The 57,671-nt window shown below is 57.0% G+C and carries 39 protein-coding genes and 2 pseudogenes (1 of these 41 running past the window's edge); 16 read left to right on the top strand and 25 right to left on the bottom strand.

Annotation, left to right across the window (positions count from 1 at the left end; all coding sequences use genetic code 11):
* Positions 1-119 precede the first annotated feature (119 nt).
* The 4 genes from RGV06_RS00005 to RGV06_RS00020 all read right to left on the bottom strand — a co-directional run bounded on the left by RGV06_RS00005 (position 120) and on the right by RGV06_RS00020 (position 6,262).
* Positions 120-1,193 carry a UDP-N-acetylmuramate dehydrogenase gene (locus tag RGV06_RS00005; protein WP_322149011.1) on the bottom strand — a complete coding sequence of 358 codons (1,074 nt, stop codon included), beginning with the start codon at positions 1,191-1,193 and terminating at the stop codon, positions 120-122.
* Positions 1,194-1,205: 12 nt separating this feature from the next.
* A complete protein-coding gene (locus tag RGV06_RS00010; protein WP_322149012.1) occupies positions 1,206-2,504 on the bottom strand; it encodes a polysaccharide biosynthesis C-terminal domain-containing protein in 1,299 nt (432 codons plus the stop codon).
* Between the two features lie 1,048 nt (positions 2,505-3,552).
* Positions 3,553-5,781, bottom strand: coding sequence for a polysaccharide biosynthesis tyrosine autokinase (locus RGV06_RS00015; RefSeq protein WP_322149013.1), 2,229 nt, complete (start codon positions 5,779-5,781; stop codon positions 3,553-3,555).
* A gap of 40 nt (positions 5,782-5,821) precedes the next feature.
* Complete coding sequence (locus RGV06_RS00020) at positions 5,822-6,262, bottom strand: low molecular weight protein-tyrosine-phosphatase (RefSeq protein WP_231984091.1); 441 nt, start codon at positions 6,260-6,262, stop codon at positions 5,822-5,824.
* 1,039 nt (positions 6,263-7,301) lie between these two features.
* Here RGV06_RS00020 and RGV06_RS00025 point away from each other — a divergent pair.
* Positions 7,302-9,497, top strand: a complete 2,196-nt coding sequence (locus RGV06_RS00025) for an OsmC domain/YcaO domain-containing protein (protein ID WP_322149015.1) — start codon at positions 7,302-7,304, stop codon at positions 9,495-9,497.
* Between the two features lie 330 nt (positions 9,498-9,827).
* On the top strand, positions 9,828-11,618 hold the full coding sequence (locus tag RGV06_RS00030; RefSeq protein WP_019821921.1) for a putative bifunctional diguanylate cyclase/phosphodiesterase: 1,791 nt from the start codon (positions 9,828-9,830) through the stop codon (positions 11,616-11,618).
* 150 nt (positions 11,619-11,768) lie between these two features.
* Here the strand turns inward: RGV06_RS00030 and RGV06_RS00035 are convergent, their stop codons facing one another.
* On the bottom strand, positions 11,769-13,187 hold the full coding sequence (locus tag RGV06_RS00035) for a PLP-dependent aminotransferase family protein (protein ID WP_322149016.1): 1,419 nt from the start codon (positions 13,185-13,187) through the stop codon (positions 11,769-11,771).
* A gap of 132 nt (positions 13,188-13,319) precedes the next feature.
* Between RGV06_RS00035 and RGV06_RS00040 the strand changes: the two genes are divergently transcribed.
* The 6 genes and pseudogenes from RGV06_RS00040 to RGV06_RS00065 all read left to right on the top strand — a co-directional run bounded on the left by RGV06_RS00040 (position 13,320) and on the right by RGV06_RS00065 (position 21,270).
* Complete coding sequence (locus RGV06_RS00040) at positions 13,320-13,769, top strand: carboxymuconolactone decarboxylase family protein (protein WP_019821919.1); 450 nt, start codon at positions 13,320-13,322, stop codon at positions 13,767-13,769.
* Between the two features lie 386 nt (positions 13,770-14,155).
* Entirely contained in the window at positions 14,156-15,868 is a 1,713-nt protein-coding gene (locus RGV06_RS00045; protein WP_322149017.1) for a ShlB/FhaC/HecB family hemolysin secretion/activation protein, read from the top strand.
* Between the two features lie 82 nt (positions 15,869-15,950).
* Positions 15,951-19,301: pseudogene (locus RGV06_RS00050) on the top strand (hemagglutinin repeat-containing protein); the annotation flags it as partial.
* Positions 19,302-19,493: 192 nt separating this feature from the next.
* Entirely contained in the window at positions 19,494-19,793 is a 300-nt protein-coding gene (locus RGV06_RS00055; protein WP_019821916.1) for a DUF5629 family protein, read from the top strand.
* Positions 19,783-20,955, top strand: coding sequence for a lactonase family protein (locus RGV06_RS00060; protein ID WP_048352043.1), 1,173 nt, complete (start codon positions 19,783-19,785; stop codon positions 20,953-20,955). Before RGV06_RS00055 ends, RGV06_RS00060 begins: the two co-directional genes overlap by 11 nt.
* Positions 20,956-21,096: 141 nt before the next feature.
* Positions 21,097-21,270: a hypothetical protein gene (locus RGV06_RS00065; RefSeq protein ID WP_019821912.1), complete on the top strand. Its 174-nt coding sequence runs from the start codon at positions 21,097-21,099 to the stop codon at positions 21,268-21,270.
* Positions 21,271-21,450: 180 nt separating this feature from the next.
* Here RGV06_RS00065 and RGV06_RS00070 read toward each other — a convergent pair whose 3' ends face one another.
* From RGV06_RS00070 to RGV06_RS00115, 10 genes are all read right to left on the bottom strand, one after another.
* On the bottom strand, positions 21,451-22,038 hold the full coding sequence (locus RGV06_RS00070) for a glutathione S-transferase (protein ID WP_048352044.1): 588 nt from the start codon (positions 22,036-22,038) through the stop codon (positions 21,451-21,453).
* The gene (locus RGV06_RS00075; RefSeq protein WP_322149020.1) at positions 22,035-25,676 is read right to left on the bottom strand and encodes an AAA family ATPase; all 3,642 of its coding nucleotides are present in this window, start codon (positions 25,674-25,676) and stop codon (positions 22,035-22,037) included. Before RGV06_RS00075 ends, RGV06_RS00070 begins: the two co-directional genes overlap by 4 nt.
* Positions 25,673-26,914 (bottom strand): exonuclease SbcCD subunit D C-terminal domain-containing protein, encoded by a 1,242-nt coding sequence (locus RGV06_RS00080; protein ID WP_046810497.1) that lies wholly within the window; start codon positions 26,912-26,914, stop codon positions 25,673-25,675. Before RGV06_RS00080 ends, RGV06_RS00075 begins: the two co-directional genes overlap by 4 nt.
* 66 nt (positions 26,915-26,980) lie before the next feature.
* Positions 26,981-28,615, bottom strand: a complete 1,635-nt coding sequence (locus RGV06_RS00085) for a BatD family protein (protein ID WP_322149021.1) — start codon at positions 28,613-28,615, stop codon at positions 26,981-26,983.
* Complete coding sequence (locus RGV06_RS00090) at positions 28,612-30,351, bottom strand: VWA domain-containing protein (protein ID WP_322149023.1); 1,740 nt, start codon at positions 30,349-30,351, stop codon at positions 28,612-28,614. The genes RGV06_RS00085 and RGV06_RS00090 overlap by 4 nt, the downstream gene beginning before the upstream one ends.
* Positions 30,348-31,424, bottom strand: coding sequence for a vWA domain-containing protein (locus RGV06_RS00095; RefSeq protein WP_019821898.1), 1,077 nt, complete (start codon positions 31,422-31,424; stop codon positions 30,348-30,350). Before RGV06_RS00095 ends, RGV06_RS00090 begins: the two co-directional genes overlap by 4 nt.
* The gene (locus RGV06_RS00100) at positions 31,417-31,911 is read right to left on the bottom strand and encodes a DUF4381 domain-containing protein (protein WP_019821896.1); all 495 of its coding nucleotides are present in this window, start codon (positions 31,909-31,911) and stop codon (positions 31,417-31,419) included. Before RGV06_RS00100 ends, RGV06_RS00095 begins: the two co-directional genes overlap by 8 nt.
* Entirely contained in the window at positions 31,908-32,852 is a 945-nt protein-coding gene (locus RGV06_RS00105) for a DUF58 domain-containing protein (protein WP_019821895.1), read from the bottom strand. The genes RGV06_RS00100 and RGV06_RS00105 overlap by 4 nt, the downstream gene beginning before the upstream one ends.
* Before the next feature lie 3 nt (positions 32,853-32,855).
* Positions 32,856-33,815, bottom strand: a complete 960-nt coding sequence (locus tag RGV06_RS00110) for an AAA family ATPase (RefSeq protein WP_016780594.1) — start codon at positions 33,813-33,815, stop codon at positions 32,856-32,858.
* A 258-nt stretch (positions 33,816-34,073) separates the two neighbouring features.
* Positions 34,074-34,958, bottom strand: a complete 885-nt coding sequence (locus RGV06_RS00115) for a LysR family transcriptional regulator (RefSeq protein ID WP_019821893.1) — start codon at positions 34,956-34,958, stop codon at positions 34,074-34,076.
* Between the two features lie 133 nt (positions 34,959-35,091).
* On the opposite strand from RGV06_RS00115, the gene RGV06_RS00120 reads away from it, so the two are divergent.
* Positions 35,092-36,030, top strand: coding sequence for a DMT family transporter (locus tag RGV06_RS00120; protein ID WP_233099530.1), 939 nt, complete (start codon positions 35,092-35,094; stop codon positions 36,028-36,030).
* Here the strand turns inward: RGV06_RS00120 and RGV06_RS00125 are convergent.
* Both RGV06_RS00125 and RGV06_RS00130 read right to left on the bottom strand, forming a co-directional pair.
* Positions 36,018-36,764, bottom strand: a complete 747-nt coding sequence (locus RGV06_RS00125) for an amidohydrolase family protein (protein ID WP_322149025.1) — start codon at positions 36,762-36,764, stop codon at positions 36,018-36,020. The genes RGV06_RS00120 and RGV06_RS00125 overlap by 13 nt on opposite strands.
* A gap of 153 nt (positions 36,765-36,917) precedes the next feature.
* Complete coding sequence (locus tag RGV06_RS00130) at positions 36,918-37,274, bottom strand: hypothetical protein (protein WP_322149026.1); 357 nt, start codon at positions 37,272-37,274, stop codon at positions 36,918-36,920.
* 495 nt (positions 37,275-37,769) lie between these two features.
* Here RGV06_RS00130 and RGV06_RS00135 point away from each other — a divergent pair, with 495 nt between their 5' ends.
* Positions 37,770-42,626: an NAD-glutamate dehydrogenase gene (locus RGV06_RS00135; protein ID WP_019821888.1), complete on the top strand. Its 4,857-nt coding sequence runs from the start codon at positions 37,770-37,772 to the stop codon at positions 42,624-42,626.
* 74 nt (positions 42,627-42,700) lie between these two features.
* Here RGV06_RS00135 and RGV06_RS00140 read toward each other — a convergent pair whose 3' ends face one another.
* Entirely contained in the window at positions 42,701-42,964 is a 264-nt protein-coding gene (locus tag RGV06_RS00140; protein WP_019821886.1) for a DUF4404 family protein, read from the bottom strand.
* Between the two features lie 308 nt (positions 42,965-43,272).
* Here RGV06_RS00140 and RGV06_RS00145 point away from each other — a divergent pair, with 308 nt between their 5' ends.
* The 3 genes from RGV06_RS00145 (at position 43,273) to rssC (ending at position 45,967) form a co-directional block, all read left to right on the top strand.
* On the top strand, positions 43,273-43,962 hold the full coding sequence (locus RGV06_RS00145) for a VacJ family lipoprotein (RefSeq protein WP_019821884.1): 690 nt from the start codon (positions 43,273-43,275) through the stop codon (positions 43,960-43,962).
* 341 nt (positions 43,963-44,303) lie between these two features.
* Positions 44,304-45,488, top strand: coding sequence for a two-component system response regulator RssB (gene rssB / locus RGV06_RS00150; RefSeq protein ID WP_019821883.1), 1,185 nt, complete (start codon positions 44,304-44,306; stop codon positions 45,486-45,488).
* A complete protein-coding gene (rssC, locus tag RGV06_RS00155) occupies positions 45,485-45,967 on the top strand; it encodes an anti-sigma factor antagonist RssC (protein ID WP_019821881.1) in 483 nt (160 codons plus the stop codon). The genes rssB and rssC overlap by 4 nt, the downstream gene beginning before the upstream one ends.
* Before the next feature lie 68 nt (positions 45,968-46,035).
* Here the strand turns inward: rssC and dusA are convergent, their stop codons facing one another.
* From dusA to RGV06_RS00175, 3 genes are all read right to left on the bottom strand, one after another.
* Positions 46,036-47,046 (bottom strand): tRNA dihydrouridine(20/20a) synthase DusA, encoded by a 1,011-nt coding sequence (gene dusA / locus RGV06_RS00160; protein ID WP_322149028.1) that lies wholly within the window; start codon positions 47,044-47,046, stop codon positions 46,036-46,038.
* A 647-nt stretch (positions 47,047-47,693) separates the two neighbouring features.
* Positions 47,694-48,362 carry a DUF3313 domain-containing protein gene (locus RGV06_RS00170; RefSeq protein ID WP_322149030.1) on the bottom strand — a complete coding sequence of 223 codons (669 nt, stop codon included), beginning with the start codon at positions 48,360-48,362 and terminating at the stop codon, positions 47,694-47,696.
* Between the two features lie 46 nt (positions 48,363-48,408).
* Positions 48,409-48,693: a hypothetical protein gene (locus tag RGV06_RS00175; RefSeq protein ID WP_019821873.1), complete on the bottom strand. Its 285-nt coding sequence runs from the start codon at positions 48,691-48,693 to the stop codon at positions 48,409-48,411.
* A gap of 163 nt (positions 48,694-48,856) precedes the next feature.
* Here RGV06_RS00175 and RGV06_RS00180 point away from each other — a divergent pair, with 163 nt between their 5' ends.
* The 3 genes from RGV06_RS00180 (at position 48,857) to RGV06_RS00190 (ending at position 53,531) form a co-directional block, all read left to right on the top strand.
* The gene (locus RGV06_RS00180) at positions 48,857-49,567 is read left to right on the top strand and encodes a response regulator (protein ID WP_322149031.1); all 711 of its coding nucleotides are present in this window, start codon (positions 48,857-48,859) and stop codon (positions 49,565-49,567) included.
* Positions 49,564-50,913 carry an ATP-binding protein gene (locus RGV06_RS00185; RefSeq protein ID WP_322149032.1) on the top strand — a complete coding sequence of 450 codons (1,350 nt, stop codon included), beginning with the start codon at positions 49,564-49,566 and terminating at the stop codon, positions 50,911-50,913. The genes RGV06_RS00180 and RGV06_RS00185 overlap by 4 nt, the downstream gene beginning before the upstream one ends.
* 206 nt (positions 50,914-51,119) lie before the next feature.
* Complete coding sequence (locus tag RGV06_RS00190) at positions 51,120-53,531, top strand: TonB-dependent siderophore receptor (protein ID WP_322149034.1); 2,412 nt, start codon at positions 51,120-51,122, stop codon at positions 53,529-53,531.
* A gap of 458 nt (positions 53,532-53,989) precedes the next feature.
* On the opposite strand, the gene RGV06_RS00195 is transcribed toward RGV06_RS00190, so the two are convergent.
* From RGV06_RS00195 to RGV06_RS00210, 4 genes and pseudogenes are all read right to left on the bottom strand, one after another.
* Entirely contained in the window at positions 53,990-56,395 is a 2,406-nt protein-coding gene (locus RGV06_RS00195) for a TonB-dependent siderophore receptor (protein WP_322149036.1), read from the bottom strand.
* A gap of 75 nt (positions 56,396-56,470) precedes the next feature.
* Positions 56,471-57,163 carry a FecR family protein gene (locus RGV06_RS00200; RefSeq protein ID WP_046809294.1) on the bottom strand — a complete coding sequence of 231 codons (693 nt, stop codon included), beginning with the start codon at positions 57,161-57,163 and terminating at the stop codon, positions 56,471-56,473.
* Positions 57,164-57,244: 81 nt separating this feature from the next.
* Positions 57,245-57,406, bottom strand: a pseudogene (locus RGV06_RS00205) (FecR/PupR family sigma factor regulator); the annotation flags it as partial.
* A gap of 4 nt (positions 57,407-57,410) precedes the next feature.
* Positions 57,411-57,671 carry the 3' portion of an RNA polymerase sigma factor gene (locus RGV06_RS00210; protein WP_072022833.1) on the bottom strand. Its footprint extends 237 nt past the window's final position, so only the last 261 of its 498 coding nucleotides appear in the window; the start codon falls outside the window, past its right edge; its stop codon occupies positions 57,411-57,413.

Genomic DNA, 57,671 nt, shown 5'->3' on the forward strand with positions numbered 1-57,671 from the left:
AGGCAGCAGGTGTATATATATATAGAAAAATTTCAGAAAAGGTTTGGTGAATGCGCCATAGTTGTTTGATGAAAAAGGAATAAAATTCCGATTTTCATAAAGTCTCCGATATTTTATATTTAATTGATTAAATTGGCTTTTATTTTTTTATAGGTTTCGATAAATTCAGGTTTTATTGCCATGGAGGGTTCCAGTATCAATTCATTTTCAATGTGGAATCTAGATCCTAACCTATTTTTAATTTCAATCATGTAATCTAATGAATCTCCAATAGGTGAGGTTCCTCTATTAATGAAAATATTCATGCTTTTCTTAGATGGGGTATAGTTGTTTACGCTAATTTTTTTTGCTAGCAGCCAGTTTAGAGGGGTATTGTTAGGTTTCTTTCTGTTGAAAAATTTAGCTATTGGGTTTTTATATAATAATTTTGTTAAAATAAATGCGGCATTATATAGTTTTGTTTCATTTCGAATGATTTCTTGGTAGAAGTTGCCGTTTACTGAAAACATACTTCCTAAATTCGGGTAGCAAAACTCTTGGTATGAGTGTCGTGCTATATGAAAAGCCTCGATTTTATCAGCGATTTCTTCTTGGTCGCCTGTTTCAATTTTAAATCGTACTCTTGTTATTATATTCCGCGTACCTTTGAAGGTTGATGTTCTATAGTTGAATTTACACATTTCTTTTGGCGCGGTTTTTATATTGCCTGCTTCGTCAATGTATTCAACTGAAATTATTTTGTCAGAAATTGAATATCCGTAGGCCCCTGCATTCATGAAAACACCACCGCCAACGCTGCCAGGGATGCCTTCGAGACCCTCAAAACCTTTCGCGCTATGTATTACCGCTACTCTGACAAAGTCCTGTAATGAGTACCCGCCCTCTACATCTATATATCCATCTGCAACTTCAATGCCAACTACGTTCTTGGTGGATAATATTACAGAGTATTCAATTTCATCGAAAAGAAGTACGTTGGAGGTGAATCCTATGGTTTTAAACTCTATTTTTTTTTGAATAAGATACTTTGTTGCTTTTATTAAATCGCTAACCGAGTTTGGGCAGATATATGTATTTACATTCCCTCCGGTCTTGTAAAACGTCTCGAACTTAATATTGTAATTTTTTCTGTGCCATATTTTTTCTGACTCTAGATAGAGTGATAAATTTTCTAACACTTCTAGGGTGCCCATATTAATTGTTTCTCATCGAGGTTCATGTGGTATAGATTTTCCTACTACTTTCTTTTGAGCAAAGTAGTAGTACAGTACTAGTAGTAGGAGATCAGATAGCACTGTTGATACTGCTGCGCCTATCACTTCGTATTTTGGTATTAGTAGAAGGCTCAAAGTTATCATGGTCAGCGCGGAAATACCCATAAGGTATACTTTTATCTTCATGTGTTCTTGGGTCAATAGGGCGGAGCCAGCGTTGCTTGCAACAAACCTAATAGGGGCGCAGATGGCTAAAATCTGCAAAACTGCGATAGATGATTTGTATTCTTCGCCGAATAATATTGGAATTGCCCAAGGAGCTAGCGAGATGATACTAGCAAATGCCAATATTCCTAATGTCAGCATTGCTTTAGTCCCAATATTATAAACTTTTAGGAACTTTTCTCTATCGTGATTTGCCCATCTATGAAGTTTTGGTAAAAGAAATTTTTGATAAATAACATTGGGTACCAGATAGACAGCTGTCATGACAGAAAAGGCCACGGCATAAGATGCAGATTGAGTTGGGCCGTTAATTAATCCTACAATTAAAATGTTTATTTGAAACATTATCAAGTGGAAAGTTGCTGCCATCCCGAATGGGAAGGCGTCAATTGCAACTTCTTTGATTGAAGGTTTTTTTGTTTGAAATGTTGACTGCTTGATTGAATGACCTTTCAGCGCCAACTTTCCATTTTTTAGTTTAGACATCTCGCGCACGCCCCATATTATGACTGGAAGCGACACTAGAGCGTATATGATAGAAGTTGTTAGGGAGTCTATTGCATACGGTGTGAATAGAATAGCAGCTGAAATTAAAATTAATCTTAGCCCGTGCGGTATTATTTGGATTGCGCTAAGTAATAAATACCTCTCTTCGAGTTGCAGTTTAGAGCTTGTTAGTTCTAAATATAGTTGTTGAATTATATATGTGCTAAGTATTACTAGTGAGTATTGCGTTGCCTTTGTATTCGGTCCAATTATTGCCCAGGTAATTATTGCAGCTATAGAAAAAATCCCTGAGAGTTTTATGAAATCAAATGATGGTGAAATCCATCTTATACCTGCATGACCTTCAACACCGAAGATTTTTAGCCAGAGTTGAGCAACCCCAAAACCCGCTACAGGGACAAGTATCGATGCTGCCGAAAGTGCAGATGCAAAGGCGCCATACTCTGTAGGTCCTAGTGTTCGCGCCAAGATCACCTGTGTTATGAAAGCACAGAAGGCACCCAGTAAAGAGCCAAGCCAAAGAAATGATATGGCGTGTAACATCTTCTTGAGGTTCATCTGCAGGTGAAATATATTTTTGAAGTTTTTAATATTTATGCTACCGTTTGATTGATGAATGATTACGTCCTGCAGAAGTTTAAGCTGTGCAGGCTAATGGTAAATTATTGCTTGTGTTCGTGGTTTGCAGAAAAACATTTTCGAATGGTGATGGTGTTATCTAGCGGCATGCTACCGCCACAGCATTGTTCTCTGATTCCTACAAGCGATGACATATATCGAGTTTTTCGAGTTGCTCTGTGACGAAAAGCGGAAGTAACAATTTTCAGTGCTTGAAATCAAAATAAATCAGATCAATATTCGTATTGATAAGAAGTATGTTTGGCTAAAACTCTCTTATGCACATGACTGAGAATTGAATTTTGCAAGATAGAGACGAAAAAGCGTGTCACAATAAAATTGTTGTCAGATCGATTTCGTCAGCTTTTGATGCCTATTGCGTGAATTGCCGTATCGTGGTTTTGGCGTTCGGCCGGAATTTCCGACAGACTATTTTTGCCTCAGGCTCCCATGACTTTACGTAAATAACCTTTGCGCAGATTCAAATCTAGCGAGCACTGTTTACTGGCGCAGTATGCGCGACAACTATCACAAGGTGGATGGAAATGAAATTCTACCGACTAGTTTCAGATTATCGACAGCGGTGCCGATGTTGATGCGAGATCTGATAAGTTCAATTTGTGTAGCTGATGAGGATTCGTTTTCAAACATACTATCCATATTAGAAAGCTGAGAGTTTCTCATTTCTTTGGTTCGACCTGGACTAAGGCTGTCGCCTGCTACACGTACGAAATAATGCGATATACGATGCATCTGCGGTCATCAAACAACATTAAGGCGTATGAGCACAAATAGTGCTTTATGGTACTAGCGGTACATTTTGCTATAAGTTGCCGTAGCAGGTGTTCAGGAATGCTACCGCCCCAGGATTAAATGCTACTCCCTGAAAGCGTATACTATCGGTTGTTATTGTGCTCTGTCCTGAATAAGCACTAAAAAACGCCCTTATGTTGTCAGGGCGCCAAGGTAGTAAGCAGTCTAAGGTAAATTAAACTTTGTCGGACTTGTATTCGTAGTTGTAATACCCATAAGCGCCATAGCCATACTTGGCCGAAGCGCGGCGTTCTACCCCGTTGAAAATGGCGCCTTTAAGGTCGATACCGTTCTGCGCAAAGCGGCGCATGGTCAGTTCAACTTCACGGGCCGGGTTGAGTTCGAAGCGGGTCACAATGAGGTTGGTGCCCGACTGGCGGCCGACAATGGCGGCATCGGTAACCGCCAGGAATGGCGGGGTGTCAAGGATGACCAAGTCGTACTGGGCGCTGACCTGCTCGAGGAACTCGCTGAAGTTTTTATGCATCAACAGTTCAGACGGGTTGGGCGGAATTTGCCCGCGGCCAATCACAAACAGGTTTTCGACCTCTGTTTTATGGGTGGCTGCGTTCAGGTCGCAGCGCTTGGTCAGCAGGTCAGACAAGCCGTTTTCAACCGGGATGTCGAACATTTTGTGGATATAGCCTTTGCGCATGTCCACGTCCACCAACAACACACGCTGGCCGGATTGGGCGATAACTGCGGCCAGGTTGGCCGATACAAAGGACTTGCCCACTTTGGGGCTTGGGCCGGAAATCATCAGGCGGTTGTTGTCGGCTTCCAGCATGGCAAAGTGCAAGCTGGTGCGCAGGCTGCGCAGGCCTTCAATCGCCAGGTCTGTCGGGTGGCTGCTGGCAAGCAGGGGGGTCGCACGGCGGCCACGGCCGGATGAGCTTTTGCCGTCTTCTACTTTTTGCAGGGAGCTGAATGGAATGGAGGCATACACCGGCAGGCCAAGCTTTTCGATATCTTCCGGGTTTTCCACGCCGCGATTCAGGGCCTTGCGAAACAATACATAACCAACGGCTATCAAGCCGCCGAGCAAGGTGGCAATCAGCACGATCAAGGGTTTATTTGGTTTGACCGGGCTACGCGTATCTACATCGGCGACATCGATCAGGCGCACATTGCCGACGGTGCCGGCACGCATCACGTCCAGTTCTTGGGATTTGTTCAGTAATTGGGTATAAATTTCGGTGCTGACTTTAAGGTCGCGGGTCAGGCTTAACACTTCCTGTTGGGTGGTTGGCAGCCCCTCAACCTGTTTGGCGAGCCTTTTTTGTTTGCTGGTCAGTTCCGCCAGTTGCCCCATCAGTGCACGATAGGCCGGGTGCTGAGGGGTGAATTTACGGTCCATCTCGGCTTGTTGCAGTTTCAAGGTGGAGATACTGGTGTCTAGTGCCACGATCTGGTCGAGAATGGCCTTGGCTTCAAGGCTGATATCAATCGACTTACTGCGAATTTGAAATGCATTCAATGCATTTTCAGCTTTTTCCAAATCCTGGCGTACTTGCGGCAGTTGGTCTTTCAAGAAGCCTAGGCTCTGCTCTGCTTCAGCGGAAGTACGCTCAATATTTTGCTGTACATACAGACGGGCAATTTCATTGAGCGTCTGGATTGCTTTCGAGGGTTCTGTGCTCTCTAGTGCAAGGCTGATCATGCCGGATTCTTTACCGCGCTCCCCTACATCCAGCACTTTCTGATAATTCAAAATAGCGGTAAGGCGAGGCTCGCGCGTGACACTGAACTCCGTTCCAGGGTTTGCGCGCAAACGCTCAACGAGTAACTTGATACCCTCTTTGTTGTACAGTTCTCCGACCTTGGCTTCAGCCAGAATATTGTTGTCTTCGTCTTTCAAGACAAAATTGCCCGCTTCTGCGTTAATCAGGGTCAGTTCCTGGCCTAATAACTCAGCAGGCAATTCAAGTTCGGCGATTTTTAGATGTTCCCCGCCCCAGGCATAACTGTTAAAGCTCAGCACTGGATAGGCCAAGTCGGTGCCTGGTTCTGGTTTAAAACGACGGGCTAAAAATTCGCCGATCAGTGGGAAATAGTTGGGTTCAATTTCGATATCCAACTGCAAATTATCGACCGCAGCGCCGATAGTTTTACGCGACTTGATCAGCTCAATCTCTGTCGTCGACGGCGATTCCTTGCCAAGCATGCTGCTGATATCAGAAAAACCCATAGGGTCATTCTTCTTGGCCTCAACCTGAATCAGCGCATTAGCCTGGTACACCGGTGTAGCCAGCAGGGCGTACGCAACACCTGCAGCCATAAACACGCCGGTCACGCCGGCAATCAGCCATTTGTGGTCGATGAGCGTGCCCAGCAACCCCATCAAGTCAATTTCGTCGTTATCGTCATCTTGTTCATGGGGCTTTGTCACGGGTGCTTGCTGCATAAGTCGATTCTTTTTCTTCACAGGTAATTCGAGGGATGGCTTAGCGTTTGATGCGCTGGGCCCATGCATTTACTGCTGCGTCGATCAGCGCGTACGCGTGTACAAAGGCTGGCTTGCCTTGACGGTACGGGTCGTTGATTTCGCGGTTGTCTTGCCATTTGCCCAGCAGGAACACTTTGCCCCTAGCCTCTGGAGAGATGCTTAGGACACCACCAATATGATGTTGTTCCATTACCAAAATAAGATCGGACTCATTTATGGCTGCAGCCGTCAGCTGGGTGCCGCTGTGTTCGGGCACGACGTGGCCGTTTTCTTCGAGAACGAGGGCTGCTGTGGCTTCGATGGGCTTTCTTTTGACGGCGCTGAGGCCTGCGGAGCTCACGACGATGTCGGAGGGCGCCAGTGCGACCCGCATGAGATGTTCGGCGGTGGGGCTGCGGCAAATATTGCCAATGCAGACAATCATGATTCGTTTAAACAAGGCAGCTTCCTTTGTGCCAAACATGCTCAGCCGGCGAGAGCATTTAACGATTCGTCACGACCAATATCCCCGATCCAGGAGATGGCAGTGCCTATCAATAAAGGCTGCCCGCATCAGTTTGATGTGGCGATGGCCTGGGCGGGAGCACAGTTGCTCCTGCTTTATTACGGATAATGGGTCGGTACGAAGTTGAACAACGAAAATATTAACTGCGAAACGATTGCAATATCAACCTTTAAATCGGCAGAGTTTTTTATTCAGGCTATATAGGCGATTTTCAATATTTATTGCCTGACAATAAATAACATTTTGGCCGTTTCCGACCAAAAATAACTCCGCCCAATGGCAGGCTCCTGGAGCATGGCCCTGTGGTAGCGGGCGCTGCTCAGAGCGGTGGTGCGACCCTTGCCTGGGCCTTGTGCGGGTGGAATGTGTGCGCTGGCCAGTGTGAATGGGCCTGAAAGCGAGTCGTGCATGGGGTGCGTCTGACCTTCGGGTCGGCCACCTGTAGCGATAGTGGCACTGTGATATCTTCGTGTAAATAGCAACGGCGAACTTGTTTGAAACGGTGTTAGTTGGTTAGAACAATATGCCTAACTTCTGAGTGTATTGGATATATATAACGTGTGGCGTTGGGTTTAAGTATTAAAGGGGTGCGTATATACGGTTTTATCTGATAGCTGCACCAAGACAGTGATTGGATTGTTGTGTGTGGTGATGGCAGTTGGGTGTAGCGGATCAGGTTTTTATGGTTTTGCGAAGCCGTCATGAAATCTGATCACACGTTTTCTCATATGAATGGGTTTATGGCTCTGTGACGGCTTAGTCGGGGTGCGGCATCAGGCCGTACGCAACCTCGCGCTGCCCTGAAGTACTAAGGGCATTCGCGAGCAGGCTCGCTCCCACAGGGGGGAGGCAGGTTTTTGCCCATGGACAGGCCCGGGCCGCCTGGCGGTCGTTGCGCAAAAGCACAAGACTTCACGCTCAAAAACCGGATAATGGCCGCCAATTATTTGTCTGGTTATTCTGGTAATCCCGCATGGAAATCAAGGTCAACTTTCTCGACAACCTCCGACTTGAAGCCAAGTTCGATGACTTCACCGTGGTTGCCGATCAGCCTATCCGTTACAAGGGCGATGGTTCGGCTCCTGGTCCGTTCGATTACTTTCTGGCTTCGTCGGCGTTGTGCGCGGCTTACTTTGTTAAGTTGTACTGCGTGACGCGTAATATTCCCACCGAGAATATCCGCCTCTCGCAGAACAACATTGTTGACCCCGAAAACCGCTACAACCAGATTTTCAAGATTCAGGTCGAGTTGCCGGCGGATATCTCTGAAAAGGACCGTCAGGGCATCCTGCGCTCCATCGACCGCTGTACCGTGAAAAAGGTGGTGCAAGCCGGGCCCGAGTTTGTGATTGAAGAGGTGGAAAACCTCGATGCCGATGCCCAGGCGTTGCTGATGCCTGTTTCCGGTTCAGAGGCGGGTACTTATATTGCGGGCAAGGATCTGCCGCTGGAGCAGACCATTGCCAATATGTCCGGCATTCTGGCTGGCCTGGGCATGAAGATTGAAATCGCTTCGTGGCGCAATATCGTGCCCAATGTGTGGTCGTTGCATATCCGTGATGCCCAATCGCCGATGTGTTTCACCAATGGCAAGGGTGCCACCAAGGAAGGCGCCTTGGCGTCGGCACTGGGCGAGTTTATCGAGCGCCTGAACTGCAATTTCTTCTACAACGACCAGTTCTGGGGAGAAGAGATCGCCAATGCCGAGTTCGTGCATTACCCCGAAGAGCGCTGGTTCAAGCCAGGCCCTAAGGATGAGCTGCCGACCGAGATTCTCGATGCGTACTGCCTGAAGGTTTACAACCGCGAGGGCGAGCTGCGCGGCTCTCATCTGATCGACACTAACTCCGGCAATGAAGAGCGCGGTATCTGCTCGCTGCCGTTCGTGCGCCAATCGGACGGTGAGGTGGTGTATTTCCCGTCCAACCTGATCGAAAACCTGTTCCTGAGCAATGGCATGAGCGCCGGTAATACCCTGGCCGAAGCCCAGGTGCAGTGCTTGTCGGAGATTTTCGAGCGAGCGGTAAAGCGCGAAATCATCGAGGGCGAGTTCGCTCTGCCGGATGTGCCGCAAGCCGTGTTGGCCAAGTACCCCGGGATTTTGGCCGGTATCCAGGCGCTGGAAGATCAGGGGTTCCCGGTGCTGGTCAAGGATGCGTCCCTGGGCGGTGAGTTCCCGGTGATGTGCGTCACTCTGATGAACCCGCGCACCGGTGGTGTGTTCGCTTCGTTCGGAGCACACCCGAGCCTTGAAGTGGCGCTGGAACGCAGCCTGACGGAATTGTTGCAAGGTCGCAGCTTCGAAGGCCTTAACGATCTGCCTCAGCCGACTTTTGAAGGTCACGCGGTGACTGAGCCCAATAACTTCGTTGAGCACTTCATCGACTCCAGCGGTGTGGTGTCGTGGCGCTTCTTCAGCTCCAAATCCGATTACGAATTCGTTGAGTGGGACTTCACTAGCCAAGGTGAAAACGCCAATAGCGACGAGGCCGCCACCCTGTTCGGCATTCTCGAAGGCATGGGCAAGCAAGTGTACATGGCGGTCTACGAGCATATTGGGGCCAAGGCCTGCCGCATCCTGGTGCCGGACTATTCGGAAATCTATCCGGCCGACGATCTGATCTGGGATAACACCAACAAGGCGCTGTTCTTCCGTGCCGATATCCTGAACCTGCACCGCCTGGATGAAGACGAGCTCAAAGGGCTGGTTGAGCGTCTGGTGGAAAGCGAGCTGGATGACTACACCGATATCACCACCTTGATCGGCATCGAGTTCGATGACAATACCGCTTGGGGCCAGTTGACGATCCTGGAGTTGAAGCTGCTGATTTATCTCGCCCTGGAGCAATATGAAGAGGCGAAGGAAGCGGTCGAAATGTTCCTGCAGTACAACGACAACACGGTCGACCGCGGTTTGTTCTACCAGGCCGTCAATGCTGTGCTGGAGATGAAGCTGGACGAAGATCTGGAGCTGGATGACTACGAAGCCAACTTCCGTCGCATGTTTGGCAACGAGCGGATGGATGCTGCGATCGGGTCGGTTAACAGCACCGTGCGTTTCCATGGTTTGACGCCCACCAGCATGAAGCTCGAAGGCCTGGACAAGCATTTGCGCCTGATCGAAAGCTACAAGAAGCTGCACACGGCGCGGGCCAAGACGAAGGGTTGATGGCGTTGGCCAAAAAGCACTTCGACCGGGTAATGCCCGTCAGTCAATGAGTGCTGTGGGAGCGCGCTTGCTCGCGATTGGAACGGTGCGGTGTGACTGTCTGACCGAGTCGCTTGCATCGCGAGCAAGCCCGCTCCCACACGGGTTCAAGTTTCTGCGCTGGGCTGACAAGCAAAAGCACCTCAGGGTGCTTTTTTGTTGTCTGCAGTCGTGGTGAAGCGCTTGTTTCGGTGCTTTACTGCACTTCTATACGGGTACCAAACGCTGAGCAGATTTCCCAGCAGATCAGGCTAGAAACTGCCTTGGCGGCCTCTTATTTGAGCGCTTTCCATGTCCAACATACCTGCCACACTCCTGATCGTTGATGATGACGTTCAAATCCGCTCACTGCTTGACGCCTTGTTGCAGGATCAGGGTTATCGGACGCTGACTGCCAGCTCGGGCGAGCAGGCCCTGGCCACGGTCGCGCAACAGCCGCCGGACTTGATCCTGCTCGACGCCACGATGCCCGGCATTGACGGTTACCAGGTGGCCCGACGGCTCAAGGCGAATCCATCAACAGCCAATATTCCCATCATCATGCTTTCGGGCCAGGGCGAGCAAAGTGCTCGTCTTTTGGGGCTGGAGGCGGGTGCCGAGGACTTTCTCTGCAAGCCGGTATCCAGTGACGAGCTGTGGCTGCGGGTGCGCAATCTGTTGCGTCTCAAGGCGTTTGGCGACCATCGGGCGGTGCATACCCTGATGCTTGAGCAGCAACTCGAAAAACGCACCAGCGATCTGGAACGCTTCCGCTCTGCGATGGGGACCGATGAGCGGCTGCTGAAAATGGCCAATTACGACCCCCTGACCGGCTTGCCCAATCGCGACCTGTTTTACACCACCCTGCAAATGGGGCTGACCCAGGCAGCGCTGCGGGGCTGGCAGCTGGCCGTGGTCACGATTGGCCTGAACGACTTCAAGAACATCAACCTGACCTGGGGTCATTTGATGGGGGACAAGGTGCTGGCAGAGTTCAGTCAGCGCTTGTCCAATTGCCTCAATGTCAGCGACACCCTGGGGCGGATGGACGGCGACGAGCTTGCACTGATTCTGATGATCCGAAAAGGCCAGGCCGGCCCCAGACAGATGGTTGACCGCATCCGCGAGGTGCTGCGTGATCCGTTCAAGCTCCATGGCCATGACACACCCATGACGGCCAGTTACGGCATTGCCCTGTATCCGGACGACGGTACCGAGGCGCACCGCCTGATCAAGCATGCGAATACGGCCATGGGGCTGGCCAAGCAGGCGGGCAAAGACACTTATCGTTTTTATACGGCACAAATGAACGTCGAGGTCCTGGCCCGCCAGGAGCTTGAAACTGCGCTGCGGGAAGCCGTTCGCAAGCAGGCCTTCGAGGTGTATTACCAGCCGAAGATAGGCTTGGCAGACGGTCGGATTTGCGGCGTTGAAGCGCTGTTGCGCTGGCACCGGCCGGGGCATGCCACGGTTTCTCCCGCCGTTTTTGTTCCGTTGCTTGAAACCCTCGGGCTTATATCCCGTGTGGGGCAGTGGGTGATTGACCGCGTATGCAGCCAGATTGCGCACTGGCAGAATTCTGGTCTGGGCGCGCTGCAGGTTGCGGTGAATGTGTCGGCGCAACAGATTTGCGAAGGTGACCTGGTCAATGATATCGAGCGCTCGCTCAAGGCCCATCAGCTTGAACCGCATTTGCTTGAAGTGGAGCTCACTGAAGGCTCATTGATGGAGAACACTCCCCATACCGTCGCCAGCCTGCTGACGCTGCGGGATATCGGGGTGAAGATCTCCATTGATGACTTTGGTACCGGGTACTCAAGCCTTGCGTACCTTAGCCGCTTCCCCATCGACAAGCTCAAAATCGATATCGCGTTTATTCGCGAGGTCACCTTCAGCCCTCAGGATGCAGCCATCGCGCGCACGATCATCGAGTTGGCACACAGCCTTAATCTTCAGGTTATTGCTGAAGGTGTGGAGACCCGAGAGCAGCTAGAGTTTTTGACCCGCAACGGTTGTGATCAGGTGCAGGGCTATCTGTTTTGCAGGCCCCTGCCGGCGGTGGAACTGGAAGCGCTCTTGCGCGAGCCGCGCTCTTTTATTTGATGTTGAGACGGTTCGGGTTCCGATCGTTGAAGGGTGGCGCCTGTATCGCAGGCAAGTCAGCTCCCACAGGACTAAGGTGTTCACACAGCAGTGTGGGAGCGGGCTTGCTCGCGATGGCATCACCGCGTTTTGCCTCAGTTCCCACAGGTCCTAACCGGCAGGCTCGAGCAGCGCCAGGATTCGCTCGCCCAGTTGTTCGGCGCTGGCTTGGGAGGTGATATTGGCAAACCCCAGCAGCAACCCCGAAGGTTTTTCTCCCAGCAAGCTCCACTCGCTCAGCGCTTCTGCGAAGAGCCCGTCCTGGCGCATGCGCTCGACCAGCTCCCAATCGGTCATCTGATTCCCAAGGCGCAAGATCAGATGCATGCCTCCCGGATTGGCATCAATGTGCACTCGATTACCCAGCACTTTGTTTAACCCTGCCACGGTAAACGCCCTGCGCTCGCTGTAGAGCTTGCGCATGCGCTGGATATGCCGGGCGAAATGGCCTTCGGTCATGAACGTCGCGACGATGGCCTGGGTCAGTTCCGGGCAACTGCTGCGAAAGATCTGGCTGGCTTGTTGAAAGCGCTCGACCTGCTCCTGCGGCACCACTGCATAGGCCAGGCGCAGCCCCGGAAACAGCACTTTGCTGAAGGTGCCGCTGTAGAGTACCCGTCCGTCACGGTCCAGGCTTTTGAGGGCGGGAAGAGGACGGCTGACGTAGCGGTATTCACCGTCGTAATCGTCCTCAATGATCCATGCCTGTTGCCGGCTTGCCCAGCCCAGCAGCTCCAGCCTGCGCGGCAGCGACAGCGACACACACAGCGGGCTTTGATGAGCCGGTGTGACGACAGCCACCTGTGCTTGCAGCGCATCGCTTCCCTGTGCGGGTAGCTGCAGGCCGTCGTGGTCGACGGGCAAGGCAACGGTCTGTATGTGCAGATGCTCGAGCAACTGGCGGGTAGGCGGGTAGCCAGGGTCCTCAATCAGCACCCTGTCACCGGCCTTGAGCAGGGCGTGGGCGATCAGCGACAGCGTGTCCCGGTATCCCGCCGTGATAAAGATTTGAGCGGGAGAGCAAGCAATACCGCGGGAAACCTGCAAGTAGGTGGCAATGGCCGTGCGCAGTGATTGCAGGCCGTGGGCCGACGGATTAGCCATGTCCTGGGCACGGGTGCTGCGCACGCATCGGGCGCCGATTTGTGCCCATACCTTTTTCGGAAAGGCGTCCAGCGCCGGCAGGCCCATCTGAAAGGGCAGAGTCTCGGGCTGGTGCCGCACGGACGGGCTTGAGTCTGGGGTGCGGATAGCGGCTGTGGGTTGGATCGGGATATCCGGCGTCACGATGGTTCCTGCCTGGCCACGGGCTTGCAGGTAACCCTCCGAGGTCAGGAGGGAGTACGCCGCGTCGATGGTGCCTCTGGCCAGACCCAACTCCTTGGCCAGTGCCCGGGCCGCAGGCACACGCTCCCCCGGCTCCAGTACGCCATTGGCAATAGCTTCCCGAAAGCGCCAGTAAAGTTGCCGGTAGATGGGCTCGCTGGAGCCGGGATCAAGAGGGGAGAAGCGTGGTATGGGGGTTTTCATGGTGTTCCCGTGTGCCTGATTCCGAAGCTGGAGTAATCATGGCCTGGTAGTAAAGCTAAATCATGGCTCTTTTGGACAGGGCCAAGAAACCGCACTATGGCGTCACTCAAACAGTCAATGCAAGGGCAAGTCATGAACCAGCGTATCGATTACTCCAAGGCATCACCCGAGGGCTACAAGGCGTTTGGCGGTGTGTACGGGTATCTGCAAAACAGCGGGTTTCCCAAGGCCCTCATCGATCTGGTGTACCTGCGGGTTTCGCAAATCAACGGCTGTGCCTACTGCATCGACATGCACTCACGGGATCTGCTCAAGTCCGGTCTGAGCGTCGAAAAGCTGGTACTGGTGCCGGTGTGGCATGAGGCAGGCGAACTGTTCACGACCCGTGAGCAGGTAGCCCTGGCCTGGGCCGAGTCGGTGACACTCGTCGCCCAGAGCGGGATTCCGGATGCGGACTATCAGGCCGCAGCCGCAGAATTCAACGACAAGGAACTGTCGGACCTGACCTATGCCATCGGCCTGATGAATGCCTACAACCGGTTTGGCGTGGCCTTCCGCCTCAAACCTGCGGCGGCGGTGTAACCCTGTTGTCCTGTAGCCGCTGAGGAGCGTAGCGAGGCTGCGATCAATCGTGAAGCGGTCGCAAAACCGGTATGCGCGGTATGCCTGATTAACCGTGAAAGCGACTTTACGACTGCTACGCAGCCTCGCACGGCTCGTCAGCGGCAAGGTCTGAAGGAAGCTTCAACTGTGGGAGCGAGCCTGCTCGCGAACGACCTTCGCGAGCAGGCTCGCTCCCACAGGGAGAGTTGACTGACAACAGAGTATTTACAGGCTTATAACGATTTACGACTTAATATTTCTTCATGTAATAAGGAGACGTTCAGCTTGTCAGTACGACACAGGCTCTGAATACGGTTTTTTCAGAGCTATGAATCGCCTTCAAGGCGTTTTGAGGATGTCGTGTGATGACGCTTATCCTGACCAGGTCCCGGTGTTTTACCCCGTCCCGAATCCTTTGTTCGCTGTGCTTGTGTGCATCTGCACTGGCCGCGGCCGAAGGGGGGCTGCCCGGCCAGGAAGCCCTGCGTCTGCAACAGCAACAACAACGGGCCGTGCAGCAGCTGCAGTTGGAGCAACGTCGGCGACAACTTCGGCGCAGTAGTCCCGACTTACACTCCACAGAGCCAACAGCCCCAGCGCCCACTGCCAAAGATGAGCGCTGCTGGCCGCTGCAAGGGCTACGGCTCGCCGGTATGACGCTACTCAGCCCTTCGGCGCTGGATTCACGGGTCAAGCCCCTGATGGCGCCGTGCATGGGCATCAACCGTATCAATCGCTTGCTGGCCGAAATCACCCGCCTGTATGTCGAGGCTGGTTACGTCGCCGCGCGTCCTTACCTGAGCAGCACTCCGTCCGCCGGGCAACCACTGGATATCCGTGTGGACGAAGGCTATGTCGAGGCGATCGAACTGGCTGACCAGCGCCTGCCGGTGTCGTTACGCACGGCATTCCCCGCCATGCTGGGCGCGCCGCTGAATCTGCGTGATCTGGAACAGGGCCTGGACCAGCTCAACCGGCTGCGCACGTTGGACGTCACGGCAGATATTGTGCCCGGCAGCGAGCAGGGCGCTTCGCGGATCATTCTTCGTTCGAGGGCAGTCGAGCACCACTGGGGGCTGGATCTGGGCCTGGATAACCTGGGCAGCGCCGCCACCGGCCGCGATCGCAAGGTGATCGGCCTGAGCCTGGACAGCCCGCTACAGCTCAACGACTCGCTCAATTTAGGGTTCAGCGAGACCCTCAACCACGGACCGCGTTTCAGCCGCACTAACAGCCTGTTCTATGCCGTGCCATACGGTTACTGGACCTTGAGCGCATTCGCCAGCCACATCGAGTACCGCTCGCCGATCAAACTCAGCACCACCACACTCTATGGTAGCGGCCGCACCGATCAGTTCAGCCTGCGCGCCGACCGCGTGGTGTGGCGCGATCAGGGCCATCAACTGAGCGCCCATCTGCAGTTGACCCACAAAGCGGTCGACACCTACCTGCAAAAAGCCCGGCTGCAAATCCAGAGCCCGACGCTGACAGTGGTTGAAGCAGGCCTCAATCTGTTCTGGCAGGACACCGCCGTGTGGAATCTGGACGTGACGTATGCCCACGGACTGACCTGGTTAGGCGCAGACCGTGACAGCGATCAGGTGCAAAGCAACCTGCCCAAGGCGCAATTCCAGGCGTACCGCGCCAATCTTGTCCAATGGCGCAACGGCCAGTTGTTCGCGCAGCCCTGGCAGTGGCAGAGCCAATTGACGCTGCAATACAGCCCTGACCCGTTGCCCGCCATTGAACAACTGCTGGGCACTGACGACTCGGCCGTTCGCGGCTACCGCGAAAACAGTGCCTCCGGTGCCATCGGCGCGATTTGGCGCAACACCTTTTACCTGCCTCTGAACAATGACCTCCCGATCAGCATCACCCCCCGTCTTGGCCTGGACAACGGCTGGGTCAAGCCTCAACACGGCGCAGCGGGTCAGCGCCTGAGTGGCGCGAGCGTGGGTATCAACCTGCGCTGGAGGCATCTGCAACTGGACCTCGATTATCAGCAAAACCTCACCATTCCCAAGGGTTTTAGCCAGGAGCCCGATGTCTGGCTGGCACGCCTGAGCGTGCAGATTTAACGCCTGCAGGGGCCCGTCAGGCCCACGCAGCGTTACTCCGGGCGACACGTGTCGCCCATCACTCACGCAAAGGAAGACCTTTATGTCGACGCTCAAACCGCGTTTTCACCTGTCCCCCCAAGGCAAGCTGCGCCTGGCCATTGCCAGCCTGTTTCTGCTGCCCCCATTGGCACTGGCCACTGGCATTACCGGGGCCGATGGGCCTGGCGGCACCCCGCAACTGCAAAACCAGGGCGGGGTGCCTATCGTCAATATTGTCGCGCCCAATGCTGGGGGGCTGTCTCACAATCAGTTCCTCGATTACAACGTCGACCGCCAGGGTGTGGTGTTGAACAACGCCCTGCAGGCGGGGCAGTCCCAACTGGCCGGGCAACTGGCGGCCAATCCGCAATTTCATGGACAGGCGGCCAGCGTGATCCTCAATGAGGTCATCGGTCGTAATGCGTCGGCGCTCAACGGCGCCCAGGAGGTTTTCGGGCGCAAGGCCGATTATGTGCTGGCCAACCCCAATGGGATCTCGGTCAATGGCGCCAGTTTCATCAATGCGCCCAATGCCAGCCTGGTAGTGGGGCGGCCCGAGCTTGATAACGGCCGTCTGCAGGCCTTGAACAGCGGTGATGCCCGTGGCCAATTGAGCGTGCAGCAACAAGGGCTGCACAACTCTGACGGGGCCATCAACCTGATCGCGCCGCAGATCGACAGCCAGGGCCAGATCAGTGCCCGCGACGCGTTGAATATTGTGGTTGGGCGCAATCGGGTCGACGCCGCCAGTGGCACGGTGAGCACGGTCTATCCGGATGGCGGGGCCTCGGGCACGCGTATCGACGCCAGCCTATTCGGGGCCATGAGGGCCGGGCGCATCAATATTGTCAGCACAGCCGAGGGGGCAGGGGTACGCGTTGGCGCGGTGCAGGTAGCCGGCGCCGATGGGGTCAACATCCGCTCTGCCGGCGATCTTGAAATCAGCGGCCAGACTCACGACAACAGCCTGCAGGGCACCCGTGCCGAGGTTCAGAGCAGTCGTGGTGATGTGGATCTGTCCGGTGCCAGAGATGTGAAACTCGCTGGCGCCGACATCAGCGGGGGTAATGTCAAGCTCGATGCCGGTCGCAATCTGACCCTGTCCAGCCTGCAAAGCACGGCTCTTCATGAAAAACGGGATCAATGGAACAACCAGGCACTTTTTGTGACCTACGAAACCTTTGACCGCACCACCACCGACAAGGACTCGCGCCAGCAGGGTACGCAGGTCACGGCCCGGCAAAATGCCGCACTGACTTCCGGCGCCGACACGTTGCTTGTGGCCAGCCACGTTGACGCGGGCGATACCCTGGGAATCAACAGCGGCAAGGACCTGGTCCTTGCGGCTGCGACCGAAACCCATGAAACCCGGGATCAGGGCAATCATCGCAAGAACCTATGGAAGGAAAGCTGGGACACCTCCACCCACGATGAGCGCAACGTTGTCAGCGGGCTCAAGGCAGGCAAAGCAATCGAACTGAACACCGGGCACAACATGCAATTGCAAGGTGCCGAGCTGAAAACCCCGGGCGATATCCGTCTCAGCGCTCGCCAAGTCGACATCGCCAGTGTCAGCCGTAGCCAGGGCAACAGCGGCAAGCGATACTCCGGCGATCTGCTGGGTGGCAGCTTCTTCGGCAATCAGGGCGAGGGTGACGGGGACAAGACCCTGCACACCGGTAGCCAGGTCAACGCCGGTGGCAAGCTGATTATCAAGGCGGACGATGTGCACATCAGCGCCAGTCAGGTGCGAGGCGGGACCCAGGCCAGCGTGATCAGCGACACGGGGTCGCTGATGATCGATGGCGTCCATGACACGTCCCGCGACAGCAATCACAGCAAGAACAGCACGTTCTTCTCGTTGATCAATGACGAAAGCCGCAAAGACCACAGCGACCGCACCCTCGTCGCCAGTGACCTGCATTCGGACAGTAACCTCACGTTGCAAAGTGCGCAGGACATTATCGTCAGCGGCTCCAAAGTATCGGCCACAGGTGACACCCAGGTGCAGGCCAAGGGCGATATCCAGATCGTAGCGGCTGAAAATACCGCCCGCGACACCACTCGCACCGATAACCGCGGCTTCACTGCCAGTACCAAGGAAACTTCTGCGGGCAGCCATGAGTACCGTGTGGATGCGGGCTTGAAGGATCAGCAGCACATCAACGTCACCGACACTACGCTGCAGCAAGGCGCAAGCATCAGTGGCGGTGCTGTGGCTGTCAGCGCGGGGGGCAACTTGAGTGTCAAGGGCTCGGACCTTGGCGCGACCGGGGGCGATGTGAGTCTCTCAGGCAAAAATATCGAACTGATGGCGGCTCACGACAGCACTGACAGCAAAACCCAGGACCTCAGCACCGGTGGCGGGATCGTCTGGACGGCAAGCCTGGACAAGGTTGGCAGCGGCCCGGAGTTTGTCCGCCAGGGCAGCGAGGACAACGCCAGCCGGACCACTGCAAAAACCAGCAGCGTGACAGCCACCGGCAATGTGCGGGTGCAGGCTGACAACACCTTGGTCAATGAAGGGACCCGGATCGTTGCCGGCTCAGGGGTGCAGGTCAATGCAGGCCAGATGGACAACCGGGCGGCCTATAACACCGAATCCAGCTCCCACACCGAGAACGGCTGGCAGGCGGGGCTGGGAGTGAGTGCCGAGATCAAGGGACTCAGCACACCGGTGGAAAAAATCGTCAAAGGCCTGGCCAAAGGCACATTGCCCCAGTCCGGTTTAATGGACGGCGTGGAGCTGGCCAGCCTGGGGCTCGACGGGCAGGTGGGGTATCACAACAAGACGCAGGCACAGCAGGACAGTACTGCGGTGGTCAGCCAGCTCAGTGGCGCCACCGTTCAGGTCAATGTGGGCGGCAACTTGCAGGATGAAGGCACGCAATACCGCGCCACCGACGGTGCTTTGAACATCAAGGCGGGCAGCCATGACGCCCGCGCCGCTGCCGACACCCACAACCGCGCCGAGCGGGATGTGGCGGCCAAGGTCGGCCTGCGTGTATACACAAAGACCGGTGAAGATGTGAATGTGCGCGCCAACGGCTCGGGCGAGTTTCGTCACGCTCAGGAAACCGGCAGCACGGCACAGGTGGGGCACTATGCCGGGGCTCAGGGTGTGAGCATCGACACCCAAGGCGATGCCCGGTATGAAGGCGGTGACTTTGACGGTGGAGCCGGCTCAGTCAACATCGATGCAGGTGGCAAACTGGCGCTGCAGCAAGCCACTGACACCCACAGCCAGAGCGCCATGGGACTTAGCGCCAGCGGCTCGTTGGCGCTGGAAACCGGCGAGGGCAACAGCCTCAGCCCCGGGGGCAGCCTGAAGTTTGACTACTCTCCCGACAACTCGCCGACCAGCGAGGCCCATGTCGCGACGTTCCGCGGCAAAGATCGGCTGCGGCTCTCTGGCGTCACGGTGGGGGGTGATCTGCTGAAGGGTGAAAACAAGGAGCCCCAGTCCTTACAGGCCGGGATTGATCAGACCATGAACTAAAGTCGGGTGCCGGGTGCGCCCATAACCGTGCAATCACTTGTCACGGTTATGGGTTGCACTGCTGATTTGACCTATCATTACGCCTTTCCAACAGGTGAATGATTAATGAGCGATTCAAACCAGACCTTGCGCGCAGCCCTTGAAACCAGCGATATGTTGGTGATTGACGGGCTGCATGCCTGGGATTTTTCTCTGGACGATGTGCAGTTGCTCATCAAGTGCATGGACGGTCGTGCCGAAAAACGCTGGAAGTTCACGCTTGAACAGATCGATGCCAGCGTTTTTGACGACACTCTGCAAAGCTGGACCCTCGTTGGCGACTCCGGTGAACACCGCCTGGTTTGCCTCAGTGCCCTGAGCGCAAACAATGATGACGATGAAGTCGAGGCCGAAGATGAAGTTTAAAACACTGCCAATGCTGATGGCGCTGAGCGTGGGAGCGATGTCGGCCCAGGCCGAGTCCCGTGATGAGGTCGAGCTGCTGGTCGGCTCCTACACCCAGGGCAAAAGCCAAGGTATCTACCGTCTGCAGTTTGACAGCGCCAAAGGGCGTATCACCCCTGAGCCGCTGCAAGTGTTCAAGACCGCCAACCCGTCATGGTTGACCCTTTCCAAGGACCAGAGCCGTCTGTTCGTGGTCAATGAAAACGGTAAGGGCCAGCGCGATGTCGTCGGTCGTGCCAGCAGCGTTGCCATCGACCCCAAGACCAATCAGATGACGCTGATCAACCAGGTCAAGACCCTGGGTGAAGAGCCGACCCATTCCAGCCTGAGCGCGGATGAGCGCTACCTGTTTGTCGCCAACTACGGCGTGCACGCCGATCCGGGTGGCAGCCTTGCGGTGTTGCCGATCAACGCCGAAGGCCAGTTGCAGCCCGTGACCCAGATGAGCACTCACCCTGCCAGCCAGGTCAATCCTGAACGTCAGATGTCCGCCCACGTGCACTCGGTGGTGTCATCGCCAGACGGCAAGTTCGTCTACGCCAGTGATCTGGGTGCAGACAAGGTGTTTGTCTACCAGTACGACCCGGCTGCCAACGCGGACCATCCGCTGGTGGCTGCCGATCCGGCTTTTGTAGAGCTGCCGGCTGGCAGCGGACCGCGTCACTTGCTGTTTTCCAAAGACGGCAAACACGCCTACCTGACCACTGAAATGAGTGCCCAGGTGTTTGTGTTTGACTATGACAAGGGTCGACTCAAGCAGCGTCAGGCCCTTGAGCTGGCCCACGGCATGCCCGCGCAAAACCGTGCAGCCGGTGCATTGCATGCCTCGCAAGACGGCAAGTTCCTGTACGTCAGCAACCGTGGCAAGGCCAATGAAATCCTGGTGTTTGCGATTAACCCGAGTAATGGCGAGTTGACTGAAATCCAGCGTCGCTCGGTGGATGGCGATCACCCGCGTGAGTTCGCCTTGAGCCCCAACGGCAAGTTTCTGTTGATCGCCAACCAGATGAGCAATGCCATCGTGGTGCTGGAGCGCGACCCTGAAACCGGCATGTTGGGCAAAACCGTACAAACCCTGGAAATGGATGCACCGTCCGATCTGAAATTCATCAACCGCCCGTAAACAAAGGCGTGCAGCTGTCCATCAATCCCACTGATAGACGCTAGTGTTTTAATGAATTTCTGCACGATGACCCTTGGCGTTAAGTTGGTTTCACGGCCTTAAAAGGCAAGCACGCCAACTGAATCGTCGAGGGTTATCGTCATGAATTTCAATCTTTTCTCCGTGATTTCCGCTTGCGCCATCTCCGCCACCGTGGCCCTGCCTGCCAGTGCAACGACTGTGGTCAGCGACAAGAAATCCGCGGCCTACACCCAAAAATACCTGCAACAAAGCGCCAATTTCTATGCGGCCCTGGATCATAAAACCCGAAGCTGAGAGAGCGTTACCCGTAGCAGCTGCCGAAGGAACGAGGCTGCGTTCGGCGACGAAGTCGTCGTAAAACCTGATTACGCGGTTTTTCTGTGATACCGCGTAATCAGGTTTTACGATCGCTTCGCAATCGAACGCAGCCTCGTTCCTTCGCCAGCGGCTACGGGTGTTTGGTGGTTGCAACGTTCAGGGTTTTCTCATTACCGAACTGAACAGTTCTGACGCCAAAAAACGCTCTAGCCAGGCATTCAGATGCGGGTAGGGTGCTTGCGCAAACCAGTCGCGGTCCACATGGGCAAACTGGCGCACAAACGGTGCCAGCGCCACATCGGCCAGGCTCAATGCCGGCCCGGCAAGATACGGTGAGCGTGTCAGCACGTCTTCCAGCCGCTGCAAAAACTCGGCGCCTTGGGCCCGGTAAAACGCCATGGGATGTTCCGGGTAACGGATGGCGTATTTGTAGCGGTCCAGCAGCACCTTGAAGGTGGTGTCGTTTGCTTCGATCAGTTCATTGCAGTCCGGCTGCAACCAGTTATCCGGATCATGCCGGGCCAGCGCCCAGTGCATGATGTCCAGGCTTTGCTCGATCACGCTCCCATCGGCGCAGACCAGCACCGGTACCGTGCCCTTGGGCGAGGCGGCGAGCATTTGCTCCGGCTTGGCTTTAAGGCTGACCTCGACAATCGACAGCGGCACCCCGCTGTAGCGCAAGGCCATGCGCGCACGCATGGCGTAGGGGCAGCGGCGGAAGGAATACAGCACGTGCTCTGTCATTTCACCTCCACGGTGCTCAAGCCGTTGCCTTGACGCTTGACCTGGATCTGGACCGGGATGCGTTCGTGCATTTCCTGAACATGGGAGATCACCCCCACCTTGCGCCCTTGGGCCTGCAGGCCGTCCAGAGCATCCATCGCCAATTGCAGCGACTCGGGATCGAGGCTGCCAAAACCTTCGTCGATAAACAGCGATTCGATTTTCAGCGTGCTGGAGGCCATCGAGGCCAGGCCCAGGGCCAATGCCAGCGACACCAGGAAGGTTTCACCGCCGGATAACGAATGCACCGAGCGCAGCTCGTCGCCCATCTCGGTGTCCATCACCAGCAGGCCGAGCATGCTGCCACCGCGTTTGAGGCGATAACGGCGGACCAGTTGGCGTAACTGCGCGTTAGCGTGATGCACCAACAGATCGAGGTTGTAGGCCTGGGCGATTTTGCGGAACTTGTCGCCAGTGCCTGAGCCGATCAGCTCACTGAGGCGTGCCCAGCGTTGCCATTCGTCATAGGCCAGTGCAATGCGCTGCGCCAATGCCTGGTTGGCCTGCTGACGGCGTTGATCCTCGCTCTGCTGGGCCCGCAATTCGGCACACTGCTGCTCGCTGGCGGCCAGCTGTGTGTGCAGTTCGATGAGGGCGATGTTGAGTGATTCGCCATCCAGGTTGCCATTGGCGTGCGCCTGGTGCTGGGCCAGACGCTGTTCGCGCTCTTGCAGCAAGACGCGGGCTTGTTCGACGGCTTTTTCGCTGTTTTGCAGCTGCAGGCGCAGTTCGCGTACCTGTGCTTCGTCATGGGCCAGCAATTGTTGCAAGCGACTGTCATCAAGCTCGATGTGCTGTGCCCGCCATTGCGCGAGCAGGGCATTGAGTGTGTCGTGCTCTTGTTGCAACGCCAGCAGGCGCTCTTGCTCGGACTTGAGCTCGGTAGCGAGCTGCAGCAATTGGTTGGCGGTGGCTTGCAGGGCTTGTTCAGCCTGGGTCTGGGCAGTGCGGGTCAGTTCGACAGCCTGTTCCAGGGTTTGCTGCCACTGCTCGGCGCTACTGAAGTCGCCCAGTAACTGCTTGAGGCTGAGCTGACTTGTCTGGTGCTGCTCGCCCAGATCCTTGACGCTGCGCTGCAGGGCGTCCAGTTCTTTGCTGCGGTTGGCCTGCTGATACTGCTCGCGCTCGATGCTGCTCGCTCTTTCAGCCTGCTCCGTTTGCTCGTCCCGCTGCTGGTCGAGTTGCGCCACCCGATCAGCCACTTGCTGGTCGAGGGCCATGAAGCAGGCGGATGCGTTCTCACGCAGCGCGTTGAGGGTGGCGGGGGCCAGCACGCTGGCAAACTCGTTCAGTTCATCGTCAAGGCGCTGACTGTCGGCATTGAGGTGCAATTGCTGCTCAGCCAATTGCTGGGTGGCGAGCTGGCTGGCTTCGGTGCAGCGCTGGACTTGCTGCTGCAAGTGAGCCGCTTCTTTTTGCAAAGCGAGCAAGGCGTTCTGGCGTTGTTCGTCCTGGGTAATGCTGTGCTGCAACTGGTTCAGGCGCAGGGTCAGCCATTGCTCACGCTTGGCCGGGTCCTGGGCTAGCCATTGCTGATGGAGCGGATGCGCCTCAAGGCTTGGAGCGAGGGCCTGCTGTTCTTGGTGGAGGCGCTCTTGCTGGAGCAAAAATTCTTTTTGCTGGGCGATCAGCCCACCGACTTTTTCGCGCAGTTGGGCGAGCGTTTCCTTGAGTCCGTCGACCACGGTCCGCGCGCTGGCCTCTTCCTGTTCATCGTGACGGGTCAGGCTTTGCAGCAACGCTTCAGGTTGATGGTAGGGATGCTCGGCGCTGCCACACACCGGGCATGGCTGGTCGTCCTGCAACTGCCCGCGCAGTTCCTCGACGCTGGCGCTACGGGCCAGGCGCTGGCGCTCCAGCAGTTGGCGGGTGACCTGAAGGGTTTGCTCTGCCACTTCAAGATCGGCTTTGGCCTGAATACCTTGCTGGCTCAGGCGCTCACGTTCCTGCTGCACGCTCTGCTGCTTGAGGTGCAGTTCGTGCAGGCGGCTGTCGAGCGCCTGCTGACTGCTGCACAGACGCTGCAACTCTTCAAAGGCACGCTGCTGCTGACGGTTGTCCTGCAGCAGGCTGCCCAGGGTCTGGATTTGTTCGTTGACCGCGTGGGGCTCGGCTGCGGCTTCCTGGAACAGAATTTCCAGGCTGTTGCGCAGCCCGGTCAGTTCCTGCGTGGCCTGCAGGGCCCGCTGTTCAAGCCCCGGTAGTTCCTTGCGGCCGGTAGTCAGGAGATTGCTCAACCGCACCAGTTGCTGAAGCCGTGGACGATAGGCGTCCCAGGCACTGGCCAGTGGCGCGAGCGCGTTGCTGTGTTCGAGCTGCGTGGCTATTTGTACCAGGCGCTCAGCGCCCAGTTGCTGGCGCTCAAGCAACGTATTGAGTGCGAGTTGCCCTTCGGCGCATGCCTGTTCGGCTTGCTGCTGGAGGGCTTGCTGGGTGGTGAGGGTCTGGGTCAGGCGATTGAGGTTGGCCTGTTCCAGATGGGCGTGTTGCACCTGGGGGGCGCTCTCGCGCTGCTGGGTCTGGGCGTGGGTCGCCGCCAGTCGGGCGTTCTGCAGCTCGCCTTCAAGACGGGTTTGGCGCTCGCCCAATTCGGTCTGTTGCTGAAGATGGGCGCTGATGTGCCTGGCCAATGGGCTCAGTTGCGCATCCAGCTCGGCCAAACGGGCAAATTGATGGCGCTGCGGCGCCAGTTGTTCGAGCAGGTTCAGGGTCTGGCGCTGATCGGCCTGGCTGTCCCACAAGGTGTGCGCTTGCAGCAATTGCTCGGCAGCACTGTGTTGCTGCTCTTGCAGTTCACCCAGGGTTTTGAGCCAGGTGTGTTGCAGCTCCAGCTGCTTGAGCTGGCCTTGCTGGTTCTTGAGTTGCTGCTGCGCGTCATTGAAGTGTTGATCCAGTTCGGCCCGGGCCTGGGGCTCAAGGGGCGTGACACCAACGGCCTGGTCGTGCAGTTGCTTGTGCGCGTCCTTGGCCTCTTTGGCCTTATCGAATGCGCGCTTGCCCAGCCGGGTGTAGAGCGCAGTGTCGGTGAGTTTTTCGAGCAGTTCGCTACGCTCGTTGTCATCGGCCTTGAGAAAGGCGCTGAACTCACTTTGGGCCAGCATCACGGCACGGGTGAATTGCTCGAAATTGAGCCCCAGTCGTGCTTCCAGCTGGACTTTGTAATCGCCTTTCTGGCTGGCCAGCAGTTGATCGCTGTCCAGGTCGCGCAGGCTTTGGCGGCTGGCTTGCAGTTTACCGGTGGCTTTTTCGCGAGCGCGGTTGGCCTCCCAGCGGGCGCGGTAACGGCGGCCATCGATGCCGACAAAATCGACTTCGGCAAAGCCTTCACCGGTGCCACGGCGCAGCAAGGTGCGCGGGTCGCCGGTGGCAATTTCGCCATCGGCATCGGGCACTTTGGCATCGCGACCCGTATTGTTCAGGCGCGGCACGGCGCCAAACAGTGCCAGGCACAGGGCGTCGAGCAGGGTGCTTTTACCGGCGCCGGTAGGGCCGGTGATCGCAAACAGGCCAGCACTGGCCAGGGGTTCTGCGGTGAAATCCAGCTCAAAGGGGCCGGCCAGCGAGGCGAGGTTTTTCAGGCGAATAGCGAGGATTTTCATGGCTGTTCACCTTCCAGCTGAACTTCTTGCAGCAGCACGGCAAAGTCCTTGAGGGTTTGTTCGTCGGCTTCACTGCCGTAGTTTTCTTGCCAGGCGCGGCTGAACAGTTCCTGGGGTGTCAGTTGGTCCAGTTCGATCAGGCATGTGGCGTCGTCCGAGGCACCGCTGCCGCTGCCGGCATATTCGGCAGAGATGCGCACCAGGCGTACGGATTTACCCTGCAGGGCGGTTTCGATTTGTTGACGCAAATCGGGCTGCGGTTCGTCCAGTTTGACTCGCACTTCGAGCCAGGGCTGGCGCTGGGTATCGGCCAGCAGGTCGGTATCCGGCAGCCCGGCCAGCTGGGTGAGGATTTCAGCCAGGGGCAGCGGGCCTATGCGTTGCAGATTGACCGCGCGGGGGATCAGCAACGGTTCGACGCTGATCAAGGTTTCGCCCTCCAGTTTCACGTCGAGTATCTGGTGCTGATAGCCGATTTCAGAGAACGACAACGGAATCGGTGAGCCGCAGTAGCGGATACGCTCTTCGCCGTTGACCCGTTGTGGTTTGTGCAAATGACCCAGGGCTACATAGCTGATGCTCGGTCCGAACAGGCTGGCGGGCAGGGCTTCTGCGTTGCCGATGATCAGGCTGCGTTCGGAGTCTTCGGACACCGAACCGCCTGCCATATGGGCATGGCTGATGGCAATCAGGGCCTGGCCCGGCTTGCGTTTGACGTTGGCGGCCTCGATCAGCCACTCATGGACCTGGCCGATGCCGCGCAGGTAGTCATCACCCAGGTGCGCTCCCGTGACTTCAGCTGGGCGCAGAAAGGGCAGCGCCAGGCACCAGGCAGCGGTTTCGCCGCTGGCATCGGGTAAGGGGATCAGCAGGCGTTCGGCGTCGAGCTGGCCATCGTCAAGCCACAGCACCCGGCCCAGCGCATGGGTACGCAGACGCCGCATCAAGGGCGCCGGCAGTTCGATGCGCGAGCCGGAATCGTGGTTGCCGGCAATCATCACGATGGTCAGTTTGGGCTGTTGCTCATGGGCGCTGACGATGAAGTCGTAGAGCCGTTCCTGGGCTTTTACCGGCGGATTGACCGTGTCAAAGATATCCCCGGCAATCAGCAGCACGTCGGGCTGCTGTTCGTTGAGCTGTGTCAGTAGCCAGGCAAGAAAACAGGCGTGTTCGAAGTCGCGGTCCTGGCCATGGAGGTTTTGCCCCAGGTGCCAGTCGGAAGTGTGAAACAGGCGCATAACAGAATCCGTTTTAAAAGGGGTTGGCAACCCGCTCGCTCGTGCGGTCCTCGGGTTGCCTTGAAATTATTTGGGGTAGAGCGGCGGCAGGCTGCTCGGCTCGCTGCCAGCGTCTTGTTCGCGCTCGGTGGCAGGAATGCTGCGAATGGCTTTCCACAGCTCTTCGCCTTGCCAGTACTGGCCGGTTTCGCTGTATAGCGCGCCGTTGAGCCCATCGAGGGCGTCAGACAGCAACACGAAACGCGCCGCCATGTCGGCCAGGGTTTCGGGTTGTTGCCGTGCCCAGGCATCGAGTGCCTGGCGTGTGGCATGCGGATCGTTGGCAAGACAGGCGCGTTTAAGGTCGTCGAGCAGGGTGCGCGGGCTGGGCCCGGTTTGCGCCGCACGCAAGATCGCGGGTTGCCAGCGGGCACGCCACCACAAACCCAGACTCGCCAGGGTAGTGCAGGCCAGGAACAGGGTGCACAGCTGCCAGATCCATAGCGACGACTCTTCGCTCATGGCCGCCACGGAACCGCTGACAGGCGTGTCCACGGCAAGGTTGGGGTTGGCCGCCGCCAGTAAGGTGCGGGCAGGCAGGTAAGTACGCTCCAGGTGGTCTTCGTGGGTGTTCCACCACACCACCTCGACGGCGGGCAATTCGATTTGGCCAACCCGTGTCGGCACCAGTGCCTCGCGCTCTTCGCGGCTGCCGATCAGGCCGTTTTCGGTGACTTGATTGCTCAACTGCGGCAAGTCGGGGTAGCGCCGCAAGCCGTTGACATCCGTGGCGGGCAGGGGCGGCAACTGGGCGCTGGACAGGCCTTCGGCCTTGAGGGTGAGGGTCCGGGTCAGAGAGTCCCCCACCAGCGTGTGGTCTGGTTCAGGGTTCCAGGTTTCGCTCATGCTCAGGCTGCGCGCGGGCAACCAAGGGGAATTGGGCGGATACGTCTCGGGCTTGGGCAGGACGGTCAACGGGATTTCGGTCGACGTCACGTGCAGCAGCTTTCCGGGCTTGGGCCCAAGGGGGGCGGGGGCCGTGGATTGCTGGCTGTCGACTTGTGTGGCGCTGAACGTCTGTGCCGGGATCATCAGCTCGCCGCTGCGCTGCGGATAAATACCGTAGCGGCGCTCGATCACGCCGTGGCGTACGCCGTTGATCAGCTTTTCATAGGTGCGCGACTCACCCAGTTGCTCGACGATGGCGTCATCAATGTGCAAGGGGGTCAGGCTGCTGTCGTCGTAGAGCGCCACGGAATGGTAGACGCGCAGGGTCAGCAGGGCCTGGGCCTGCACGTAGACGCTGGGCTGATCCAGACTGACTTCGATAAATACCGGTGCCAGCTCGTTTTCGCTGGCCACGCTTTGGGTCACGGTCAGGTTGATCGGCTGGCTGTGGTATTCACCGACGTGCAGCGCCGGAATGATCACGGTGCCGGTTTGTTTGGGCTGCAGGGTGATGATCCAGCGGGTAGTAGCTTTGTTGTCGTCACTGAGACTGGTCAGTTGGTTGACCTGACGCGTGCCACGCACTTCAAACACGTTGTCCAGAGGCGTCAGGTCGGGCTTGCCAAACAGGGTGACGTCGTTGGACTCCAGTGTCAGCTCGACGGTTTCACCGGAGTTGAGCTGGTCTCGGTCAACGCTGGCAACCAATCCCCGGGCGTGCGCCGGCAAGGTCCAGCAACACAGCAAAAGAAGCAAAACGCAGAGGCGGTTCATTTAGGCGTGTCCTGATGTTGCTGCTGTTCGTACCAGAATTTGCGGCGCAACAATTCGCTGGGGTTGTCGGGAATCTGTCTGAGCCATTGTTCCAGTGCCTGACGCTGTTCTTCGTCGGTCTGGTTGGCGGCCGGAACGGGCGGGCGCGTGGTCTGTTCGTCACCGGGCTCATTGTCGGCTTCGGCTTCGGCGCCGGGGTTGAGGGGCTCGTCCGGGGGCGCCTCGGTGGTTGGGCTGGTAGCGGAGTTGTTGTCCTCATTTTGCCCGGTGGTACTGGACGCGCCCTGAGCGCTGGTGCTGAGCGGGGTTTGCGATTCGGCAGGCGCAGGAGGCGACTCGGGGGTTTTTTCGGCCTCCGCCTGGGCCTGAGCACGCTGTTGTTCGAGTATTTGCTCGACGAGGGCTTTGTTTTGCGCGGCGGCCTGAAGCTCGGGTTGCAGTTCGAGCGCTTGCTCATAGGCATCGATGGCGGCTTCGAGTTCGTCATTCATGGCCAGTGCATTGCCGCGATTATAGTGCGCGCTGGCGCTGTTGACCTCGGCAAATCGCAGGGCCGCTCCGGCATAGTCGCCTGCCTGATACAACGCCACTCCTTGCCAGAGAGGATCGCTAAAGTGCTCGAGTGCTTGAAGTGGTTTTTTTTGCTGTAGTAGGCGCATGCCTTGTTGATCGGGACGCAGCCAGAGATCGCTGAAGCTCATGGCGTAGCCGGGCTGGGGCGCCAGTATCAACAGCAAGGGCAGGCAGAACAGCCAGCCACGCCGCCCGGCACAGGCCACCAGGAACAACAGCGGCAACAGCAACCAGTAACCCTGGTCAGCCCACGTGTCCAGATGCAGGGTCTGGCCGTCATCACGCAGGTGCTGCGGCCCGTCGAGCAGGCCCAGGCCACGCAAGTCGTTGTCATCCAGCCGTGCCTGACGATAGCGACCGTCCACATCCAGGGCAAACGCCCGCAGGCTTGGGCTGTCCAGGCGGGGCAGGAGAATGGCGCCCTGATCGTCCTTGAGGAACTCCCCGCTTTCATCCACCACCGGGGAGCCTTCGCGGCTGCCCACTCCGAGAATCAACAGTTGCGGGGCATGGCCACTCAAGGCCTGGCGGATGCCGCTTCGCTCCTGATCGCTGAGCGAGGAGGTGATCAGCAACAAACGACCTTCGCCCAGTGCGCCCTGATCGAGCAGCTCAAGGGCCTTGGTGACCGCAAGATCTGCGCGATGGCCCGGTTGCGGCATGATCGACGGCTTGAGGGCTTCAAGCAGGTTGCGGCTGGTGGCCAGGTCATCGGACAGCGGCACCAGTGTGTGGGCACTGCCGGCGTAGACGATCACGGCGGTTTGCGCATCGGTTCGGTTTTGCAGCAAGTCGTAGATCTTGCGGCGCGCCTGTTCCAGCCGGTTGGGCGAGCTGTCGGTGGCCAGCATGTGCGGGGTCAGTTCCAGCATGACGACCAGCGGGTCGGCGGGCTTTTGCGTGGACTGTTCGACCCTCTGCCAGCTGGGGCCCAGTAACGCCAGCAGGGCCAGCAGCCAGCCAAGCCCCAGGGCAATCCAGGGCAGCTTGCTGTTGCGGCCGTTGCCGCCGCTGAGCAGTACGCGATGAAAAGCGACCGGCAGGATCATCTGCCAGCGGCCAGCGCGCTTTTCACGGTGCCAGCGCTTCCATAGCAGCCATCCGAGCAGCGGCAGGACAAGCAGCCATTCGGGGCGAAACCAGTGGGGCCAGAGCGCGCTCATCGACGCCTCCGCAAACGCAGGCGTTTGAGTCGTGCGCGCCAGTCAGGGTGCTGTTGCAGAAAGTGGTCCTTGCTCAGCCAGCGTTGTACAGGGTTGTTGGGCCACAGTTCACGGATCACCAACAGCACGCTCAGCAGCAGGGCCGCCGCCAATGGCCAGCTGTAGAGTGCCTGCGCCGGTCGCGCCTGGGTGGGCTGTTGGGCCACGGGCTCAAGCCGGTCGAGGGTGTCCTTGATGGCTGCCAGTTCGCCGCCGTCACGGGCGCGGAAGTATTGGCCACCGGTGATTTTGGCGATCTCTTCGAGTGCTGGCTCATCGAGGTCCACCCCGGGATTGATAGTGAACATGCCCTTGCTGCTGCTTTCTTCCGGGTCGGCTCCAATGCCGATCGGGTAGATTTTTACGCCTTCCTCGGCGGCCAGGCGTGCAGCGGTCAGCGGGTCGATCTGACCGCCATTGTTGGCGCCATCGGTGATCAGGATCAGTACCCGGCTTTGTGCCGGGCGTTGGCGCAAGCGTTTGAGGGCCAGCCCAATGGCATCGCCGATGGCGGTGTTTTTACCGGCGATGCCGATGCGTGCCTCGTCGAGCCAGGTGCGCACGGTGCGCCGATCGAAGGTCAGGGGCGCTTGCAGGTAGGCCTGGCTGCCGAACAGGATCAGCCCCACACGGTCGCCTTCACGTTTTTCAAGAAAGTCCCCGAGCAGGCTTTTAACCAGATCGAGACGGCTGACGTCTTCGCCTTGCCATTGCATATCCGGGTAGTCCATCGAGCCCGAGACATCGACCGCAACCAGCAAATCACGGCCACTGGCGGCAATGGGCAGCGGCTCGCCCAGCCATTGCGGGCGGGCGGCGGCGGTCAGCAGCAACAGCCAGAGCAGCACATAGGGGGTTTGCTGGCGCCACGAAGGCAGGGTGGCTCGCGCCTTGCGCCGGGCCAGTTCTTCGAGGTCGCCCAGAAAGCTGATCTGCAGCGCTGCTTCACCACTGTCGGCGGCGGGCAGCACCAGGCGCATCAGCCAGGGCAGGGGCAGCAGGGCGAAGAGCCACGGCCAGGCAAATTCAAACATGTTTGCGAATCCAGGTTTCAACCGCTTGATTGAGCCCGGCGATGGCTTTGTCGTCGAGCTTGCACTCGGGCTTATAGGCGCCTTCAACCAGCACCATCCAGCGCGTCAATCCGGCAGCCGGGCAGCGGTTATCCAGGAATGCCAGCCACTTGCGGCCATTGAGTGTGTGGCTCTGGCTGTAGGGGTAGTGATTGCGGCACAAACGCTTGAGCAGGCCGTTGAGCTGTTGCAGCCAGGCACCTGCGGGCGCACCGTCGTAAGGTTTCGGAAAGCGCGCCAGTTCCTCGAGGGCCGCCAGGCGGACCGGGTCCAGAGGTTGCTCGGTACGGCCCGGCTGACGTTTGGCAGGCAGGTAGCGGCGTAACCACCACAGGCACCAGCCCAGTGCAGGCAGAACAATGAGCAGCAACCACCAGCCCGGGGCTGGCGGCCAAAGGCCAATCGCCGGAGGAGTGATCAAGGGCTGCAACTGTTCAAGTTCTTTCATGAGGTTTTGCCGGGGCGTTTGGCGTTCAGGTATTCGCGCAGTTGTTCGACCATTTCACTTTGGGTGCTCAGGGGCATGAGCAACACACGCAGCTTTTGCGCCAGCAGTTCCCAGCGGGCAATACGGGCTTCGGCCTGGGCACGGTAGGCCTGGCGCAAATCATAATTGAGGGTGTCGAGTTCCAGTTGCGCGCCGCGCTCGGCAAAGCGCAACAGGCCGGCAGCGGGCAGGGCATGATCCAGCGGGTCGGACAGGGGCAGCAGGATCAAGTCGCAATGGCGCGACAGCAGGCTCAGTTGCTGCTCGGCGGCGTCGGTAAGCCCGCGCTCATCACAGATCACGATCACCAAACTGCCGGGGCGTAGCACCTCGCGGGCACGGATCAGCGCCATGCCCAGTGCATCGCGGTCTGATTGCACTTCGGTGTGCAGGGACTGATTGACCCTCACCAGGCGGTTAAGCAGTTGCAGCAGGCTTTGTTTGCTACGCCGGGGTTTGATTTCATAGTGTTCGTGGTCGCCAAACACCAAACCCCCGACGCGGTCGTTGTGGCCCAGTGCGGCCCAGCCAATCAGGCTGGCAGCCTGGGCGGCGAGTACCGACTTGAACATCAATCCCGAACCGAAAAACAGCCGCCGGCTTTGTTCGGCGAGGATAAAGATCGGCCGTTCGCGTTCCTCATGGAACATTTTGGTGTGCGGTTCCTGGGTGCGCGCCGTCACGCGCCAGTCGATAGTGCGCACATCGTCCCCGGCCTGGTAGACCCGCACCTGATCGAAGTCGACCCCGCGCCCGCGTAATTTAGAGTGGTGCAACCCCACCAGCGGGCTGCGCTGGCTGGGGGAGGAGAACAGTTGCACTTCGCGTACCCGATGGCGCATCTCGATCAATTCGGCGAGTGTGACGCGGATGCCGGGTTCGGCGGGCAGGGGGTTGTTCATCGGTCAGGCAACGGCAACGACGTCGAGGATGCGCTGCACCACGCGGTCTTGATCGATACCGGCGGCCTCGGCTTCAAACGACAGAATGATGCGATGACGCAGCACGTCAAACAGCACGGCCTGGATGTCTTCGGGGCTGACGAAGTCGCGTCCGGCCAGCCAGGCGTGGGCCCGCGCGCAACGATCCAGCGCAATCGAGCCACGGGGGCTGGCGCCGTAGGCGATCCATTCAGCCATTTCGGGGTCGAATTTCCCTGGCGTCCGGGTCGCCATCACCAACTGCACCAGATATTCCTCCACGGCATCGGCCATGTACAAACCGAGGATTTCCTTGCGCGCGGCAAAAATGGCCTGCTGGCTGACCCGCCGCTCGGGTTTGGTTTCACCGTTGAGGGCTTCGCCACGGGCCTGCTGCAGGATGCGGCGTTCGACGGCAGCGTCCGGAAAGCCGATTTTGACGTGCATCAGGAAGCGGTCGAGCTGGGCTTCGGGCAGCGGGTAAGTGCCTTCCTGCTCGATAGGGTTTTGTGTGGCCATGACCAGAAACAGCGGTGACAACTCGTAAGTGCTGCGCCCCACGCTGACTTGACGCTCTGCCATGGCTTCCAGCAAGGCCGACTGCACCTTGGCCGGGGCACGGTTGATTTCATCCGCCAGCACCAGATTGTGAAAAATCGGGCCTTGTTGAAACACGAAGCTGCCGGTTTCGGGGCGATAGATCTCGGTGCCGGTAATGTCGGCAGGCAGCAGGTCGGGGGTGAACTGGATTCGATGGAACTGCGCTTCAATGCCCTCAGCCAGCTCTTTGATGGCCTTGGTCTTGGCAAGACCCGGCGCGCCTTCGACGAGCATATGACCGTCAGCGAGCAACGCGATCAGCAGGCGGTCGATCAGCTTTTCCTGACCGAGGATCTGCGTTGAGAGAAAGGTTCGCAGCGCAAGCAGCGCTTCACGATGTTCCATCGATGACTGTTCCTGAAAAGGACACCGGCGGCGCAAGAATTACACCGGGGCTGGGGGCGTTACTTTAATCCATTGAGGGTGCTGCGGACTAATGGCGGTGGGGCTTTTTATGGAAAAACCTGAAAAGCGCCGGGTTGTTGAGAATGGTGCTCATCTGCGCGGGGGCTTGAGGGGGCGCAGTGTCGTTAAATTGGGCGCCGATTAGACAAGTTGTTTAACCGCAGAGTGAGCGCGGGCCTACTCGTTCCCACTCCGCGGCTAGGCCAAGGGGGCGTGATTTTCTGCAAAATGCTCCGTCAACAGCGCAGCGAAGGCATCCCGTGGGCCGTGAAGACCGGTTTCGCTGTGCCAGAAAAACAGGTTGGGCATGGGCGCCAGTTCGGCAAAACGATAAGTGGTCAGATGGGCGGTGCCGTCAAAACGTTGCAGGATGCCCTCCGGCACCAGTGCCAGCCCGGCACCTGCGCTGACGCAGCCAATGATGCTGCCCCAGTTAGCGTAATCAACGGTGTTGATTTCCAGTCGGTGCTCGGCCACCCAGTTCTCCAGTGCCGCGCGGTACGGGCAGCCAACAGGCCACATGAATACGGTGTGCCGATGCACGTCACCCAGCTGTGAAAGGGGCTCCAGTTCGGGGCTTGCGATCAGCACCAGTTGCTCGTGATACAGCGTTGTTCTGGACAGTTTGGGCAGGTCGATGCGGCCTGCAACCAGCACGCCGTCCAGACGGTGGTGCTTCACATCATCAAGCAGTTGCTGCGACTTGCCGGTGACCAACTCCAGTGCCACTTGGGGGTAGCGTTTATGAAACTGCGCCAGTAGCGGCGGCAATCGCCCTGTAGCACAGGACTCGATTGCGCCGATTCGCAGGTTGCCGGTCGGCACGGCATGGGGCGCAACGGCACGTTTTGCCTGATCGACCAACGCCAGGATCTGCTCGCTGTAACCCAGAAATACCTGGCCCGCCGCACTGATGCATAACCCTCGTCCAGCGCGGGTGAAAAGCGCGGTCCCCAGTTCGCTTTCAAGCTGTTTGATGCGAGTGGTGATGTTGGAGGGCACGCAATGTAACTGCTGGGCGGCCAGCGCAATGCTGCCGCACTCGGCCACGGCCTTGACCATGCGCAACTGGCTTAGCTCCATTGTTCACTCCTGATGAATTCTGGGCTCTTTATATCTCACTTGTGGGTGGTTGCGAGCGCGATAAACACTGGATGCCACTTCATTTGACTTACAGGTCGTCAACGTGTCGCTCCCGATCAAACTTGCCGCCGCGATGGCCGCTGTAGTGCTGTGCTGGGCCTATTCACCGATTGGTATCCATATTGGCCTGCAAAGTTACTCGCCGGGACATCTGGCCTTGCTGCGCTTTTTAATCGCCTCGGCGTTTATGGCAGTGATTGCGCTGTGTATGGGCATCGGCCTGCCCCGGCTGCGGGACGTGCCGTGGCTGATGATGCTGGGTTTCTTTGCGGTGGTGCTGCACCACGTGGTGCTGAACATGGGGCAGCGTTGGGTCAGTCCCGGGGCCTCAAGTGTGCTCGCGCAAACGGCGCCGCTGTTCAGTACGCTCATTGCGGCCCTGTTTCTCAAGGAGTCGGTGAGCCGCTGGCGCTGGTCGTGGGTAGCTGTGGGGCTGGCGGGTGTGCTGGTGGTCATCTGGGCCGACAAGGGGGTAGGGGAGTTCCGGCCTGAAGGGTTGTTGCTGTTGCTGGCCGCGCTGTCATGGAGCATCTATTTCGCGCTGCAAAAGCACTACTGCAATCGCTACAGCCCGCTGACCATTGTTTGTTACATGATTTGGGCCGGGACGCTGATGCTGTGTGTCTATTGGCCCGGGCTTAAGGAAGAGGTCCTGAATGCGCCGGCGCGGGTAAATGGGGCCGTTCTGCTTCTGGGATTGTTCCCCAGCGCTCTGGCGTATTTGTTGTGGGGCTATGTGCTGTCGCACACGCAGATCAGTCGATCGGTGGGGGTGATGTACTTGATTCCGCCGGTGGCCATGGTCATGGCGGCGTTGATCCTGGGCAGCAAGGTGTCGCCTGGGGTGTTGCTGGGTGCAGCGATTATTGTGGGCAGTGTGATTGCGATGAGCCGTGAGGGGGCCGCAACAGTAATTTCAGATACCCGTGGGCGAAAACTTGATTGCGATGCCGTGCGTAGCGACGTCATCGCGAGCAAGCCCGCTCCCACAGAAGCCGCTCACAGGCCGTAAAACCTGCGGGCGTTGTGCCACAGGGCTTGTCGGACACCGTCTTCACCCAGTGCGTCGATCAGCAAGGTGATGTCGCTGTTTTCGAAGGCCCGGGGGGCGCGGGTTGAGGGCAGGTCGGTGCCAAACATCAGGGCGTTTGGGTTGGCACTGTGAAACTGTTGCAGCACGTGAGGTACGGCAAAATCAACCCGGCCAAAGCCACTGGCCTTGATGTGAACTCCGTGTTCAGCCAGGCGCAGCAGGCAGGGCAGGCCTTCGTGGCTTAATCCCAGATGATCGATGCTCAGTGCTGGCAAGCGTCGCAGGCGGGCCTCAATACCGGCCAGCTCGCGAGCATCAATGTACAGCTCCGAATGCCAGCCGACTTGCTCATGCACGCGTTTGGCCAAGGATTCGAGCTGGTCGAGCTGTTCTGATCCGCCGCGCTTGAGGTTGAAGCGCAGGCCGCGCACACCGTGCTGGTGCAACGTGTGCAGTTCTGCATCAGTAACGCTGGCCGCGAGCTGGGTGACGCCCACAAAGCCTGGCCCCAGTCGCTTTAAGGCAGCGATCAGGTAAGTCTGATCGAACCCCTGAAAGGAACCCGAAACCACGGCGCCGCCGACGATGCCCAATGGTTCAACTCGCGACAGGTAGTCATTGACACTGAAAAAATCAGGCAGATAGCCGTTGTTGGGTATTAACGGGTAAGCGCGGTCAATGATGTGGCAGTGAGCGTCGAAGATCGGTGGCATCTGGTTGTGAGCTCCAGTGGAGGTGCATAACTGTGGGAGCGAGCCTGCTCGCGATGCAGGCGACGCGGCCTAACTGGCCCACCGCATTGAGACCATCGCGAGCAGGCTCGCTCCCACAATGCGGGCTGCCCTGCAGGGTTCCTTCAGTGAGGGTTATTTTAGTTCGCTGACGTAGGTGCCTGTTCCCTTGAGGATGTTCTGCAAGGTTTCTTCGACTTCTGCCAAGTCTGCGGCCGCTGTGCTGTGGTGGATTTCCAGGTGGTCGTCGCCTTTGAGCACGTCTGTATCGCCTGCACCGATTTCGATCAGCAGGCGGGTAGGGCTCAAGGTGACTTTCACGCCGTCCAGTGTGGAAGGCTCGTCCTCAAGGGTGATTTCCAGCTCGCCTTCATCGGGGTAGCGGGTCATCAGGAACATTTCGCCACCGTCTGTGTGGCAGCACAACATGGCCATGTTGTCTTCTTCGTCATCGCACGGGTTGGCAAGCAGGTGGTCGGTGGTCATTTGCATGGGGAGTTCCTGGCGCCCTGGGCGCGGGTAAGTCGAACAGAGGCCGATTTTGCCAGCCTGAACCGATTTGTGCATGTTTGAATGGTGCAACAGGGCAAATGGTCAGCTATTTCTGATACTCACCACAGAAAGTACGGTGCTTTTATGAAGGTTTTTCGCTTGCGAATGCTAGGGTTATTCACTGGCAGCGCTTGAGGTTGCGTCCCGATGACCGAATATGTCGCCGCACCGTAAGCAGGTGGTGCGGCTCAATCGTTAAGCTGCGCGGTGATAGTTATCTCTAAAGGCACAGCCTGTTTATCCGGCAGTCGTTTTTGTAGATACCCATCCTGGAACGTGAATGTGACCCGTGGGTCACGGCCAGCTTCACCTCCCTGTCATGCTGTGCGTTGAAGGTGAACGGCCAAGATAGACCTTGCACAGTATTGGCGGCTCCCCACGCGGGAACAGCATGCGACGCTTCTCTCAATAACAAGCCCAAGCGGAGTACCACAGATGGCGTTCTTCACCGCAGCCAGCAAAGCCGACTTCCAGCATCAACTGCAAGCAGCACTGGCGCAGCACATCAGTGAACAGGCACTGCCACAAGTGGCGCTGTTCGCTGAGCAATTCTTCGGCATCATTTCTCTGGATGAACTCACTCAACGTCGGATGTCCGACCTGGCCGGCTGCACACTGTCGGCCTGGCGTCTGTTGGAACGCTTCGACCCTGCACAGCCGCAAGTGCGGGTCTTTAACCCTGATTACGAACGCCATGGCTGGCAGTCGACGCACACTGCTGTTGAAGTGCTGCATCACGACTTGCCGTTTCTGGTGGACTCGGTGCGTACCGAGCTGAACCGTCGCGGTTACAGCATTCACACTCTGCAAACCACGGTGTTGAGCGTTCGCCGCGGCAGCAAGGGCGAGTTGTTGGAGGTCCTGCCCAAGGGCACTGCTGGCGAAGGCGTCTCGCAAGAGTCGCTGATGTACCTGGAAATCGATCGCTGCGCCCATGTTGCCGAATTGAATGTGCTGAGCAAGGAACTGGAACAGGTTCTGGGTGAAGTGCGCGTGGCGGTGGCTGATTTTGAGCCGATGAAGGCCAAGGTGCAGGAGTTGCTGGCCAGTGTCGACAACTGCCAGTACGCCGTCGATGCCGATGAGAAAGCCGAAGTCAAAAGCTTCCTGGAGTGGCTGGTGGGTAACCACTTCACGTTCCTGGGCTACGAAGAATTTGTGGTACGTGACGAGGCAGATGGCGGGCATATTGAATATGACGCCGACTCTTTCCTCGGTCTGACCAAGCTGCTGCGCGCGGGGCTGACTGCCGAAGACCTGCGAATTGAAGATTACGCCGTCAGCTACCTGCGCATGCCGACCCTGTTGTCGTTTGCCAAGGCGGCACATCCAAGCCGCGTTCATCGCCCGGCTTACCCGGACTATGTGTCGATCCGTCAGATCGATGCCGACGGCAAGGTCATCAAGGAATGCCGCTTCATGGGCTTGTACACCTCCTCGGTGTACGGCGAAAGCGTGCGGGTGATCCCTTATATCCGTCGCAAGGTTGCAGAAATCGAGCGTCGCTCCGGCTTCCAGCCCAAGGCTCACCTGGGCAAGGAACTGGCCCAGGTCGTTGAAGTGCTGCCCCGTGACGATTTGTTCCAGACGCCGGTGGATGAGTTGTTCACCACCGTGATGTCGATCGTACAAATCCAGGAGCGCAACAAGATTCGCGTGTTCCTGCGCAAAGACCCGTATGGCCGTTTCTGCTACTGCCTGGCGTACGTGCCGCGTGATGTGTACTCCACCGAGGTGCGGCAGAAGATCCAGCAGGTGCTGATGGAGCGTCTGCAGGCTTCTGATTGCGAGTTCTGGACCTTCTTCTCAGAGTCGGTACTGGCCCGCGTGCAACTGATTCTGCGGGTTGATCCCAAGAATCGGATCGATATCGACCCGCTGCTGTTGGAAAAAGAAGTGGTTCAGGCCTGCCGCAGCTGGCAGGACGACTATGCGAGCCTGGTGGTTGAAAGCTTCGGAGAGGCCAACGGCACCAAAGTGCTGTCTGACTTCCCCAAAGGCTTCCCGGCAGGTTACCGCGAGCGCTTTGCCGCGCATTCTGCCGTGGTCGACATGCAGCACCTGATGAGCCTGAGCGAAAAAAACCCGCTGGTGATGAGTTTCTATCAGCCGCTGGGTCAAAGTGCCGGTCAGGAACTGCATTGCAAGCTGTATCACGCTGATACGCCACTCGCGCTGTCCGATGTGCTGCCGATTCTGGAAAACCTTGGCCTGCGGGTTTTGGGTGAGTTCCCTTACCGCCTGCGTCATGCCAATGGTCGTGAGTTCTGGATCCATGACTTTGCTTTCACCGCGGGTGAAGGCTTGAATCTGGATATCCAGCAACTCAACGACACGCTGCAGGATGCGTTCGTGCATATCGTGCGCGGCGATGCCGAGAACGATGCGTTCAACCGTCTGGTACTGACCGCCGGCTTGCCGTGGCGCGATGTGGCGTTGCTGCGTGCTTACGCCCGTTACCTGAAGCAGATCCGCCTGGGCTTTGACTTGGGTTACATCGCCAGCACCCTGAACAACCACACCGATATCGCTCGCGAGTTGACCCGGTTGTTCAAGACCCGTTTCTACCTGGCGCGCAAGCTGACGGCCGAAGACCTGGAAGACAAGCAACTGCGTCTGGAGCAGGCCATTCTGACGGCACTGGACGACGTCCAGGTGCTTAACGAAGACCGCATCCTGCGTCGTTACCTGGACTTGATCAAAGCCACGCTGCGTACCAACTTCTACCAACCGGATGCCAACGGTCACAACCGTTCGTACTTCAGCTTCAAATTCAACCCGCACCTGATCCCCGAGCTGCCTAAGCCGGTGCCCAAGTTTGAAATCTTCGTTTATTCGCCGCGGGTTGAAGGCGTGCACCTGCGCTTCGGTAACGTGGCTCGTGGCGGCTTGCGCTGGTCGGACCGTGAAGAAGATTTCCGTACCGAAGTGCTGGGCCTGGTAAAAGCCCAGCAAGTGAAGAACTCGGTCATTGTGCCGGTGGGTGCCAAGGGCGGTTTCGTACCGCGTCGCTTGCCATTGGGCGGCGGTCGTGACGAGATCCAGGCCGAGGCGATTGCCTGCTACCGGATCTTTATTTCCGGCTTGCTGGACATCACCGACAACCTCAAGGACGGTGCTCTGGTACCGCCTTTGAACGTGGTTCGTCACGATGACGATGACCCGTATCTGGTGGTCGCGGCCGACAAGGGCACAGCGACCTTCTCCGACATCGCCAACGGCATTGCCATCGATTACGGCTTCTGGCTGGGCGATGCGTTCGCGTCGGGCGGCTCGGCCGGTTATGACCATAAAAAGATGGGCATTACCGCCAAGGGTGCCTGGGTGGGCGTGCAACGTCACTTTAAAGAGCGCGGGATCAACGTCCAGAAAGACAGCATCAGCGTGGTCGGTGTCGGCGATATGGCCGGTGACGTGTTCGGAAACGGCTTGTTGATGTCGGACAAACTGCAATTAGTTGCGGCCTTTAACCACCTGCACATCTTCATCGATCCAAATCCGGAGCCTGCCAACAGCTTCGTTGAGCGTCAGCGCCTGTTCGATCTGCCGCGTTCGGCCTGGTCAGACTACGACACCAGCATCATGTCGGCGGGCGGCGGGATCTTCTCGCGCAGCGCAAAAAGCATCGCCATCTCCCCAGAGATGAAAGAGCGTTTTGCAATCACTGCTGACAAGCTGACACCGACCGAGCTGCTCAATGCCTTGCTCAAGGCACCGGTGGATCTGTTATGGAACGGCGGCATCGGTACTTACGTCAAAGCCAGCAGCGAAAGCCACGCCGATGTCGGCGACAAGGCCAACGATGCGTTGCGCGTCAATGGCAATGAACTGCGCTGCAAGGTAGTGGGTGAGGGCGGCAACCTGGGCATGACCCAGCTGGGCCGTGTTGAATTCAACCTCAATGGCGGTGGTTCCAACACCGACTTTATCGACAACGCCGGCGGCGTTGACTGCTCTGACCACGAAGTGAATATCAAAATCCTGCTCAACGAAGTTGTGCAGGCCGGTGATATGACCGAGAAGCAGCGCAATCAATTGCTGGGCAGCATGACCGACGAAGTGGGCGGTCTGGTGCTGGGCAACAACTACAAGCAGACCCAGGCCATTTCGTTGGCGGCCCGTCGTGCTTATGAGCGGATTGCCGAATACAAGCGCCTGATGAACGATCTGGAAGCTCGTGGCAAGCTGGACCGTGCCATTGAGTTCCTGCCATCTGAAGAGCAGCTTAACGAGCGCGTTGCAGCAGGCCATGGCCTGACCCGTGCCGAACTGTCGGTGCTGATCTCGTACAGCAAGATCGACCTCAAGGAAGCCTTGCTCAACTCTCTGGTGCCCGATGATGACTATCTGACCCGGGACATGGAAACCGCGTTCCCGCCGATGCTGGTCAGCAAGTTTGCCGAAGCCATGCGTCGTCACCGTCTGAAGCGCGAAATCGTCAGCACCCAGATCGCCAATGATCTGGTCAACCATATGGGCATCACCTTTGTTGAGCGCTTGAAAGAGTCGACCGGCATGAGTGCAGCGAACGTGGCGGGTGCTTACGTCATCGTGCGCGACATTTTCCATCTCCCGCACTGGTTCCGTCAGATCGAAGCACTGGACTATCAGGTGCCGGCTGAAATCCAGCTGGCGCTGATGGATGAGCTGATGCGTCTGGGTCGCCGTGCTACACGCTGGTTCCTGCGCAGCCGTCGTAACGAACTGGATGCGGCGCGTGATGTGGCGCATTTCGGTCCGCATCTGGCAGCGTTGGGTCTCAAGCTCGACGAACTGCTGGAAGGTCCGACCCGCGAAGGCTGGCAGACCCGTTATCAGGCTTACGTGGCCGCGGGCGTGCCGGAATTGCTGGCGCGGATGGTGGCGGGTACTACGCACCTGTATACCTTGTTGCCGATTATCGAAGCCTCGGATGTGACTGGCCAGAACGCTGCCGATGTGGCGAAGGCGTATTTCGCCGTGGGCAGCGCACTGGACCTGACCTGGTACTTGCAGCAGATCAGCAACTTGCCGGTTGAAAACAACTGGCAGGCGCTGGCCCGTGAAGCGTTCCGCGACGATATCGACTGGCAGCAGCGTGCAATTACCGTTTCGGTGCTGCAGATGGCTGATGCTCCCGAGGACATCGAAGGGCGTCTGGCATTGTGGCTTGAGCAGAACAACTCGATGGTTGAGCGCTGGCGCTCGATGCTGGTCGATCTGCGTGCTGCCACTGGCAACGACTACGCGATGTACGCGGTGGCCAACCGTGAGTTGCTTGACCTGGCACTGAGCGGTCAATCCGTGATCTGACTGGCCAAGCAGTAAAAAAAAGCCCCGGCTCATGTGCAGTGAGCCGGGGCTTTATTGTTTGTGGCGGGGAGGAATCAGATCCCGATGTTCCCCAGGGTTTGTACGATGTTGCGCAGCGTGACGGCCAGGGTAGGGTGGTCGACCTCGAAGCGTTCTACGGCGAGGTTGACGCTGTCGGCCAGGCTGGAATCGTTCGTGGCTTTCTCAATGTCGATTTGAGCCTGGATTTGGGTCGAGAGCTGGTTCAAATGATCACGCTCTTCTTGAGTGAGCGGGGGATTCTGTTCCAGTTGCTCGCGCAGGGTGTCGAGTTGTTGTTGCAGTTCGCGGGCAGGCATAGCATTCATCCTTTATTGATAGGCTCTGGTATAGACCTTCGCAATGAACAAAAGGTCTGTAAGCGGGCTTCTAGATTAATCCACTCGCGGCTGGAGTGCATGATCTCTATCACAATCCCTTGTACCTGCTTTTTTGGGTGGCCAACCGGTGTTTTTAAAAGAATCCTGGAGCTGAGGAACGTCTATCCTTTACTCAAGTCTGTTTAGGGTATTGCTTGGGGGCTGCCTAAAAGACATTTGCCGTTATACTGATGGCCAGACTCAGGGCATAGCGCCCAAGTATTAAGTATCTTCAGGGAGTTTTTGCTATGCGCTGGACTGATCGTCTTGCTCAACTATTTGTATGTGCCGGTGTGGCAATGTTGCCCTTGGCTGCCAGTGCCGCCACGGAAGATGACCCATGGGAAGGGTTTAACCGGGTCGTTTTCAAGTTCAACGACACCCTTGATACCTATGCCCTGAAGCCGCTTGCTCAGGGTTATCAGTACATCACTCCGCAGTTTCTGGAGGATGGCATCCACAACATGTACCGAAATATCGGTGACATCCGCAACCTGGCCAACGATGTTCTGCAGGCCAAGCCCCATGCTGCCGGTGTAGACACCGCTCGTCTGCTGCTCAACACCACGCTGGGTGTGGCCGGCTTCTTTGATCTGGGTACCAAAATGGGCCTGCATCGCAACAGCGAAGACTTTGGTCAGACCCTTGGGCGTTGGGGCGTTGAAAGCGGCCCTTACCTGGTGCTGCCTCTTCTGGGCCCTAGCACCGTACGTGATGCCGTGGGTATCTACCCGGACTCCTTCACCGAACCGTACCGCTACATCAGTGATGTGCCGGCCCGTAACATGACTATCGGCATGGACTTGATTGATACCCGCGCCAGCTTGTTGTCAGCCGAAAAACTGATCACGGGCGACAAGTACGTCTTTATCCGTAATGCGTACCTGCAAAACCGTGAATTCAAGGTCAAGGACGGTCAGGTAGTCGACGACTTTTAAATCCTTCGACTCTTGTATAAAAAACGGCCCGAGCGGCCGTTTTTTTTAATGTTGCAGATGAGAAATACTCCGCTTTAGAGCCTTTCAGACCTAGGTTTTAGTTGCCGTTAACGAGGTTCTTATAACCCGTGGGAATTTAACGTGACGAACACCTCAAACCACCATCGGCCTGAGCTTGAAACCCCCCGCGGATGGGAGTACCGTCTGCGCCTTACACGGGCACCTTTGTAGGATCGAGCAACACAGTCGATTTGAATCAGGGATGTTCACAAGCCAATTCAGTCGTGAGTCCGACGTATTCGAGATCTCGCGGCAACCTAATTCTGGCGCCGTTTGCCCACATGCAAAAAACCAGTGCCACGCTGCTGATCATTGATGACGACGAAGTAGTACGCGCCAGTCTGGCGGCCTACTTGGAAGACAGCGGCTTCAGCGTCCTTCAGGCCAGTAATGGCTTGCAAGGGCTACAGGTGTTCGAGCAAGAGCAGCCGGATTTAGTCATCTGTGACCTGCGCATGCCGCAAATGAGTGGCCTGGAGCTGATTCGCCAGGTCAGCCTGCGGTCTGTGCAGACGCCAGTGATCGTTATTTCCGGTGCGGGCGTAATGAGCGATGTGGTCGAGGCGTTGCGTCTTGGCGCTGCCGACTACCTGATCAAGCCGCTTGAAGACCTTGCCGTTCTGGAGCACTCGGTCCACCGTGCGCTAGATCGTGCAAGGTTACAGCTCGAAAACAAGCGCTATCGAGATAAGCTTGAGTCTGCCAACCGGGAGCTTGAGGCCAGCCTGCACTTGCTGCAGGAAGACCAGAACGCCGGCCGTCAGGTGCAGATGAACATGCTGCCGGTCAGCCCCTGGTCCATTGACGATTTCAACTTCGCTCACCAGATCATTCCGTCCCTGTACCTGTCTGGCGATTTTGTTGACTACTTCCGGGTCGACGAGCGCCGGGTCGCGTTCTACCTGGCTGATGTTTCCGGTCACGGTGCGTCCTCAGCGTTCGTCACGGTGTTGCTCAAGTTCATGACCACCCGCTTGCTGTTTGAATCCAAGCGCAACGGTACGTTGCCGGAGTTCAAGCCCTCCGAGGTGCTTGGGCACATCAACCGTGGCCTGATCAACTGCAAGTTGGGCAAGCACGTGACCATGGTGGGCGGCGTGATTGATGAAGAAACCGGTTTGCTGACTTACAGCATTGGCGGGCACCTGCCACTGCCGGTGCTCTACACTCCAGACAGTGTGAGTTATCTTGAGGGGCGAGGGCTGCCCGTTGGTTTGTTCAACGAAGCCACGTATGAAGATCAGGTTCTGAAACTGCCGGAATCCTTCAGCCTTACGCTGATGTCTGACGGAATTTTGGACCTTTTGACTGAGCCGACGCTCAAAGAGAAAGAAGCTGCGTTACCTCAATTGGTTAAGGCAGCGGGCGGCAGCCTGGATGGTCTGCGCCAGGTGTTTGGATTAGCTACGCTAGGGGAGATGCCGGATGATATCGCCCTGTTGGTGTTAAGCAGGAATCTTAAATGAGTACCGGTAGAATTCAGTTCGCCGAACAGGATGGCACCTTTGTCCTGAAGTTTGTGGGTGAAGTGCGTCTGACGTTGTGTTCGGCACTGGATGCAACAATCGAGAGGATCTTCACGGCGTTGAACTTCAACGCCATTGTGATTGACCTCACTGAGACCCGCAGTATCGACAGCACTACACTGGGTTTGCTGGCGAAACTGTCGATTATGTCGCGCCAAAAAATAGGCCTGCTGCCGACGGTTGTCACCACCCACGAAGACATCACCCGACTGCTGGAGTCGATGGGCTTCGATCAGGTATTTAACATCATTGGCCAGCCGATTCCGTGCCCGGGATGCCTGACGGACTTGCCTTCACAGGATCAGTCCGAAGAAGTGGTTCGCGTCAAAGTGCTTGAAGCGCACAAGATCCTAATGGGGCTCAACGACTCCAATCGCGAAGCGTTCCATGACTTGGTGAATGCACTCGAGCGCAACTGAGCAGGGTGCGGCACATAAAAAAGGGGTCGTTCCTGTGCAGGAACGGCCCCTTTTTAATTACCCCGACTTCAGCGACCCTCCAGCAACTCCCCGGCTTGATCCAGCAACGCCAGTGGGTCCTTGGCCTTATGGATGTCCACTGACAGTAACTGGCGGAAACGACGTGCGCCCGGGAACCCCTGGCCCAGTCCCAAAATATGCCGCGTGATGTGGTGCATCGAACCACCTGCTGCGATATGAGCAGCGATATAGGGGCGTAACAGCGCCAGGGCTTGAGCGCGTGAAATAACAGGGGTGATACAGCCAAACAGCTGCTGATCGACCTCTGCCAGAATGTACGGATTGTGATACGCCTCACGGCCGAGCATCACACCGTCAAATACCTGCAAATGCTCCTGGCATTGCTCAAGTGTCTTGATCCCGCCGTTGAGAATGATCTCCAGCTCAGGGAAATCACTCTTCAACTGCGCGGCAACGTCATAACGCAGAGGAGGAATGTCGCGATTTTCTTTAGGCGATAACCCTTCGAGAATGGCGATACGCGCATGCACAGTAAAGCTAGTGCAGCCTGCATCACGCACAGTCCCGACAAAATCGCACAACTGTTCGTAGCTATCGCGCCCGTTGATGCCAATCCGATGCTTGACCGTGACGGGAGTGGACACCGCATCACGCATAGCCTTCACGCAGTCTGCAACCAACGCGGGGTGCGCCATCAGGCAAGCGCCAATCATATTGTTCTGAACCCGATCACTCGGGCAGCCGACGTTAAGATTGACTTCGTCATAACCTGCGTCTTGAGCCATGCGCGCGCACGCAGCCAAATCCGCCGGCACACTGCCACCCAACTGCAAGGCCAGCGGATGCTCAGTTTCGTCATGACGCAAAAAACGCTCGGCATCACCATTGAGCAGCGCCCCAGTGGTGACCATCTCGGTGTACAGCAGCGCATTTTTGGATAGCAGGCGCAGGAAAAAGCGACAGTGGCGATCTGTCCAATCCATCATCGGCGCAACAGAAAACCTCCTAGATACCGGATTTGCTGATGGGGCTAGGTTTTCTGCGGGTTTGGTGTGCATTCGGGCAACTCTCATTTACTTCTGTTTAGCCCTTTTAAGCTCGATTTTGACGGGTTGTCGCTAAAATGCAGCAACCTCAATCAAGGGCTCAGAAAAAAAGGGTTTTATAACTGCTCGCAAGCACAAAAACGGCTCTGTCGCTTACAGCGCACAGGTCCGGATCAGGCAGTAAGGCGCCATAGTTTATCAGGAAAGGCAGACGTTCGATGGCAAGGCGAACGTCCAGGTTTGGAGTCGCGTTTTTAACTTCAAATGTCAGTTCCCGGGCTAAGTGAAAAAGCCGATAGATCCGGCGTCGTGGTCAAGGAAATCATTGGGCAGTTCATTTCCTCCACCAGGCCCGCCTTTGCTGATGTCGATTCCCCCCCTGCGGCCGCTCAAACCTCATACCCAGGCCGCAAAACAGGTAACACCATGGGCGTGCGATGCCTCCAAGTAGCAAGGGTGCGGTCTGATCCAGATCACTGGCCGGGCCAACTACATGGCATGAGGGAAGCGCTGGGTGTTGACGTGATAAAGCAGCCCGAACTGCTGGAGAAGCCACAGCACGACTACATGTCAGCGGTAGGTTTCAAGGCGCCCAAGGACCTGAATACGCTGGCCATACTTGAAGAGACATGCATTGTTGCATGCCAACGTATGAGTACTTAATTCCCGCCGGATGAGTATGCCTGTCGCATATCGAAGGCCCAGCCATCGAGCACCGGCTTGAAATCATCCAGGGTCATGACCTGCTTGTCATTTTCCAGTGGACGGCCAGTTTCTTTGCGCACTATTTGCGCCACAACGTCTTGGTCGACGGCATCCAAAACAGCCACTTCGGTGGTGATTTCACTGTCCTGGTCGCGGATGCCGGTAGCCGTGCTGACGCCGGCAGCAAGCAGTGTCACGGGAAGCCACTCATAAAATCGCAAGCTCTGCGTCCTGGCCGCGACAGAGATGATGGAGGACCTGATGGTTAGTGTGTCGGGGCCAGGGGTTTCGACGACAGTCATGACTTTGCCCAGTTCGTGTTTGAGGGCGGTATCGTAGTAATGGGTTACGGCCGAGAGCGTTGACTGCGGAGCGCGTTCGGTCGGTAGCACTTCTGGATAAAAAAGGCTCGGCTCGATATACACACGGGTGTAATGGTGGGCATGCAGTGTCGGACTCGCCCAAGTCAGCACCTTTTTCCCGGATGGAAGCTTTTTTTCCGTCAGTTGGCTGTAGTCATGCAAGAAGCCCGAAAACTCTTCGGGTGTGATGGTTTTACTGGCACAAGCAGTGAGTGAAATGGATAGGGTCGCCAATAGCGGTAGCGAGATACTTCTTCCCATTTTTTGCGTTCCTGAATCGATGTTTCATTAATGGTACTTGCAGCGCTCAGACGCCCGGGCGGCCCTCTGAGTCCTCGATTTTCAGTTCGCCATTAGCCATGATCCATTGAGTGAACTCGCAGACCGGCACGGAGTAGGCGTACTCCACCCATTGGCCACTTCCCGGACTGTAATGCTCGATGTAACGGATCAGGACGATACGTTCACGATCGCTTGAAAGTGTCATGCGCGACTCTTGAAAAAGTACTGGATCGTTGTTCCAGACCTTGCTGGTGAGCTGCTTCAGGATTAAAGCGTCGGTGCATGTGTCTTTGCTGCTCAATGTCTGCATGGAGGGCACTCCGGAATAGATTGCGCGCAGCTTGCCTGAGTGTTTTTGCCTGAAGATGTCTGATTTATGTCTGCAAAGCAGAAATGTTTCACGATTGAAATAAATGACCGTCACGCCAGAATAGTTTTAGATACCTTCCTTTTTGCACCATGGATCACTGAATGTGAGCAGGTTACTGATCGTCGACGACGATGTGGAAATCCTATTGCTGCTAGAGAAGTTCTTTCTCATGCATGCCTATGAAGTGGAACTGGCCACCGATGGCAAGGCAATGTGGGCGGCAATCGACCGCAAGCGTCCGGACCTCATCATTCTCGATCTGATGCTTGCGGGTGAGGGTGGTTTAAGCCTGTGTCAGAAGTTGAGGCTCAATACTCGTATTCCGGTGGTAATGCTGACCGCTATGGGGGAATTGAGTGACCGTATTGTCGGCCTGGAGTTGGGTGCCGATGATTACCTGACCAAGCCTTTCGACCCCAGAGAGTTACTTGCCCGGTTACGCGCGGTGCTGCGCCGGGCCAATGATCCTGTACACCCGCGGATCGAAGACACACGGCTGGTTATCCGTTTCGCTGGCTGGCATCTGGACGTTACGCGCCGCGAATTGCGTTCGTGCGCAGATGTAATGATTCCGCTCTCTGGCGGTGAATTCGATCTACTGGTGGTCTTTCTTGAGCACCCTGAACGTATCCTTACGCGTGAGCAATTGATCGATCTGACGCGTGGGCAGAATCATGAAGCCTTTGATCGAAGCATCGACGTGCAGGTCAGCCGCCTGCGACGAAAAATAGAGCCAGACAGCAAACGTCCAGATCTGATTCGTACCGTGCGCAATGGTGGGTATATGTTCAACGCCAAGGTGACGCGGACGTGATTCGTCAGATTGCGCACATAGATACTCTTCGGCGCCGGATTGCATTGACCATAGTCGCGGCAATGCTGTCTTCGCTCGTACTCTATGCCCTGTTTGTTCAGGTCGCCGGAGTCTGGGCCAAACCCCCGGTGGATCAAATCGGGTTGCTGGACCAGGTCGCAGCTACGACGCGAGTCATCCAGGCGGCACCGCCTGCAATGCGCGCGCAGTTGTCGGACGCAGCGAGCAATCCGACACTTGAGGTGCAATGGCGCGAACGTCGAAGCGGCTTCGAACTGCCTGTGTCTGGTACCTTGTTAGGCCCTGATAGTTCGCCGGTTTTGCGTGAGTTGCTGGGGGAGACAGATCACAAAATTGAAGTCTTACAGCCCGCCAATTGGCCCGCGGATAGCCCGCAAGCTCGCTATGTCATGTTGATACAACTGAGCGACGATAGCTGGTTGTCGTTTACGCCACCGCAACGCAGTTGGGGGATGAGTGCTGCGTTGCGCTTTGCCATCGTTATTGCCCTTGGCCTGGTTGCGACTTGGTTGGTTGCCTGGTTCGCCACGCGCCAACTGGCTAACCCGCTGCAACGTTTCACCAGCGCTGCGCAACGCTTTGGTGGGGACCTACACGCGCCTCCCATTGATATCGAAGGGCCGTATGAAATTCGCCAAGCGATTATTGCTTACAACACCATGCAAGCCAAAATTCAGCAATTCATCGCCGAACGCACGCACATGCTAGCGTCAATCTCCCACGACCTGCGCGCGCCTCTCACGCGCATACGGCTTCGTTGCGAGTTTATTGAAGACATTGAGCAGCAACGCAAGCTGATCCGCGACACTGATGAAATGCAATCGATGATCAACTCGGCTTTGGGTTTTTTTCGCGACGAGGCACTGCAAGAACAAGCCACCAGTTTTGATCTCTCAGAGCTGCTGCAAACCGTGATCGATGATTATAGCGATCAGGGTATCGTTGTTGATTTTGCAGGCCCGCCCCATCTGGTGTTTTTCGGCCGCCCGGTGGGTATTAAAAGGATAACTGCTAATTTGCTGGAAAATGCCGTGAAGTATGCGAAACGACCGTGCATAAAATTGAGCAGTGACACGTGCTCGGTTCGCATCGAGGTGAGCGATGAAGGGCCAGGGATTCCTGAATCGGAGCTGGAAAACGTTTTTTCCCCATTCTTCCGACTTGAACCCTCTCGTAATCGTAACTCCGGTGGCGTTGGCCTGGGCTTGTCCTCGGCTCGGGCGATGTCACGCCTGCACGGCGGAGAGTTGCTGTTGAGAAACCGTTGTGGCGGCGGGCTCGTTGCACACGTTGAGTTGCCCCATGGGTTGTTGAATCGGCCTTAGCGGGGCGGTTTTGGTCTGGTTCCGGTTAGTGACCCTTTTTACATACTCACCGGCTGCGTTGGTGTTGGCCAAGCGAACGCGAAGGACGTTTGATGGCTTCAACCGCGATTGGGTTGAGTCTCTCCATAAGTTTTTGTAAAAGATTCCCATTAGCAATTCGTCTCCTACCTGTGGATCACATAATCATCACTAACAGGAGCCGATGGATGTCCGCTTGTTTCTCTTGCCCCCCCTTTAGTCTTCGCAGTGTCGCGTTGGCGTTTAGTTTTTCTGGTTCGTTATTGGCCAATAGCGCTGCGTGGGCCGCGCCGGTCAGTTACACCATTTCGGGGGGGTCTCTGACCAACGCCATCAATACGTTCGCCAGCACGAGCGCAGTGAGCGTCAGCTTCAGCAGCGAAGAAACTGCTGGTTTGCTCACTGCTGGGTTGCAGGGGCATTACGAACCGGAGCAGGGCCTCGCTCTATTGCTGCAAGGCAGTGGTCTGAAGTTTCAGCAAGTGGGTGACAAGCGCTACAGGCTGGCCCGGTCTACCCCATCCAGTTCGATGGAGTTGGCTGCAACGACTGTCTCCAGTGTGGGCCTCGGCGCCACCACTGAGGACACGGGCAGCTACACCACGGGCTCGGCCAACACCGCAACCGGTCTGCGCCTGTCGGCACGCGAGACGCCGCAGTCGATCAGTGTAATAACGCGCGAGTTGATTGAAGATCTGAACCTGAACGATGTGACCCAGGTGCTTGAGCAGACCCCAGGCGTGGTCGTCGAGAGCATGGGGCCCGCCGGTAGCGACGCTAACCACATCTATGTACGAGGTTTTGAAGTCGGCAGTATTCAGGTCGACGGGGTCAATCGACCTGATACCTATGGGTTTAGCGACGACCTTTCTGACACGGTTACGTTTGACAGGATCGAGGTGGTGCGTGGCGCCACGGGGTTGATGTCGGGGACCGGTGATCCCGGTGCCACCGTCAATCTGATTCGCAAAAAACCGACGCTAGAAACAAAACGTACGCTGACGCTTAAGGCGGGCTCTTGGGATAGTTACCGCACCGAACTGGACGTGTCCGGAAAGTTGTCCGAAAGCGGCAATGTTCGCGGGCGTTTTGTCGCGTCGAGCAGCGATAGCCGGAGTCACATCGACCGCCAGACCCTAGAACGGCAGGTGGGATACGGGGTGCTTGAATGGGACGTCACCGATGACACAATGCTGACAGTCGGGGCGGAGTATCAGGACATGGACAACAAAGGGGCCGGCAACCATGGCTTCCCGATGTTCACTTCCGATGGTGGTCACTTCAGCCCGTCTCGTTCGTTCAACTCGGCCTCGGACTGGAGTTACCACAAACGTCGAACCAAGACGCTGTTCACCACCCTTGATCGAGAACTTGATAACGGCTGGCATATAAAGTTCAACGCTGAGCACAGTCGGCGCAGCTACGACGACGCCTTTGCCACTGCGGCCAACGGCACCGTGAAGCCCGACGGCAGTGGTATCGGCACGTGGACTGGACGTTGGTCAGGGGAGCCACGACAGACCACGTTCGACCTGTCGGCTACCGGTCCTTTTGAGCTGTTTACCCGCGAGCACCAACTGTATCTGGGCGTCAGTCACTCCAAGTCGTATTACCGCAACGATGGTTATCCGCTCTGGTCGTTCCAGGACATCAACAACATCTACACATGGGATGGCTCGCTGGCCATACCGGATGCCATTTACACCAAGTCGTCAAGAGATGCGCTGGATGAAAAACAGGATGGGTTGGTCGCTTCGGTTCGCTGGAGTCTGGCGGATGATCTGTCGCTGATTACCGGGGCGCGAGTGATCGACTGGAAGCGAGACGAAGCCGCCACCAAACTGTCGACAGGCGATATCAAACGCACCTCGCGCAGCGAAACCGGGATCGTGACGCCATACTTGGGCTTGGTCTATGACTTCGACGAAAACTGGTCGGCCTATGCCAGCTACACCACTATCTTCAAACCGCAAAATAACAAGGACGTCAATGGGAGCTACCTGGACCCTAAAGAAGGCGTGAACTATGAGTTGGGGATCAAGAGTGAGTTCTGGGAAAAGCGTCTGACTGCTGCTCTCAGTGTCTTCGAGGTGCATCAAGACAATCTTGCAGTAGCCGATGGCGCCCAACTGGCGCCGGATGGCAACCAAGCCTATCGCGCTGAGTCGGGCACAAAAACCCGCGGGTTTGAGATGGAAATGGCCGGGGAGATCCTTCCCGATTGGCAGGTCTTGGCCAGCTATACCTATGCCGAGGTAAAAAACTCGAGTGATAAACGCCTGTTGACCGAAGTGCCTCGCGATACGTTGAAGCTGTTTACCAGCTATCGCCTCGATTCACTCCCGCAATTGAAAGTGGGCGGCGGTGTGCGCTGGCAAGGTACGGAGTATTACAAAGGCGCCGGGCCTAACAAGGAGACATTCACTCAGGGTGCTTACAGTGTTGTCGATCTGATGGCGCAGTACGCGTTCACGCCACAAACCAGCGTCTCGCTTAACCTCAACAACGCGCTGGACAAGCGTTATTACACCGCGATCGGTGCTCGTGGATGGTATGGCACCCCACGAAGCGCTACGGCCACACTGGTCTACGCGTTCTAAGTCGCTCCCTGCACGTTGTGGCCTTTTCTGCCGTGAGAGAAGCACCTTGAAGCCCGCATAACTGCGCAATGCTCCTTACTTTAGAACGAAGCACGACCAGCGGTGTGAAGAACTGGTCGTGCTTTATTGCCAAAGATCGTGAGCAAGCTCGCTCTCATAAAGTCGGCTTTTACATAAGTGAACAGCATTGTCGCTTTGCGGTTTTTTTTGTGTCCGGCAACCGGCGCAGCCGGGAGCAAGGCCCATGAGAATTGTGGCGCGTGAAAGCAGTACTTGCTGCCATGACGGTAAGCTGATGTTTTAAGTTAAATGAGCGCAAGGACGTGATCGAATTCAGAGTGATACGACACGCTCGGACCTTCATTCTTGCGGGGCTTCAGGCTTCGCACAAGCCTGGCGCAGGGCACAGAACCCCCTTTCAACACTTAATCACTGGCTTGCCAAGGCAAAACAGCGCCTTAGAAACTGTAGCGGGCAGTCAGTTTCATATTGCGTGGATCGCCGTAGATGTCGTACGGATCATAGCCTCCGTTAGCAATGCTGACGTAGTAAGTACGGTCGAAGAGGTTGTTTACGTTGAGTTGCAGATCCAGTTGCTCGCTAGCCTTATAGCCTGCCACCAGGCCGGCCACCGTGTACGAACCCTGTCGATTTTGCCATGCCGTGGTACCGCTGCCACCTGAGGTGCGAATCTGGCTCTGCTGGTAGACATCACCACCAATGCGCCAGCGTTGCAGGTCACCGGGCAGGGTATAGATCGTGGACAGTTTGAATAGCTGGCGCGGCAGTCTACGGTTGAAATCCTGGCCTTCCAGGGTTGCGTTGGTGTCGCTGACGTATTTCGTCTGGGTGTAGGTATACCCACCGGCCAGTTGCCAGTTTTCGGTCAGGGCACCCTGTAGTTCCAGATCAATACCCCGGCTGCGCACCAGGCCGGAAGCTTCATAGCACGCACTGATGGCGCTGGTGCCGCAACCTTTGACATCAGGTAATTCCAGGGCTCGGTTTTTCTGATCGATCTGGAAAATCGCCGCGCTGGCGTTGAGTGCGCCATCAAAGTATTCGCCCTTTATACCCACCTCGTAGTTCTCACCCACGATAGGGACGATCACTTCTGCGCCGATGCCTTTTTCGGTTTGCGGCTTGAAGATATCGGTGTAGCTGACATAGACCGAGTGATGGGGGTTCAGGTCATAGACCAGGCCGGCATAGCGGGTCAGATTGCGCGTGACCTTGTAGCTGCTTTCAGGATTTGTCCTGTTTTCGAATTCATACCAGTCCAGGCGGCCGCCGAGAATCAGCGACAACGGTTCGGTCAAGCGCAGGCGGGTACTGGCATATAAGCTGTCCTGGGTGGTGGTCTCGGGACGGCCGTTGGGGCCCTTGACGATATCGGGCTTGGCATGGCCACGTGGATCCCAGGTGAAGAGATCGGTGCCATTGTCGATGAACGCTTCCCAAAGCTTACCGGTACGATAATCCAGCTGGCGCTTACTGACGCCCACCGTCAGGTCATGTTCCTGGCCCAGTAACTGGAAGGGACCGCTGAAGGCCAGGTCGTAACCGGTTTCTTTCTGCTCCATGGCTTGCGTCCATAGATAGTGACGGTTGTATGCCCATATGGATGAGGCCAGCACATCAGTGTGGGTCGTCGACTGCATGGCGGCCATGCGCAGCTTCCAGTCGTTGGCCAGGCCATGTTCCAGAGTCGCGAAATAACCGGTGGTGCGGTTGTCCATGTATTCCCAGTCATGCCCCAGGAAGGTGTCGCGTGACAGCCCAAGGTGCCCACCACCTCGGACCATGGGCAAGCCACCCCAGACGTAGTTGGTATGGTCCTTCTGGCGGTAGGCACCGAGCGTCAGTGTGGTGCTGTCGCTCAGGTCGGCATCGACCACGCCATAGAACAGATCTGCGTCACTCCCCACAGAATCACGGAAACTTTTGGCGTCTTGCCGCGAGATCACGGTACGCGCTCGCAGAGTGCCGTTCTCATTGAGCGGACCGCCGATGTCCAGCGTGCTGCTGTAATCGTCCCAACTACCGGCACTGCCAGTGAGTGTGGCCTGGAACTCATGGGGAGGGCGTTTGCGTATCAGATTGATGGCGCCAGCAGGGCTGCCGGCGCCTTGGGCCAGGCCAGTGGCGCCTCGAACGATCTCCACCCGATCATACATGGCCAGGTTAGCTTCGCTGCTGGGCAGGTAAGTGAGGAAGCTAGTGGGAAAGCCGTCGTACAGGATGGTGTCGACGTCAAAACCGCGCGCGCTGAACGTGGGCCGCCCGGCTCCGCCAGAGTTATTAAGGTAAATGCCCGGCGCACTTTGGACCACATCGCTAATGGTGGTCATGGCCTTGTCGTCCATGCGCTTGCGCGTGACCACGCTGACCGACTGCGGCGTTTCACGCAAGGTCAGGGGTAGCTTGGTGGCGGTCTGCATGGCCCCGGTGGTATATGAACCGGTGTTCTCGGTCACTTCGCCCATCACCCGGCCCTGGATTGAAGTCTCTCCCAATTGCAGAGTGCTTCCCGATTCGGGGGCTTTTTCCAGCATTACGCTGTTCCCACCGGTCGCGCGCCATGTCAAGCCGCTGCCTTTCAACACTTCAGCCAGTGCGACCTCTGGCTCTTTGGTACCGACCACCCCGGGGCTGCTCTTGCCGACGACCAGCGTGCCATCGAATATCACCTGCAAGCCGCTTTGAGCGGCCAGTCGATTCAGCGCGCTCGCCAATGGTTGTTGCGGGATGTTGAAGGTGAGGGAGTCGGCAACCGCCAGGCCGGACATCAGACCGCAGAGCATTGTTAGCGAAGCGACTGACAACGGTTTGATTCGCAAACCTTCAGGTAACGGATGGTGCATCGGTACTCTCCCAAATACGAAGTATTATCGTTCTAGGGAGGAAGACGGACGACACGCCAACAACCGTAAAAATAGTTACGTTTTGGGTGAAACCACCAGCAGGTAGTTTGTGTAGCGCTCGATTTTGATTGGAAAGACGCTCTCCAGCGTCGCCAAGCCTTCATCCAGGTGGTCGAGTTGAAAGGTGCCGCTGACCTTGAGTTCGCCCAGGCGCGTGTCCCTGATCAGCAGGATGCCCGGGCGATAGCGTTCGACCTGCTCAAGCACCTGCGAAAGCGGCGTCAACTCGAAGACCAGACGGCCTTGTTCCCAAGCCAGTACCCTGTCGACATCCACGCTCTGCTTCGCGCCCAGCCCGTGGAGATGCGCGCCGACGGCTTCGCCAATACCGAGCGTGATCTTGTCAGAGCCTTCAGTGACGGCCACACGTCCACGGCGAACCGTAACGTCGATGTTTTCACCCTCACGGCGCACCGCGTAGATCGTGCCAAGTGCCGTCGCGTTCAAGGCGCCAGCCTGCACACTGAAGGGGCGTTTCGGGTCGGGGTTTACATCGAAAAGAGCTTCTCCTTTGCGCAGGGTAATGCGCCGCCCATCGGCCGTGAGATTCACATCTACGGCGCTGTTGGCGTTCAGGACGATGCGAGAACCATCATCAAGAACGACCTGCCGACGCTCACCGGTGCCGGTGTAATAGTCTGCATCCAACGCCATTTGTTGAGCCCATACGAGGCCAAGCCCCAGCACCAACGACGCGGCGATGCCCATCTGCCAGATTCGACGTGACGACGGCCGTGCCGGGGCGTGAGGCTCAGCCAGATAGGCACTTAAACACCACAGACGCCGTGCTTCGACAAACGCTTGTTGATGATCCGGCGCCAGTTCGCACCAAGCCCGCGCCGCAGCGCGGTCAGAGGGCAGTACGGAGCCAGAGGTAAGGCGAATGACCCACGCGTGGGCTGTGCGCTGAACCTCTGTGACGGACGGGGGAGGGGTGGGTTGATCGTGCATATCGTTATCGTTGCAGGCATTGACTGAGAAAGTCGAGCGCAATAGCTAATTGTTTTTCCACCGTACTTATCGATACCTGCAGTTGCGAGGCCACTTCCTTGTGGGGAAGGTTTTGTAGCCGACACAGCGTAAATATGTGCTGGCACTGGACAGGTAAACGGTTCAAAGCGTGGGCCATTGCTGCTAGATCTTGTTGCGCAACCACAACATCGAATAGCTCGGGGCTTTCACCCGTGACTTCATAAAGGTAGGCGATACCTTCGTC

Origin of the sequence: Pseudomonas sp. CCI3.1, assembly GCF_034313985.1 — a bacterium.
Classification (GTDB): domain Bacteria; phylum Pseudomonadota; class Gammaproteobacteria; order Pseudomonadales; family Pseudomonadaceae; genus Aquipseudomonas; species Aquipseudomonas psychrophila.

Bases quoted from the DNA above. Each gene is read 5' to 3' on its own strand.
- RGV06_RS00005 (WP_322149011.1), bottom strand. From the start codon at position 1,193: ATGGGCACCCTAGAAGTGTTAGAAAATTTATCACTCTATCTAGAGTCA.
- RGV06_RS00010 (WP_322149012.1), bottom strand. From the start codon at position 2,504: ATGAACCTCAAGAAGATGTTACACGCCATATCATTTCTTTGGCTTGGC.
- RGV06_RS00015 (WP_322149013.1), bottom strand. From the start codon at position 5,781: ATGCAGCAAGCACCCGTGACAAAGCCCCATGAACAAGATGACGATAAC.
- RGV06_RS00025 (WP_322149015.1), top strand. From the start codon at position 7,302: ATGGAAATCAAGGTCAACTTTCTCGACAACCTCCGACTTGAAGCCAAG.
- RGV06_RS00030 (WP_019821921.1), top strand. From the start codon at position 9,828: ATGTCCAACATACCTGCCACACTCCTGATCGTTGATGATGACGTTCAA.
- RGV06_RS00035 (WP_322149016.1), bottom strand. From the start codon at position 13,187: ATGAAAACCCCCATACCACGCTTCTCCCCTCTTGATCCCGGCTCCAGC.
- RGV06_RS00040 (WP_019821919.1), top strand. From the start codon at position 13,320: ATGAACCAGCGTATCGATTACTCCAAGGCATCACCCGAGGGCTACAAG.
- RGV06_RS00045 (WP_322149017.1), top strand. From the start codon at position 14,156: ATGACGCTTATCCTGACCAGGTCCCGGTGTTTTACCCCGTCCCGAATC.
- RGV06_RS00055 (WP_019821916.1), top strand. From the start codon at position 19,494: ATGAGCGATTCAAACCAGACCTTGCGCGCAGCCCTTGAAACCAGCGAT.
- RGV06_RS00060 (WP_048352043.1), top strand. From the start codon at position 19,783: ATGAAGTTTAAAACACTGCCAATGCTGATGGCGCTGAGCGTGGGAGCG.
- RGV06_RS00065 (WP_019821912.1), top strand. From the start codon at position 21,097: ATGAATTTCAATCTTTTCTCCGTGATTTCCGCTTGCGCCATCTCCGCC.
- RGV06_RS00070 (WP_048352044.1), bottom strand. From the start codon at position 22,038: ATGACAGAGCACGTGCTGTATTCCTTCCGCCGCTGCCCCTACGCCATG.
- RGV06_RS00075 (WP_322149020.1), bottom strand. From the start codon at position 25,676: ATGAAAATCCTCGCTATTCGCCTGAAAAACCTCGCCTCGCTGGCCGGC.
- RGV06_RS00080 (WP_046810497.1), bottom strand. From the start codon at position 26,914: ATGCGCCTGTTTCACACTTCCGACTGGCACCTGGGGCAAAACCTCCAT.
- RGV06_RS00085 (WP_322149021.1), bottom strand. From the start codon at position 28,615: ATGAACCGCCTCTGCGTTTTGCTTCTTTTGCTGTGTTGCTGGACCTTG.
- RGV06_RS00090 (WP_322149023.1), bottom strand. From the start codon at position 30,351: ATGAGCGCGCTCTGGCCCCACTGGTTTCGCCCCGAATGGCTGCTTGTC.
- RGV06_RS00095 (WP_019821898.1), bottom strand. From the start codon at position 31,424: ATGTTTGAATTTGCCTGGCCGTGGCTCTTCGCCCTGCTGCCCCTGCCC.
- RGV06_RS00100 (WP_019821896.1), bottom strand. From the start codon at position 31,911: ATGAAAGAACTTGAACAGTTGCAGCCCTTGATCACTCCTCCGGCGATT.
- RGV06_RS00105 (WP_019821895.1), bottom strand. From the start codon at position 32,852: ATGAACAACCCCCTGCCCGCCGAACCCGGCATCCGCGTCACACTCGCC.
- RGV06_RS00110 (WP_016780594.1), bottom strand. From the start codon at position 33,815: ATGGAACATCGTGAAGCGCTGCTTGCGCTGCGAACCTTTCTCTCAACG.
- RGV06_RS00115 (WP_019821893.1), bottom strand. From the start codon at position 34,958: ATGGAGCTAAGCCAGTTGCGCATGGTCAAGGCCGTGGCCGAGTGCGGC.
- RGV06_RS00120 (WP_233099530.1), top strand. From the start codon at position 35,092: ATGGCCGCTGTAGTGCTGTGCTGGGCCTATTCACCGATTGGTATCCAT.
- RGV06_RS00125 (WP_322149025.1), bottom strand. From the start codon at position 36,764: ATGCCACCGATCTTCGACGCTCACTGCCACATCATTGACCGCGCTTAC.
- RGV06_RS00130 (WP_322149026.1), bottom strand. From the start codon at position 37,274: ATGCAAATGACCACCGACCACCTGCTTGCCAACCCGTGCGATGACGAA.
- RGV06_RS00135 (WP_019821888.1), top strand. From the start codon at position 37,770: ATGGCGTTCTTCACCGCAGCCAGCAAAGCCGACTTCCAGCATCAACTG.
- RGV06_RS00140 (WP_019821886.1), bottom strand. From the start codon at position 42,964: ATGCCTGCCCGCGAACTGCAACAACAACTCGACACCCTGCGCGAGCAA.
- RGV06_RS00145 (WP_019821884.1), top strand. From the start codon at position 43,273: ATGCGCTGGACTGATCGTCTTGCTCAACTATTTGTATGTGCCGGTGTG.
- rssB (WP_019821883.1), top strand. From the start codon at position 44,304: ATGCAAAAAACCAGTGCCACGCTGCTGATCATTGATGACGACGAAGTA.
- rssC (WP_019821881.1), top strand. From the start codon at position 45,485: ATGAGTACCGGTAGAATTCAGTTCGCCGAACAGGATGGCACCTTTGTC.
- dusA (WP_322149028.1), bottom strand. From the start codon at position 47,046: ATGCACACCAAACCCGCAGAAAACCTAGCCCCATCAGCAAATCCGGTA.
- RGV06_RS00170 (WP_322149030.1), bottom strand. From the start codon at position 48,362: ATGGGAAGAAGTATCTCGCTACCGCTATTGGCGACCCTATCCATTTCA.
- RGV06_RS00175 (WP_019821873.1), bottom strand. From the start codon at position 48,693: ATGCAGACATTGAGCAGCAAAGACACATGCACCGACGCTTTAATCCTG.
- RGV06_RS00190 (WP_322149034.1), top strand. From the start codon at position 51,120: ATGTCCGCTTGTTTCTCTTGCCCCCCCTTTAGTCTTCGCAGTGTCGCG.
- RGV06_RS00195 (WP_322149036.1), bottom strand. From the start codon at position 56,395: ATGCACCATCCGTTACCTGAAGGTTTGCGAATCAAACCGTTGTCAGTC.
- RGV06_RS00200 (WP_046809294.1), bottom strand. From the start codon at position 57,163: ATGGGCATCGCCGCGTCGTTGGTGCTGGGGCTTGGCCTCGTATGGGCT.